Here is a 55,824-nt window from a genome sequence, read left to right as displayed (position 1 = left end):
AAACGCAGGCCTGTCTGGGTGGGCAGGCGGCCGGCGCTGATATGCGGTGAATAGACCAGGCCAAGTTCTTCGAGATCGCTCATGACATTGCGCACCGACGCCGGTGACAGCGACATGGGTAGAAGACGCGACAGGTTGCGCGAACCGAGCGGTTCTCCGTTTTCCAGATAGCTTTCAACGATGCGGCGAAAGATTTCGCGCGAACGGTCGTCGAGGATGGACGTGCCATCCCTGCCCGTCGATGCCGAAAATACCATCTCTATCCCTATCGTTGCCGCACGCCTTCGGTGCCGTCTCTCATCAGATATAATGCCGCTCTGCCCTTGGCAAAAGGGAAAAGCGACGAAGCGGCCTCCGGCTTTTCCTTTGCAAAAGCGCCCTTGGGGCTCTAGAAACGCGATCACCAATTATGGAGCAAAGCATGCGGCCTTCAGGCAGAAAAACCGACCAGATGCGCAAGATCTCTTTCGAGCGCAATTTTTCCAAGCACGCGGAAGGGTCGTGCCTCGTGAAATTCGGCGAGACGCATGTGCTGTGCACGGCAAGCCTTGAGGAAAAGACGCCGCCGTGGCTGCGCAATTCCGGCAAGGGCTGGGTGACCGCCGAATACGGCATGCTGCCACGCGCCACCGGTGACCGCATGCGGCGCGAAGCTGCCACCGGCAAGCAGGGCGGTCGCACGCAGGAAATCCAGCGCCTGATCGGCCGCTCCCTGCGCGCCGTCGTGGACCTCGAAGCCCTCGGCGAAAAGCAGATCACCATCGACTGCGACGTCATTCAGGCGGATGGCGGTACACGCACGGCGGCCATCACCGGCGGCTTCATTGCCCTGCATGACTGCCTGAAGTGGATGGAAGCCCGCAACATGGCCAAGGTCGACAAGGTTCTCAAAGACCATGTCGCCGCCATTTCCTGCGGCATCTTTGCCGGCCAGGCGGTGATCGACCTCGATTACCTCGAGGATTCGGCTGCCGAAACCGACGCCAATTTCGTGATGACCGGCTCGGGCGGCATTGTCGAGGTTCAGGGTACCGCGGAAGGCAAACCGTTCAGCCGCGAGGAATTTTTGACGCTGCTGGATCTGGCGACGGCCGGCACTGCCGAGCTGGTGGCCATGCAGAAGGCTGTGCTTGCGGGTCAGTGATCGTGAAGGGCGCGGGCGGCGATCAGGAATCGTCGCTGCCCGACCCGTAGATATTTGTCCCGTAATTCGGCTCATGACTGGTGTCACGGGCTTCCGGCAGAAACTTTTTCCCGCCGAAGCCAACAGGATGAATCGCCCACCAGATGCTGGCGGCGATCAGAAGCATGCCTGTTACAAGGCCGATGGTCACTGACAGCCAAACTGCCATAGATTGCTTCCCCGCCTATCAATACAGTCATTCATAACATGAGACAAAGTCATGATCGACGGCATTCTCGAAACGGCTCTTTACGTCGATGACCTCGATGCCGCCGAGGCCTTCTACGGCAGTCTCCTCGGCCTCGAAAGAATCTCACGCGCCGGCGACCGCCATGTCTTCTTTCGCTGCGGCCCCAGCATCCTCCTGATCTTCAATCGCCACGAAACCATCAAGCCGCCCTCCCCCGATGCCCTGCCGGTTCCGGGCCATGGCACGACCGGCGCGGGCCACGCCTGTTTCCGTGTCGATGCCGAAGCGATTGACTTGATCGCCGAAAAGCTCAACAAGGCAGGCGTTTCCATCGAAAGCGACTTTCGCTGGCCGAACGGCGCGCGATCGATCTATTTGCGCGATCCGGACGGCAACAGCCTGGAATGCGCCGAACCCAAACTCTGGAATCTTTGAAGGACCGCCCATGCGCAAGCTCGAGACCCGCACCATTGTCGTTGCCAGCCACAATGCCGGAAAAATCCGCGAGATCGCCGACCTGATCGGCCCGTTCGGTTTTTCGGCGAAATCTGCGGCCGAGCTGAAATTCGCGGAACCGGATGAGACGGGCACGACCTTTGAAGAAAATGCGGCCATCAAGGCATTGGCCTCTGCCAAGGCATCCGGCATGCCTGCCCTTTCCGACGATAGCGGTCTGGTGATCGACGCGCTGGATGGCGCGCCGGGCGTCTATACCGCCAACTGGGCCGAGCGCGAGGATGGCAGCCGCGATTTTCCCTGGGCCGTGCAGAAGGTGGAAACCGCATTGCAGGACAAAGGCGCGACCACGGCCGACAAACGTACCGCGCGTTTCGTCAGCGTACTGTGCCTGGCATGGCCGGATGGCCACACCGAAATGTTCAGAGGCGAAGTCGAGGGTACGATCGCCTGGCCGCCGCGCGGCGCCGATGGTTTTGGTTACGACCCGATCTTTCAGCCGGAAGGTTACGACACCACATTCGGCGAGATGACGGCGGAAGAAAAGCATGGGTGGCAGCCCGGTGATGCGCAAGCGCTTTCCCACCGTGCCCGTGCCTTCAAGATCTTTGTCGAAACCTGCCTGGAAGCGTAAACAACACCTCATGGACACCGTACTCGACCGCCATGCCAAATTGCTGCCCGATACCGGCGAACCCGGTTTCGGGGTCTATGTGCATTGGCCGTTCTGTGCCGCCAAGTGTCCCTATTGCGACTTCAACAGCCATGTCCGCCATCAGCCCGTCGATCAGGAGCGGTTTACCGCCGCCTTCCTGAAGGAAATGGAATGGATGCGGCAGATGAGCGGCCCGAAAACCGTGACCAGCGTGTTTCTGGGTGGCGGCACGCCGTCGCTGATGCATCCGAACACGGTGTCCGCCATTCTCGACGGCATAGCCAAGAATTGGCACATGCCCGATGGCATCGAGATCACCATGGAAGCCAATCCTTCCAGCGTCGAAGCCGATCGTTTTCGCGGATACCGGGCCGGTGGTGTCAACCGCGTGTCGCTCGGCGTGCAGGCGCTGAACGACCGTGATCTGAAATTTCTCGGCCGTCTGCATGACGTGGAAGACGCGCTGAAGGCGATCAAGCTGGCGCGCGACATTTTTCCGCGCATGTCCTTCGACCTTATTTACGCACGGCCGAAGCAGACTGTTGCCGAATGGGAAGCCGAGCTGCATCAGGCAATCGGCTTTGCCGTCGACCATCTGTCGCTCTACCAGCTGACGATCGAGGAAGGCACGCCCTTCTACGGCCTGCACAAGGCCGGCAAGCTAATCGTTCCCGATGGTGACCAGTCAGCAGACCTCTACGAGGCGACGCAGGAGATTACCGCACGTTTCGGCATGCCGGCTTATGAAGTGTCCAACCACGCACAGCCGGGCGCTGAAAGCCGCCATAACCTGACCTACTGGCGTTATGGCGATTATGCGGGCATCGGCCCCGGCGCGCATGGGCGGCTGACACGCGGCTCCTACAAGGTTGCCACCGCCACCGAACGCAAACCGGAAGCCTGGCTCGACCTCGTAGAGGCGCATGGCCACGGCATGGTGGAGCAGGAAATGCTCGGTTATGACGAGATGGCAGACGAACTGCTGTTGATGGGGCTGCGGCTGACCGAGGGTGTCGACCTGGCCCGCTGGCAGCAATTGTCCGGCCGCGACCCCAACCCGGAGCGCGAGCAGACTTTACTGGAACACGGGTTTATCGAACGCATCGGCAATTCCCGCCTGCGCTGCACGCCTTCGGGCATGCTGATCCTGGATGCCGTGGTGGCCGATCTGGCGTTTTGAGGTTTTGCCATGCCGGTCGATGACGCCTTCTCCCGCGCCGACCTTGCCCGACTGTACGATGCACTCAACCCGGCCGGTGCGGATAGCGAATTTTACCTGCGGCTTGCCACGCAGCCATGCAGTATTGTCGATGTCGGCTGCGGCACCGGCCTGCTGACGCTCCTTTACGCGCAGGGTGGACATGACGTGACCGGCGTGGAACCGGCAGAAGGTATGCTGGCCATGGCGCGGCAAAATGATGTCACCGCCTTGGTGCATTGGCTGGCTGCGACCGGTGCCGATTTTATCAGCGACAATCGCTTCGACCTTGCAGTCATGACAGGCCACGTCTTTCAGGTATTCCTGAACGACGCCGCGACGCTGGCTGTCCTGAAAAACATCCGCAGCCACCTGAAACCCGGCGGCCGGCTGGCGTTCGATAGTCGCAACCCTCTGGCGCGGGCCTTTGATGGCTGGACTGCGGAAAAGACGCTTCGGCATATCGAGCTCGGCGGCTCAGGGACCGTCTGCGTTCACCATCAGCTTCTGGCGGTGGACGGCGAACAGGTCACGTTTGAAACTGTCTTCGATTTTATCGACGCAGGACGTCTGGAGACAAGCCGCAGCACCTTGCGCTTTCCATCACAAGACACGATTGCGGCGCTTCTTGCGCAAGCCGGTTTTGACGGCATCGACTGGATCGGCTACTGGGATGGTTCGGCATTTGCACCGGAAAGCCGTGAGATCATTGTGGTCGCCCACAAAGCCCGCTGACACTCATGCCTTCACGGCAAGAAGATGCAGCCAGTCGGTCGACTGGCCGTCATAGGCGCCGCCATGGGTGATATCCAGCGCCATAGTTCGCCATGGCAGCACGCTGCAAACGTCCTTCAACCACGTCTGCGACGGATAATTGTAATAACGGCCAAGGCCATCATGCCCTTCCGCCTCTCCTGCCTTGAAGCTGGCGTAAAAGGCGCCGCCGGGACGAAGTGCGCGGTGGATGCGTGCAAGGATGACGCCCAGATCGACGCGGGGCACATGCAGAAGGCAGGCATTGGCCCAGATGCCATCAAAGGCCGATACCGCGGCGATCTCCGAGAAAGACAGTACCGAGACCGGCATTTTCAGGCGGCGAGAGGCTTCGGCGGCAATTTCGGCGATACCGTCCGTCGGCGTCACCCGAAAGCCGCGTGACAGCATTTCGGCACTGTCGCGGCCGTTGCCGCAGCCGAGCTCCAGAACTTTCGCACCCTGTGGCAGAAGCGCGAGAAAGGGATCGAGGCGCTCGCGGCTGGGCGCCTGCGCATGCTCGACATAGGTCTTGGCATTGTCCGCATAGAACCGGCTGGTGGGATCCTGCGGTGCGGCCATCACCTTCTCCTATCGCGACAACATCAGCTTGGTGCCGAAACCCAGAAACACCAAACCGACACCGAGATCGATCTTCTTCTTGGCCTTGAGATAGGCAGCGGCAACACGGGGATGAGTGATGAGGCCGACGAGAATGGTGTAATAGACCGTCGAGACCATGATCATCACGGCGATGGCGGCAAGACCATAGAGAAACGGCGTGCCGGCCGGCATGGTGGCGGCAAACAGCGAGGCCACGAACAGCGCCGATTTCGGATTGGCGAGATTGGTGGCAATCCCCATGCGGTAGGCCGCTTTCAGCGGCACGTCGATCTTGGCGGTACCAAGTTCGGCAACCGGACCCGAGCGGCGCAGATCGCGCAAAATCTTGAAACCGAGATAGACGAGATAAAGCCCACCGACGATTTTCAGTGCCAGATAGGCGAAGGGAGCCGCCTGAAACAGTGCATTGATGCCGAGCCAGCCGGCAAGGCCCCAGAGAAACGTGCCGGTGATCGTGCCGGCGGCTGCGACGACGGCAACCCTGCGCGGTGCGGTCAGGGCATAACGCATGACCAGCAGCGTGCTCGGCCCCGGTGTGATACAGGCAACCGCCCAGATGGTGGCAACGGAAATCAGAAACACTTTTTCGGCCCCTTCAGGCATGTCTTGTTTTGACAAGACATGCGCCCTGGAAACGGCCTGGGTCAAGAGGTGCTGCTCGCACAACGAAACGCGGCGCGAGCAAATGCTCCGCCGCGTTGTTCCGTCATGCAGGCATGGATCATGGCGCGGCTGGCGGCCGCGCCGCCATCAGGCGTTGTTGTCGTTGATCAGGCGCTTCAGGAGTTCGATCTCCTGGCCGAGCTTGGTGTCGCCGCCGATCAGATCCTCGATCTTGCGCACGGCATGCAGAACCGTGGTGTGGTCACGACCACCGAAACGACGGCCGATTTCCGGGAAGGAACGCGGCGTCAGGGTCTTTGCCAGATACATGGCGATCTGGCGCGGCTTGACGATGACGCGGGTACGGCGGTTCGACACCAGTTCCTGGCGCGAAACGTTGTAATGACGGGCAACGATGCGCTGGATGTCCTCGATGCGCACACGCTTGGCTTCGCCGGTGCCGACCAGATGCGCCAGCAGTTCATCGACGCGCTCGAGCGACAAGGATGGCTCGAACGAGCGGCGGAAGATCAGCTGGTTGAACGCACCTTCAATCTCGCGACCGCTATTGGCAACATTGCGCGCAACGTGGCTGAGGATTTCTTCCGGAATATCGAGCGAAGGATCGTCCTGGCGGGAAATTTCGAGGCGGCGCTTGAGCATTTCGAAGCGCATCTCGTAGTCCGGCGATTCCATCTCGATATTGACGCCGCCCTGCAAACGCGAACGGACGCGGGTATCAAGCGATTCCAGTTCCCACGGCGCACGGTCGGCAGCAACAACCACCTGTTTGGCGCTGTCGAGCAGCATGTTGAGAAGATGACAGAACTCGTTCTGGATCATCTTTCCCTGCAGGAACTGCATGTCGTCGATGATCAGCAGATCGATATTGCGCAGCGACTCCTTCAGCGTCAGGGCGTCGTTGTCGCGGATGGCGGTGGCGAAACGCCACATGAAATATTCGGCGGTCAGGTAAACGACGCGCGGGTTGCGGTCGCTGTTGACGGCAGCATTGGCGATCGCCTGCAAAAGGTGGGTCTTGCCGAGGCCGACGCCCGAATGAATGAACAGCGGGTTGAAGCGTACGGCATTGGCACCGGCATCCGCGATGGTGCGGGCAGCGGCAAGAGCAACGCGGTTGGACGGGCCGTCGACAAAGGTATCGAACGTGTAACGGCTATCGAGCGGCGAACCGAACAAAGGACCGGCTGCAGACGGCTGACGCTGCGTCGACGAGGATGCGGCCTGCATCGGGGTCGGGAAAGAGGCGATCTGGCCGATTTCACGCGGCGGCTGGCGACGGGCAGGCTGAACGGCCGGTGCCGCATCAGCAGTCGACGGACGTTCTTCGGCGCCGGCACGAACCGGACGACCGGCAGTGCGCACCAGGATTTCGACCTTGAGGATTTCGGAATCCTCGGCCTGCATGATGGTGGTGATCAGATCAAGGTAACGGTTGTTGATCCACGACTTCAGAAAGGTGGTCGGCACGCTCAGCCGGACAACGCTCTTGGAGACGGAATGAAGTTTAAGACGTCCGAACCAGCTCGTATAGACTTCAAGGCCAACCTGCGCTTTGAGGCGCGCGCTGAACCGCTCGAAAAGAGCATCATTCTGCATTTCAGATTTTTCCCCTGCCGCCTGGGAGCAAACTGAATCCAACGTCTGCGGTACCGTATCGCTTTCGCCAAAAGCCCGGATCGGAGCCGTGTTCATCTGCATTGCTGTGCCGCCTTCCAATATTACTCACGCCCGGCGGCCGTACATTTCGTACCGCCAGGTCGAACTCGTTAAATTGCGATCAGCTTGCCTCTCCTCGTAAGAGGCAGCGTCCCGCAGCAATTATTTAAATGTCGCTTGGGTCGAAACCCGAACACGACTTACCAGAAGCCCCTTGTCCCCGGCTCCAGATCGCATCTGATACGCGACACGACCGAAATACCCCATCCTCGTCATGGAGTATCGAAAGTCCCCTTCTCCATGGGGCCGGAATGCGGCCCCACTCATTCGACAACAACCGACCGCGCCGGAATCCGTAAGGATTACCGGTACACAACCGTTGGTTATATGAAAAAACGGAAACTGAACTTTCCGTCACAAGAGTCTAGAACGGGTTTGCCCCTGCTCTATACTTGGCGTTCGTCAGTGTTCCCGACAATTGCCCACGCCTCTTGTTGAGAGCCATTTAGGCAGGATCACATGCCAAGATCAACAGTGAATTTTACGCAAAATTAAACGGCAGCCGTTGACTCTTTTGGTCCAGTCGGCATCGATTTAAGTCCTTGTTCGAGAATCTCTTTTGAATCAACGGGATTCAAAAATGATGGGATTACTGGACGCGTCAGAAGCGAAAAAATAAAAATTCGCTTGACTCAAAATCGGACAGGTCACCCACCCCAAAAATCGATGCAATGCAACCTTTCCTTCTATAAGCATTTGATTTTCAACGAATTTTTATGTCACCGACTTGTTATCAATTCGTCAAATAGCCGGACAAGGATTCTCGTCATGAGGGAAACGCAAAAAAGCCCGGTCTAAGACCAGGCTTTGTTCGCAACTGCTAATGCAGAATGTATTAGGCCGAAAGAGCCTTAACGCGCTTGGCAAGACGCGAGACCTTACGGTCTGCAGTATTGCCATGCATAACGCCCTTGGTGGCGGCGCGCTGGATTTCCGGCTGAGCGGCCTTGAGGGCTGCTGCTGCGACCGTCAGATCACCCGTTGCGATAGCTTCTTCGACCTTGCGGATGAAGCCACGGACGCGCGAACGACGAGCCTTGTTGACTGCGGTACGGCGAGCGATCTTGCGGGTCGCCTTTTTCGCCGAAGTTGTATTGGCCATCTCATGCCTCTCTACGAATTCGAACCAAAACTCCACCATCGCCGCGCAGGGTCGTTGCGACCTTACCATCCAGCAATTCGGGAGCAATAGAGGAAGCCGTGATCAGGCTTTCCCAACTGTGGGGCGGCGTATAGCCTTAATGGGCGCAGTCGTCAACGCGCAATTTCGCCGGTTCTGCCCGGATTGCGAGTCTTTTCGCCAGGCGAACCGCTCAAACATCACCTTTGGCATTGCGGGCAATAAAAAGACGAGCGCCCGGCCTGGGTGATGCGGTGGATCGTGCCTGCACATTCCGGCGTCCGGCATGCGGCCCCTTCCCTATCATAGACCGAGAAGGAGTGCTGGAAATAACCGAGCGTACCATCCGTCTGGATATGGTCCCGAAGCGATGAGCCGCCGGCGGCGATCGCTTCGGCAATCACGTCGCGGATCGCTTGCGTCAGCACCAGCAGCTCCTTCTTCGGCTTGCCGGTGGGCGTAACCGTGGTGCCGGATGCCCTGAGCGGCGACAGGTGCGAACGCCAAAGCGCTTCGCAGACGTAGATATTGCCGAGGCCGGCAATATTGCTCTGGTCGAGCAGCGCGCTTTTCAGCGGCTGGATTTTTCCGCCAAACCTTTTTGCCAAATGGTCGGCGCCCAGAATATTGCCGGTCGGTTCCGGGCCAAGCTCGGCAAAGGCGGGATAGGCATCGAGTTCCGTGCGCGCCCATAAATGCATGAAGCCGAAACGACGGGGATCGTTATAGATGACACGCATCGGCCCCTTCGCCGTTTGCAGATGGAAGATGACGTGATCGTGTTTCTCGTCCTTCGAGCGGGCATGATGGAAATTGCCCGGCACCTGCTCTCCCGCGCCTTCCTCGATCCGGAACGAGCCGGACATGCCTAGATGGGCAATGACGCTCATGCCGCTCTCAAGGTCAATCAGCAGATATTTGGCGCGACGGCCAAGGGACGCGATCCGCTGGCCGGACACCCTGGCGGCGAAGTTTTCCGGAAAGGGAAAACGCAGGTCGGGGCGACGAAGCTCCAGCTTTGTAACGGTTGCGCCTTCCATGACCGGCGAGAGGCCTCGACGGACGGTTTCGACCTCTGGCAATTCGGGCATGGCTTTCCTAACTTCCTGTTTCAACGTCCGGCGGACTGCTCTATAGACCAAGCAACATGGCCTTGCGCCGAGGCGCCCGCATTTGATGGAAAACATAGTGCGGGCCTTGCCCATTCGCTACGGCCGATCGACCGATATGCAGGATCACAGAAGAGGATAGTTCCATGGCTGACACCCGAACCCAGGCAGACGGCGGCATGGAAACCTCCTACGGTTTCCGCGAGGTCGGCAATGGCGAGAAGCAGGGCCTCGTCAACGAAGTCTTTCACAAGGTCGCCAAGCGCTATGACGTCATGAACGACGTCATGTCGGTCGGCATGCACCGCATCTGGAAGGATGCGATGATCAATGCGCTGAACCCGCGCAAGGATCCCGATTACCGCTTTCTCGACGTTGCCGGCGGCACCGGCGACATCGCCTTCCGCATCGTTGAAGCCTCCGACAAACAGGCCAAGGGCACGGTTCTCGATATCAACGGTTCGATGCTGGGTGTGGGCGCCGAGCGTGCGACCAAAAAGAAGCTGGCCGACAACCTGACCTTCGTCGAGGCCAATGCGGAAGAACTGCCCTTCGAGAACAATTCCTTCGACGCCTATACGATCGCCTTCGGCATTCGCAACGTGCCGCGCATCGACGTGGCGCTGTCGGAAGCCTATCGCGTGCTGAAGCGCGGCGGTCGTCTGCTGGTTCTGGAATTTTCGGAAGTCGACCTGCCGCTTCTGGAGCGCGTTTACGAGGAATGGTCTTTCAAGGCGATCCCGCAGTTCGGCAAGATGATCACCGGCGATGCCGAGCCCTACCAGTATCTGGTGGAATCGATCCGCAAATTCCCCAACCAGGCAAATTTTGCGACGATGATCCGCACCGCCGGTTTTTCGCGCGTCGGCTTCACCAACTATACCGGCGGCATTGCCGCGCTGCATTCCGGCTGGAAGCTGTAAGGGTATGGTGAAGGCAGGTTTTGAGACAGGCATGAACGCATGAGCACGATCGGCGCCTATTTTCGCCTGACCCGTGTGGGCTGGGTTCTGGTGCGCGAAGGTGTCGTTTCGGCGCTGCCGACGCAAGGCATGCCGCCGGCACTGGCGCTTGCCAAATCGCTGACCCGTATCTTTGTCAAACCACGTTCGATCAAGGAAAGCCGTGCCGAGCGTCTGGGCCGTGCCGTCTCGCGGCTTGGGCCTTCCTACGTCAAGATCGGCCAGTTTCTGGCAACACGTCCCGATGTCGTCGGTGTCGACTGGTCCGCCGATCTGGCGCTGCTGCAGGACCGGATGGCGTTTTTCCCGACTGCCATTGCCAAGGACCAGATCGAGACCTCACTCGGACGGACGATAGACGATCTTTATACGGGCTTTGGCGAGCCGATTGCCGCCGCATCTATCGCGCAGGTGCATCCGGCCGAAGTGGCGGGCAAGAAGGTTGCCGTAAAGGTCGTGCGCCCCGGCGTGCGCCAGCGGTTCGCCAACGATATCGAAGGCATGTATCTGGTTGCCCATATGCAGGAGCGTTTCATGCGCTCCTCGCGCCGCCTGCGCCCGGTCGAGGTGACCCGCACGCTGGAACAGACCACCAAGCTGGAAATGGACCTGCGGCTGGAAGCGGCAGCGCTTTCGGAAATCGGCGAAAACACCAAGGATGATCCCGGCTTCCGCGTGCCGAACGTGGACTGGGAGCGCACCGGCCGCGACGTCATCACCATGGAGTGGATCGACGGCATCAAGATGTCGGACGTGACGAGCCTCAAGGCTGCAGGCCATGACCTCGATCTTCTCGCCGAGACGCTGATCCAGTCCTTCCTGCGCCACACGCTGCGCGACGGCTTTTTCCATGCCGACATGCATCCCGGCAATCTGTTCGTCGATCCGGCCGGCATCATTGTCGCCGTCGACATGGGCATTGTCGGACGGTTGGGCAAAAAGGAACGGCGGTTCCTTGCCGAAATCCTCTATGGTTTCATCACCCGCGATTACATGCGCGTCGCGCAGGTGCATTTCGAGGCCGGTTACGTGCCGGGCCACCATGATATAGCCAGTTTTGCGCAGGCGATCCGGGCGATCGGCGAGCCGATCCACGGACAGCCGGCAGAAACCATCTCGATGGCGCGCCTGCTGGCGCTGCTGTTCGAAGTGACCGACCTGTTCGAGATGGAAACGCGGCCCGAGCTGATCATGCTGCAGAAGACCATGGTCGTGGTCGAGGGCGTGTCGCGCATGCTCAACCCGCGCTTTAACATGTGGAAGGCATCCGAACCGGTTGTCGGCCAGTGGATCCGCGACAATCTCGGCCCCAAGCGGATCATGACCGACCTCAAGGACGGCATGACGGCTGCGGTGAAACTGGCAGAAGCCCTGCCGGAAATTGCCGCCAAGACCGAAAAATTCCACGGCCAGCTGTTGCAGATGAGCGAACACGGCCTGCGTTTCGACACCCAGACGGCGGAAGCGATCGGCAAGGCCGAGGCGCGGCATACCCGTTCGGGCCGGTTGGCGCTTTGGGTAATCGCCATCGCGCTGATGGCAATTGCGATTATGCTGGCCTGACGGTCGCCACAAGAAGGAACGACATGGCCTGTCGCAACCAGACAAGGTTGCGACAGGCCGCGGATCAGGTAGGATCCGCGCACGAGGAGACAGGATGATAAAATCCGACAGCGTGCATGACATGAAGAATTCCGAAAAGCAGGGTCCGGCCGAGGATGTCGCAGACCCGCATGCCATCATTGAACTGACCGGCCAGCCGCTCGGATTTCCCGAACTGATCCGCATTGGACAAGGCACCGTTCAGGTGACGGCTGATCCCGACGGATTGGACCGCGTCCGTTATGCCCGCACCATTCTGGAAAAAGCCATCGACGACGGCATTCCCGTTTATGGCGCCACCACCGGCGTCGGCGCCATGAAGGATGTGGCATGGTCGCCGGAAGAACTCGATGCCTTTAACCTCGGCCTTGTGCGCGCCCACCATTTTGGCACCGGCGAACCGTTTCCCATTTCCGTCGTGCGCAATGCCATGGCGCTGCGCGTCAACACGGCGCTGACCGGTTATGTCGGCTGCTCGACTGATCTGGTCGAAGCCTATCTTGCGCTGCTTGCCGCCGATGTCATTCCCGTCGTGCGGCGCACCGGCTCGATCGGATGCGCCGATATCGGCCTGATGGGACAGATAGGCGCGGTACTGACCGGTGTCGGCGAGGCCCATTACCAGGGTCGGCGGCTGCCGGCCGCGCAGGCTTTCGAAGAGGCGGGCCTGAAACCGTTCAAGATGGCGCCGCGCGACAGTCTTGCCTCGCTCAGCGTCAATTCCGTGAGTTTTGCCGCAGCTGCCGAGGCGACACGTGCGGCTGCGGGCGCAAACCGCACCCTGCTGGCGACGGGCCTTGCCGCATCGGCGGCCATGGGTGGCTCACGTGATCCGTGGATTGCCGTCACCCATGTCGGCACGCCGCGCGAGGCGATGATCGGCAAATGGCTATGCAATGCCTCCGATGGCTGGGCGGACGGCGGCCAGGAATGGCCGAGCGCCACACATGTGCAGGACCCGCTCAGCCTGCGCATGATCGCGCAGGTTTTTGGCTCCGTCTTCGAAGCCGTGCTGACCGCCGGACACAAGGTGCTGGCGGCAACCGGTCGATCCGACGACAATCCCGTTATCGTCGACGGCCGGGTGCTGACCTCGGGCGGCTCGCTTCCCCTCGATGTGACGGTGCTGCTGGAATCCGCCTCGCTGACCATGGCGCATGCGGCCCGCAATGCCTTCAACCGCTGTGTGCTTCTCGGCAACGGCCAGCGTCGTGACCTGCCGGTGAACCTCGTGCCGCACGGACGCATTGCCACCGGTTTCGGGCCGATCATCAAGCTGGCCGGCGAAATCTTCTCGCGCGTCTTGTCGATGACCAATCCGGTATCCGCGCAGTCGTTGGTGGTTTCCGGCGGCATGGAGGATGAGGCGGCGTTTCTACCGCTGGTGATTGAGCGGTTCGAGAGGCAGACACAGGCGCTGAAACGTCTGGCGGCGCTGGAAGCGCTGCTGGCGGCGCAGGCGATGGATATCTGCGGCGATCGGCCGGGTGGAGCTGCCAAGCTGGTGTATGACGTGGTGCGCCGGCATGCGGAATTTTATACCGTCGACCGGCCGCTTTCGGCCGAGGTGGAGGCAATCGAGGAGGAACTGGCGTCCGAAACCTTCCTCACCGAGCTTATCGCCATCTCGCCGATCCATGCTATCGATGGATTTTTCGCGCTTGGTGCTTTTGGAGCGCAGGCGGATGCGTAAGGCGGGAGATAACCTCCCGGCCGATGGCGCGCCCGTGCTGCAGGGAGATATTTTATGAATTCAAATCTGCCGGTCGATGCCGCCCGTATTGCTGCCGATATCAAGGCGCTGGCCGACATTACCGAACCCGGCCGCCCCTGGACACGCCGGGCATTTTCGCCGCTGTTTCTGGAAGGCCGAGCCTATGTGGAGCGCCGCATGAAGGATGCCGGACTTGAAACCCGCATCGACCATGCCGGCAATCTGATCGGGCGCAGACCCGGAAGAAAAGGTGGTGGCACGCTGATACTGGGCTCGCATTCCGACACCGTGCCGGAAGGCGGACGGTTCGATGGCATTGCCGGGCTGATCGCCGCGCTGGAAGTGGCGCGCTCGCTCGCAGACAAGGGGATCGAGCTCGATCATGATCTGGAGATCGTCGATTTTCTGGCCGAGGAAGTCAGCCCGTTCGGCGTCTCCTGCATCGGCAGCCGCGGCATGACCGGGCAGCGGCCGGACGCGTGGCTGGAGCGGATGGCCGATGGCCGCAGCCTGGCCGAAGGCATCGCAGAAGTGGGCGGCGACGTGACGGCGGCAACCGCCCGCGACGACATCAAGGGGTTTCTCGAGCTGCATATCGAACAGGGCACGGTGCTGGAGCGCGAAAACATCAATATCGGCGTGGTGACGGCGATTTCCGGGATCACCCGCATCGAGATCATCGTCGAGGGTCGTGCCGACCATGCCGGCACGACCGTCATGCCGTTCCGCAAGGATGCGCTGGTGGCAGCCTCCGAGATCGTGCTGGCCATTCGCGAGGCCGGACTGGAACTCTCAAAGACACCGGGACATTTTACTGCAACGGTGGGTGAATTCGAAATCGAGCCGAATGCCGCCAATGTCATTCCCTCACGGGTGCGCATGCTGATCGATGCGCGGGCGGAATTGCGCGAGGATATGGAGGTGTTTTGCGCGCATCTGGACGCCATCGCGACCCGCACCGCCGAACGCTGGGGCGTAACGATCGCGCCGCCGATCCGGATTTCGGACGTTGTGGCAACGCCTTGTGACCCGCACGTACTGGAAATTCTCGAAAAGGCTGCCGACGGTTCGGGCATCAGCCATCGCCGCATGGCATCCGGCGCTGGCCACGATACCGGCTGGATGGCGAAAGTGGCGCCGGCGGCGATGATTTTTGTGCCCTGCAAGGATGGCCGCAGCCACTGCGCCGAGGAATGGGCGGAGACCAACGATATCGCGCTTGGAACGGCCGTGCTGTTTCAGGCCGTGCAGGACATGGACCGGAGTTTGACGCAGGAGAGCTGACGCATGGGACGCATACTGGTCGAAAAGGACGTTGAAGCAGCGGTAAAAGGCGGCTCGGTTTATGCCGCAGGCGGTGGCGGATGGGCTGATCATGGGCGCATGCTGGGTTATGCGGCTGTTGCGGTGGGCAAGCCCGAACTGGTGTCGATCGACGAACTGAAGGATGACGACTGGGTGGCGACGGCAGCCGCGATCGGCGCTCCCGCCTCCACCACGCCCTGGGAAATGCGCGGTGTCGATTATATCCGTGCCGTACAAATCCTGCAGGAAACGCTGGGTGAAAAACTGTCGGGCCTGATCATTGGCCAGAACGGTAAATCCTCCACGCTGAATGCCTGGCTTCCCTCCGCCGTGCTGGGCACCAAGGTGGTGGATGCGGTGGGCGACGTGCGCGCCCATCCGACCGGCGACATGGGTTCAATCGGCATGGCCGGTTCACCCGAGCCGATGATCCAGACCGCCGTCGGCGGCAACCGGGAAGAACACCGTTATATTGAACTCGTCGTGCGCGGCGCGACGGCAAAAATTTCGCCGGTGCTGCGGACGGCAGCCGATCAATCGGGCGGGTTCATCGCCTCCTGCCGCAATCCGCTACGCGCCTCTTATGTGCGCAACCATGCGGCACTCGGCGGCATTTCGCTGGCGCTGACGCTCGGCGAAGCGATCATCGAGGCGGAAAAGCGCGGCGGTTCGGCAGTGATCGATGCGATCTGCAAGACCACCGGCGGCGCCATCATTGCCGAAGGTGAGATCACCGCCAAGGATGTCGTTTATACGCAGGACGCTTTCGATATCGGCACGATCACCATCGGCACCGGCGATAATTCGGCGGTGCTGCATGTGATGAACGAATACATGGCGGTGGAGGATGCCGGCGGCAACCGTGTCGCCACCTTCCCCTCCGTCATCAGCACGCTGTCGCCGGAAGGCGAGCCTTTGAGCGTGGGTCAGTTGTCGGTCGGCATGAAGGTGTTCGTGCTGCATGTGCCGATGGACATTTTGCCGCTGTCTTCCAGCGTGCTCGACCCGACGGTTTACCCTTACGTGGAAAAGGCGATGGGGATCGAGATTGCGAAATATGCGCTGAAAGGGCGGAGCTAGCAGACTGGGAGCTTGCGACGGCCCCTCATCCGGCTGCCGCCACCTTCTTCCCGTTGTGACGGGGAGAAGGGATATGCCGAACCACCCTGCGCCAAGAGCTGAGGAATAGCGGGGCACGTCCCCTTTCCCCGCCTGCGGGCAGAGGTGCCGCGCAGCAAGCCGCGCTGTGGGTGAGGGGAAACCGTTGCCGCAACGAACCACGGAGGAGACCCGCATGCCAAAACCAAATCCGCGTCACCCCAATTTCCCCATTCCCGGCGGCCCGGAACTCCGGGCAAAGGGCTGGCGGCAGGAAGCGCTATTGCGGCTTCTGGAAAATGTGCTCTCGGTAGGCGAAGACCCGGACAATCTCGTGGTCTATGCCGCACTCGGCAAGGCGGCGCGCAACTGGGCTTCTCACAAGGCGATCATCGAAACGCTCAAGACGATGGACGAGGACCAGACGCTGCTGATCCAGTCCGGCAAGCCGGTGGGGCTGATGAAGACCCATGCGAAGGCGCCGCTGGTCATCATGGCCAATTGCAACATCGTCGGCCAATGGGCGAAGGCCGAATATTTTTACGAACTGGAGCGTAAGGGGCTGATCTGCTGGGGCGGACTGACCGCCGGCGCCTGGCAATATATCGGCAGCCAGGGTGTCATTCAGGGCACCTACGAAATTTTCATGCGCATTGCCGAGAGACGCTTTGGCGGTGATCTGGCGGGCCGCTTCATTCTCACCGCAGGGCTCGGCGGCATGGGTGGTGCGCAGCCGCTGGCGGGTCGCATGGCGGGAGCAGCGATCCTGTGTATCGATATCGACCCGGAGCGCGCCACCAAACGCAAGGCGATCGGTTATCTGGACGAGATTGCCCCCGATCTCGATGCGGCGCTGGCGATGATCGACGCGGCGGTGAAGGAAAAGCGGGCATTGTCGGTCGGTCTCGTCGGCAATGCGGCGGCGCTTTACCCGGAGATTTATCGACGCGGCATCGTGCCGGATATTGTTACGGACCAGACGTCCGCACATGACCTCGTTTACGGCTATGTGCCGAAGGGCATGGATCTCGCCACTGTCAAAAGCCTGCGCAAGGATGGCCAGGGGCAACTGATGGCGGCAAGCCGTGCCTCGATCGTCGACCATGTGCAGGCCATGCTGGATTTCCAAAAGGCCGGCGCGGAAGTTTTTGACAACGGCAACCTGATCCGCACGCAGGCGCGCGAGGGCGGCGTGGCAAACGCCTTCGACATTCCGATCTTCACCGAAGCCTATCTGCGGCCATTGTTTGCCCGCGCCATCGGGCCGTTCCGCTGGATGGCGCTGTCGGGAGAGGCAAGCGATATTTCCCGCATTGACGACCTGCTGATAGAGATGTTTCCCGACAATAAAATCATCACCAACTGGGTGCGGCTGGCCCGTGACAACATTCCGTTCGAGGGGCTTCCGGCCCGCATTGCATGGCTCGGACATGGTGAGCGCACGGCCCTCGCACGCAAGGTCAATGAGCTGGTGGCGGCCGGCGAACTGGCCGGACCGATCGCCTTTTCCCGCGATCATCTCGATGCCGGCGCCATGGCGCATCCCAATATCATGACGGAACGCATGAAGGACGGATCGGACGCCATTGCCGACTGGCCGCTGCTCGACGCGATGATGTTGTGCGCGTCCATGGCCGATCTCGTCGTCGTGCATTCCGGCGGTGGCGGTTATGCGGGTTACATGACCAGTTGCGGCGTCACCGTGGTGGCCGACGGCACAGACGAGGCCGATGAGCGGCTGGACAATGCGCTCACCAATGACACGGCGCTCGGCGTCATCCGTTATGCCGATGCCGGGTATGAAGAGGCGCTGGACGAGGTGGAGACGAAGGGCGTGCCGCATATAAGGCTGAGCTGAGCGCCCTTTATATTCAGCGTTTCGCCAAAACCTTGGCGCTCATGCCGGCGATGATGGCCAGAACCAGCATGCCCGAGGTGAAGGCGACGACGGCTGGCCAGCCGGCAGCGGCAAAGAACATGCCGCCGATCGAACCGGCAACGCTGGAGCCGAGATAATAGGTGAGCAGGTAAAGCGCCGAGGCATGGCCCTTGGTGCCCCGCGCCAGCCGGCCGACCAGCGCGCTTGCCAGCGAATGGCTCATGAAGAAGCTGATCGTCAGCAGCACGATACCGAGGACGATCAGCGGCAACGATGCGGACAAGGTAAGAGCGCAGCCGATTGCGCCGGAGAGCAGGCTGAATGGCAGCACGTTGAAGGCGCCGAACCGATCGCCCATGCGGCCCGCCGCCCAGGATGCCGCGATGCCGAACACGTAGACCGTAAAGATCAGGCTGAGTGTCGTCTGGCTGAGATTGTAAGGATCGGCGACAAGGCGGTAGCCGATATAATTATAGACCGTGACGAAGGCGCCCATGACCAGAAAGCTGATGGCGAACAGGAAGGGCAACGCCGGATTGCGGATATGGCCCAGCCAGGCCGACAGGTGGAATTTTGGGTTGAAACCGCCATGCGGCGTAAAATGCCGGGATGGCGGCAGCAGGCGCACGAAACCGATCGCAGCGGCAAGACCAAGCAGGCCGATGACCGCAAGCGCCGGACGCCAGGACATGAATTCGGTCAGCGTGCCGGTGACGACGCGGCCGGACATGCCGCCAAAAGCGTTGCCGGCGATATAAAGGCCCATCGACGCGCCAAGTCCCTTCGGATCGACCTCTTCCGCCAGATAGGCCATGGCGACAGCCGGCACACCGCCGAGCAGAAAACCCTGCAGCGCCCGGAGGATCAGCAACATGTGCCAGTCAGGCACCAGCGCGCAGGCAATGGTGCAGAGCGCCGAGCCGAGCAGTGATGCGAACATCAGACTGCGGCGCCCGAAACGTTCCGAAATCGCGGCGGCGCAGAAGATGGAAAAGGCGAGAAAACCGGTGGCGAGAGACAGCGACAGCGAGCTTTGCGCCGGGGTGACGCCAAAGTCGTGCGAGAACAGCGGCATCAGCGGCTGCACGCAATAAAGCAGCGAAAACGTGGAAAAACCGGAGAGGAAAAGCGCGATGCTGGCACGGCGAAAGGCTGGCTGGCCCTTTTTCAGATAGTCCGTTTCGGATGGCGGTGCCGGTTGCGGCGTGACGAGAGGGAGGGGTTGATCGAGCGTATTTTCCGCTGCGCGAAACATTTTTCCATGCCTTGTTATGCCTCCCGCAGCTGGATTTACGCCTCACCTCGCTATTAGTCCAATATATGATACTGTCGATCTCGATAGCTTTTGGAGATACCGGAAAAGATGGAATTGCGGCACATCCGTTATTTTCTGGCCGTGGCGGAAGCCGGCAATTTTACCCGCGCCGCGCAGACGCTCGGCATCGGGCAACCACCGCTCAGCCAGCAGATCCGCGACCTTGAGAACGAGATCGGCGTACAGCTGTTTCACCGCGTGCCGCATGGGGCCGAGCTGACGGCGGCAGGCATTGCCTTTCGCGACGAGGCCAAGGGCGCGATTGCTGCAGCCGAGCGTGCGAAACTTGCCGCGAGGCGCGCAAGCCAGGGCGAGACGGGACGCCTCACGCTTGGCTTTACCGCATCAGGCGCCTTCAACCCGGCCGTCAGCGGCACGATCCGGCGGTTTCGGGCGCGCTGGCCGGATGTCGATCTGTCGCTGACCGAGATGAACAGCAACCTGCTGCTGGACCGGCTGATGCGCGGCGAACTGGATGCCGTGTTCATCCGTCCCGGACTGGAAGATCCGAAGAACGTGCGCATGCGGCGCCTGCCCGACGAACCAATGCTGATCGCCTTGCCGGCACGACACCGGCTGGCGGCGCATGCGCGGCTGCCGCTCTCCGCGCTTGCGGGCGAACCTTTTGTCGTGTTCCCGCGCACGGTGGGGCTGAGCCTCTACAATGATATCGTGGGCGCGTGCCGCGCGGCCGGTTTCGAGCTCAACGTGACGCAGGAAGCGCCGCAGATGACCGCCGTCGTCAATCTCGTGGCGGCAGACCTCGGTGTCTCCATCGTGCCCGCCTCGATGGCGCAGGTGCGGCTGGAGGGCGTCACCTACCGGCCGATAGAGGGTGAACCGCTTGTGGCGCGACTGGCGCTGGCAAGCCTGCGGGGCAAGCGCTCGCCGTTAACCGAAAATCTCGAAAGCCTGCTGCCACGGCCAAAAACCTACGACGACCATTGACGGCCAGCAAAACCTGCCGTCATCATTCCGCCCTGTTCTTCATTCTTTGTTAAAGGAATACATTCCTTTTATCGTTGCCTTCTGGAGGCTTCATGGCGCTTGGCGCTTCGCACCGCTTGACCGACGGCGTCGCTGCCGTCGAAACCATGACCCGTTTTGCGCTGGCCGTGCTGGCGCTGGCTTCCGGCGTCTACACCTATCTCGGGGCGCGCACGATCCTCGACGGTTCGCCGACGGCGGTGTTTTTCGCCGCCATCATCTATTCCTTCTCGGTCTCGGTCGGCATCTATGCCTTCTGGTCCTACATGATGCGGTTCTACCCGCATGTGACCAGCCGCAGCGGGCGCACTGGCCTTCTTGCCGTGATGGCCGCCGGCTGCGCAATGATCCTCGCCATGTCGAGCTGGCTGAATGCGGCAGCGCTTGCCGGCTCCGCCGCCGTCGAGCAGCATCTGGCGCAATCGGTCGAGGGTTACACCGCCGATCTCGATCGCACCTACCAGAACGCACTTGCCGCCCAGAGCCTGCTTCCGGATATCCAGCGCGCCTCCGAACGGTTTTCGCAGCTGGCCGCCGTCGAACGGCAGTCCGGCTCGCTGACCGGCACGACCGGATCGGGCAGCGTCGTGCAACTGCTGACCCAGATGTCGTCACAGATGAAATCGCTGGAAGGCAATATCAATGCCTCGCGCGAGCAGGTGACGGAACTGGTGGAACAGGGCCAGAAGCGGCTTGAGACGATGCGCACGCTGCTCTCCACCCCCGGCCCGATCGGTCCACGCGCCGACCAGTTTTCCACCGAAGCCGTGGCGCTGACCAATGTGATGGCGCAGCTTTCGCAGACCTCCGTTGCCCCCTCGATCCGCCGCGCTGCCGATGACCTGTCGCTCGGTTTCATTGCACCGGTGCCGGATGGCATGGCGCCCGATCTCGTCAACCGCCAGAACCAGGTGATGGAGACGGTGAAGGCATCGGTCACCGCGCAATCCAAGGCGCTGGCCAAGGCGGCGGACGAAATTCTGGTGCGCCCGCCGGTAGCCGAGCGTCGTTTCGTGCCGCTTTCTCCGGCCGAAGCCGTGCTGGAATATGCGTCCGACTTCATTCCCGCCTGGGCTGGCGCCATCTCGATCGACCTTCTGCCGGGCGTGATGGTGTTCATTCTGGCCGTCGTGCACGGCGCCATCCGCCGTCAGGAAGAAGGCATGCCGTTTGCCGAGCGGATCACCGTGGCCGAACTTCTGGAAACGCTGGCGCTGCAGAAGGCGATCTCGGAAAAGGCGGCACAGACGACCGTGGCCGGAGCACCGAGCGCCGAAGAGGTGGCCCTTGCCGCTGCCGAACCGCGGGCGCGCGAGGAACAGGTAGCGGACGAGCGTGAGGCCGAACCTTTCATGCGCGACGATCTTCACCACCGCACGGCGGAGAGCGACGACACCCACCAAGCCACCAATGTCGCCAGTTTCGATCCGGGCAAGAACCCGCGCAAGGGTCCCTGATGGTGAACCCCATCAGCCGATCTGTCGCCACCAATATCACGGCCGAACCAAAACCGCGCCGCAGCCTGAAACAGGTTCTGGTATCGATCGACGACGGCGCGATCATGCGCACGGCCTTCTACATGCTGCTGGGCGCGGCGGTGACCTTTCTGGCCGTCGATCTCTATGAGGTTGCCACAGTAAAAACCGATACGCGCCTGCCCGGCCATGATCCGCTGACGACCGACGCACCGGTTCTGCCGCCAGCGCTAACCGAAGGTGTGCCGCATGCACCGCCGGTGACACCGGCAAGCCCGGCCGAGGTGCTGCGCAAGCCGATTACCTTCAACCTAACCGGCGGCGGTGTGCTGTTGGCGGAAGGGGCGATCGATCCTGGTGCGGCCGAACGGTTCAAAACTGAGATCGAGGCACGCGGCGAATATGTGAAAGTGGTGGCGCTGAATTCCCCCGGTGGCTCGGTGGAAGATGCCATCGCCATGTCAAAGCTGATCCGCGAAAAGAAACTGGTCACACGCGTCAGGGAAAAGGCGCTTTGCGCCTCCTCCTGCCCAATCGTGTTTGCCGGCGGTGTGATGCGTATTGCGGAAAAGGATGCGGTGATCGGCGTGCATCAGGTTTTCAACGGCAGCCGCGAACGGCCATCGCCGGAGGAGGCGATGTCGGCGGCCCAATCGACCACCGCACGCATTGCCCGGCATCTCGAAGAGATGGGTGTTGGCGCCGGCGTGTGGCTGAAGGCATTGGAGACGCCGCCCGACCGGCTTTATTACCTGACGCCGAAGGAACTGGCGGACTTCAAGCTGACCACGCCGGGAGTGATGCCGGCAGCCGCTGCGGCACCCGCGAGGCGTCCCTGAGGTTCGATCGCCGCACCGTACAGTTCGTACGATTGCAACTTCTGCCCCAAAGGCTTAGCTTCCCGCCGAAATCATTACGGGCAGAGCCATGGACCTTTCGGGCAAGCGTATTCTTCTCATCATCAGCGGCGGCATTGCCGCCTATAAAAGCCTCGACCTGATCCGCCGCCTGCGCGAGCGCGGTGCCGAGGTGCGGCCGGTGATGACAAAGGCGGCGCAGGAATTCGTGACACCGCTGGCCGTCGGCGCGCTGTCGTCCGGGCATGTCTATACCGAGCTGTTTTCGCGCGAGGACGAACAGGATGTCGGCCATATCAGGCTGGCACGGGATTGCGACCTCGTTCTGGTGGCGCCGGCCACGGCCAATCTGATGGCAAAGATGGCGCATGGTCTGGCCGATGATCTCGCCAGCGCCGTGCTGCTCGCTACCGACCGGCCTGTTCTGCTGGCGCCGGCGATGAACCCAAAAATGTGGCAGGCAAAGGCGACACGACGCAATGTCGAAACGCTGAAGGTAGACGGCATTTCCTTCATCGGCCCGATGGCCGGCGAGATGGCGGAAAGCAACGAGGCGGGTGTTGGTCGCATGGCCGAGCCGCTGCAGATCGTCGATGCGGTGGTCGGCCGGCTGGACGATGGGCCAAAGCCGCTGAAGGGTCGCAAGGCGATCGTCACGTCGGGACCGACACATGAACCGATCGACCCGGTGCGCTACATTGCCAACCGCTCCTCCGGCAACCAGGGTCATGCGATTGCCGCCGCCCTGGCAAGGCTCGGCGCCGAGGTGACACTGGTGTCCGGCCCGGTGACGGTTGCCGATCCGGCCGGTGTGACGACCGTGCATGTGGAGACGGCAGCCGAGATGCTGGCCACCGTGGAGGCACAATTGCCGGCCGATATTGCCGTGATGGTGGCGGCGGTGGCGGACTGGCGCGTCGCGGCATCTGCCGACCAGAAGATCAAGAAACAGCCGGGCAAGGCCCCTGCCCCGCTGATGCTGACGGAAAATCCGGATATTCTGAAAACCGTCGGCCATAATGCCCGACGACCGGCGCTGGTGGTGGGGTTTGCCGCCGAGACACAAAATGTCGAGACCAATGGCCGCGCCAAGCTGGAACGCAAGGGCGCCGACATGATCGTTGCCAACGACGTTTCACCCGAAACCGGCGTGATGGGCGGCAATCGCAATCAGGTCAGGATCATTTCCGCCAACGGCATCGATACGTGGCCGGACCTTTCCAAGGACGCGGTGGCGGAGCGGCTGGCGGCGCTGATTGCCGAACGTCTTACGTCGATCTGATGCAGGAGGTGCGCGCATGAGCCTGTTCACGCAAAAGGGGTTTGATGGCTTTGTGAAAAAGCTGGCCGGCACAAATTTCGTGGACCAGTGGGACAGCCATGTCGCCAAGGTGGGCGACAAGGCGTTTGCGCTTTTAGGCGACGATGAGGCGCGTATCGTCGTCAAATGTTCGGAAGAGAGTTTTGAAATCCTGACCGCGCTCGAAGGCATTGGTCAGGCACCCTATTTTGCCAAGCGCAAATGGGTGGAGATCGGATCAAGCGCGCCGCTATCCGAAGACGAGGTCGCGCATTACATGACCCGATCCTACGAGCTGGTGGCCGCCGGGCTGACGAAAAAGCTCAGGGCGGAACTGGGCATCATCCTGTCTGGCAAATAATCAGGCAGCGACCGACAGAAGTTTCGGCTCAAAAATTTCACGTCTCATGCCATCGTCGCACAGCGTGATGGCGCTGCCATCCGGGATTTCCATCCAGGCATCGACATCATCGTTGAGCGGCTCGGAGACGAGGCAATAACCCGATGTCTTTCCGCATTTTCCACCCATCGGTGCGGCGTAGAGCGTCGGCGGCTTGTGGTCCGTCGCATAACGCACGGCATACAGCTGCTGGCCATCGGAAAAGGCGGCGGTGAAGCGCACCAGTGCCTCGTTGCCATGGCGCATGGAAATATCCTCGACCGTGGCGATGGCTTCCGCCATGGCGCCGAACGGATCGTTTTCCAGACCAAAATGCAGTGCCAGCAAGAACAGAAGTTCGGAATCGGTCGTGCCGGTGCGGGCATCGAACAGCGTGTCCGGCAGCAGCGCTTCCATGCGGCGGCGGATGCGCTCGAAACCGGAAATCTGGCCATTGTGCATGAAGGACCAGCGGCCATGCACGAAGGGATGACAGTTGTCGCGACGCGTACCGCCATTGGTGGCGGCGCGCACATGCGCAAGAAAGAGCGGCGAACGGATCTGGCGCGCGAGGCTACGCAGATTGCAGTCCGACCATGCCGGCAGAATGTCACGATAACGGCCGGGTTCGGGGTGATCGCCATACCAGGCAATTCCAAAACCATCGCCATTGGTGGCGGTCTTGGCGCGGTTGGCGCAATGCGACTGTTCGATCAGCGAATGTGCAGGCGAGGATACCAGATCCTCGAGATAAAGAGGGTTACCACGGTAGGCTGCCCAACGGCACATGGGGTTCACTGCTCCGATCGAGACCGCGAGTGGGTCGCGGCATATGACTGCAAGGGTCGACGCATTTGGATAATGAAAGATTAACCTAGCAGCATTCGTGACGGAATTACGACGGCGAAAGCTTCACGTTTTGCAACGCACCTAAACACTGTGGCGTTTTCGCAACGATGGGACGACAGCGTACAGATTGCCGCATATGCGGCCATTTCCGGGCAAGCGGGGTTGCCGGTTCGCTCACCCGGCCTAAGTATAACCCTATGTCTCAACAAGAAAAGTCTCGTGAAGCCACTCATGCTGGCGGTTTTTCACCGTCCGCAGCAGCCGTTTTCGACCTTCTCGGCGATCTCGACCGTTTTGCCCTTTTCCTCGATATCGATGGCACACTGATCGATCTCGCCGCGACGCCCGATGGCATCGTGGTGCCGCCGGAATTGCCGACGGATATCGCTGCGGTGTCACAGAAACTCGGTGGCGCATTGGCCCTGGTAACAGGCCGCGCGCTTGCCTATGCCGACAGACTGTTCGAGCCACAGCGTTTCCCGATTGCCGGCCTGCACGGCGCCGAACGCCGAATGGCCGATGGCACGGTGGACCGTGTAACGGTGACGCCGGAATTCGAGGCCCTGAAGGCGCAGATTGCCGCAGAGGCTTCCCGGTGGCACGGTGTGCTGATCGAGGACAAGGGCGCTGCCGTCGGCGCTCATTACCGCCAGGCGCCGGAGCGTCAAGCCGATCTGGAAAACCTGATGCAGGCGGCAGCGACAAAAGCCGGCGGTGAATTTGCGCTGCAGCGTGGCAAGATGGTGATCGAGCTGCGCCCTGCCCGCGCCAGCAAGGGCGAAGCTATCAAGCGCTTTCTGGACGAGCCGCCTTTTACAGGACGCCTGCCCATCACCATCGGCGACGATCTGACTGACGAAGCGATGTTCAAGGCAGCCAACCAACTCGGCGGCCATTCGATCCGCATCGGCGATGCGACACTGCCCGATGGCAGCGCGACGGCAGCGACCATGCTTCTGTCATCCGCGCAGGAACTTCGCGACATTCTCAGCGGGCTGGCACGATAAGCGCCGGCCCTACCGATAATATTTGAAAGGAATTTGCATTGAGCCGCCTTGTGGTCGTTTCGAACCGTGTCACCATCCCGAAAAAGGCAGGCGATGCGCCAGCCGGCGGGCTTGCTGTTGCCCTGCAGGCGGCACTGGAGGAACGCGGCGGCATCTGGATGGGCTGGTCGGGCAATTCCAGCGGCGAACGCGAGCCGGAAAAGCTCGACATCATCGAACGCGGCAACATCACCTATGCACTGACTGACCTCACCGATACCGATGTGGAGGAATATTACCACGGTTTTGCCAACCGGGTTCTCTGGCCGATCTGTCATTACCGGCTGGATCTGGCCGAATACGGCCGCAAGGAAATGGCCGGATATTTCCGCGTTAACCGCTTCTTCGCCCACAAGCTGGCGCCGCTTCTGAAAGAAGACGACATCATCTGGGTGCATGACTATCACCTGATCCCGCTTGCCGCCGAACTGCGGCAAATGGGCTTCAAGAACAAGATCGGCTTTTTCCTGCACATCCCGTGGCCGCCTGCAGACGTGCTGTTTGCCATGCCGGTGCATGAACAGATCATGCGCGGACTGTCGCAATACGATCTTGTCGGCTTCCATACTGACTACGACCTCGACAATTTTGGCGGCGGACTGGTGCGCGAAGGCATCGGTGAGCGGCTGGACGGTGGCAAGAAATTCTCCACCTATGGCCGCACCTTCAAGGGCGGCGCCTATCCGATCTCCATCGAAACCAAGGCCTTTGCCCAGTATGCGGTGAAGGCTGCGCGCAATGTGATGGTGAAAAAGGCGCATGACAGTATCGAGGGCCGCGATCTGATCATCGGCGTCGACCGGCTGGATTATTCCAAGGGCATCACCCAGCGTATCGACGCGTTCGAGCAGTTCGTAAAACTGAACCCGGCCTATCAGAACAAGGTCACCTACCTTCAGGTAACCCCGAAATCACGCTCGGAAGTGCCGGAATACGAACAGATGCAGCGCACGGTGGCGGAACAGGCCGGCCGCGTGAACGGCGCGCTCGGGCAGGTGGACTGGACACCGATCCGTTATGTCAACCGCTCGATCGCAAGGCCGCTGCTGGCCGGTCTCTACCGGCTGGCCAAGATCGGCCTCGTCACGCCGCTGCGCGACGGCATGAACCTCGTTGCCAAGGAATATGTGGCGGCACAGGACCCGGAAGATCCCGGCGTGCTGGTGCTTTCGCGGTTTGCTGGTGCTGCCCGCGAACTGACCGGCGCTCTGCTGGTGAACCCCTATGACATCGAAGGCACGGCACACGCCATTGCCCGTGGCCTGACCATGTCGCTGGAAGAGCGCAAGCAGCGCTGGGAAACGATGATGAACCATCTGCTGGAATATGACATCAATCGCTGGTGCGACGATTTCCTCAAGGATCTGACGGCCGATTGAGCGATGTTCGCCGCTTGACGGCCTTATCCTTCGCGGGTTGGCTGACCACCTGAAAACTGTCAGGAGAGAAAAGCCATGAAGATCAGTGCACGCAACCGTTTTAAGGGCAAGGTCGTCGAGGTGACGAAAGGTGCAACGACAGCGCATGTCCGCATCGACCTCGGCAATGGTCTGGTCGTCACTTCGTCCATCACCAATGAAGCCGTGGAGGAACTCGGCCTGACTGTCGGTTCCGACGCTTATGCTGTGATCAAAGCGTCGGACGTGATGGTCGCGATCGACTGACCGGGGCACGGGCTCTTCCAATCATGCCATGGCGGCATTAATGCTGCAGCATGTTCCAGCTAGAGCAATCCGTCACCTTCGAGCAGGTCATCAAGAACAGCCGTTTTGCGGCCATCGCCTTGTCCGTTGCCAGCGAAGAAGAGGCGAAATCCGCCATAACCGAGCACGGGTTTGCAGATGCCAACCACAATTGCTGGGCATGGCGGATCGGCGCGACCTATCGGTTTTCCGATGATGGCGAGCCGAGCGGCACGGCCGGAAAACCTATCCTTGCGGCGATCGACGGGCAGTCGCTGGATCAGGCTCTGGTGATCGTCACCCGCTGGTTCGGCGGCATTCTCTTGGGCAGCGGCGGACTGGTGCGCGCTTATGGCGGCACGGCGGCGGCGTGTTTGCGGGCGGCGACCATGGTGGAGGTGAAGCCGACCATTGCGGCCAGGGTCAGTTTTGAATTTTCCGATCTTGCCCGCATGAAGGCGCGGCTTCTGGCCGTCAACGAACTCGCCATAACCGAAGAGCAGTTCACCGCGACCGGCGCCGACCTTGTTCTGCGTGTGCCGGAGGCGGAGATCGAAACAGTTTCACGGCTGATCTCCGATCTCACCAGCGGCCGGGCCGAGCTGAAGCTCGCCTAGGCCTGAACGACATCACGCCACCTTGGCGACGTGATATTCCTTGATGGCGGCCATCTTGATGGCCGGGTAACGCTCCGATTCATAACGCAGCGAGAATGAATCCTGCGCCAGAAACACCGGATCGCCATCCAGATCGCGGGCGATATCGCCGCGTTTGACGGTGACGAACTTTTCCAATTCCACCTTGTCGTCACACGATACCCAGCGGCAGACGGAGAAGCGCGACATTTCGAACGAGACCGGCAGCGAATATTCGGCCGACAGGCGCTCCTTCAAGACATCGAGCTGCAGCGCGCCGACAACGCCGACGATGGCGGGCGAGCCATCTTCCGGCGAAAACAGCTGCACGACACCCTCTTCGGCCATCTGCTGCAGCGCTTCCTTGAGTTTCTTCGCCTTCATCGCATCTTCGAGACGCACGCGGCGCAAAATTTCCGGCGAGAAGTTCGGAACGCCCTGAAACACCAGCGCTTCGCCTTCGGTCAGCGTGTCACCGATGCGCAAGGTCCCGTGGTTCGGGATGCCGACGACATCACCGGCAAAGGCCGTATCTGCGATATGACGCTGCGAGGCGAAGAAGAACTGCGGCGCAGTGAGGCCGAGCTGTTTGCCGGTGCGCGCCAGACGCGCCTTCATGCCACGCTCCAGCTTGCCGGAGCAGATGCGGGCAAAGGCGATGCGGTCGCGGTGGTTGGGGTCCATGTTCGCCTGAATCTTGAAGACGAAGGCGGTCATCTTTTCCTCGGCGGCATGCACCGTGCGAATATCGGCCACCTGATCGCGCGGCGGAGGCGCAAAGTCGGCGAGCGCATTGATTAGGTCGCGCACACCGAAATTGCGCAAAGCCGAGCCAAAAAACACCGGTGTCATATGGCCTTCGAGAAAGGCCTGCCTGTCGAAAGGACGGCAAGCTTCCCTTGCCAGTTCCACTTCATCCACGAAAGCGGCGCGTTCGTTTTCCGGCAGACGGTCGGCCACGGCCTGCGGGCCGTTGACGGCCACAGCCTCTTCGCTATCCGGACCGCGCACCTTGTTTGTCGCCAGCTGATAAGACCCGCAAAAACTTTTGGAACGGCCGATCGGCCAGGTGATCGGAGCGGTGTCGAGCGCCAGCTTTTCCTCGACTTCATCGAGAATTTCGAAAATGTCGCGGCTTTCGCGGTCCATCTTGTTGATGAAGGTGATGATCGGAATGTCGCGCATACGGCAGACTTCGAACAGCTTTAGCGTCCGCGGCTCGATACCTTTGGCGGCATCGATGACCATGATCGCCGCATCCACCGCCGTCAGCGTGCGATAAGTATCGTCGGCAAAGTCTTCGTGACCGGGCGTATCGAGGATGTTGAAGACCTTGTCGGCATATTCGAAGGTCATCACCGAGGTGACGACCGAGATGCCGCGTTCGCGCTCGATCTTCATCCAGTCGGAGCGCGTCTGGATGCGATCCTTCTTGGCCTTGACCTCACCGGCAAGCTGAATGGCACCGCCGAACAGCAGCAGCTTTTCGGTGAGCGTGGTCTTGCCGGCGTCCGGGTGGGCGATGATCGCAAAAGTGCGGCGGCGGGAAACCGCCTCTGCCAGTGTTTCGGCCATTTTTTGGAATCCTGTGAATTGCCGCGGGTTCTAGCGGCTAAAGCATCTCATTGCAATTGACCTGCGGGTCGGCACGGCAAAGTAATGCCTTATGAACGTTCACGCCCCCTCCTCGCCCAAACTCAACCTTATCCGCCTGCCGAACGGCGACGGACTGGACCTGCCTTCCTATGAAACAGCCGGTGCTGCCGGCATGGACCTGCGCGCCGCCGTGGCCGATGGCGATGCCATGACGCTCGCGCCCGGCAAACGCACGCTTGTGCCAACCGGCTTCATTTTCGAAATCCCGCAGGGTTTCGAGGCCCAGATCCGCCCGCGTTCAGGCCTTGCCTTCAAGAACGGCATCACCTGCCTCAACACACCCGGCACGATCGACAGCGATTACCGCGGTGAAGTGAAGGTGCTGCTGGTGAACCTCGGCGAAGAGGACTTTGTCATCACCCGCGGCATGCGCATCGCCCAGATGGTGGTGGCGCCGGTGACGCAGGTGCGTATCGCCGAGATTTCCGAAACATCCGAGACGGGACGCGGCGCTGGCGGGTTTGGCTCGACCGGCGTCTAAGCCGAGCAACAAGGAAACGGACGCTTTGCAGCCCAAAGGCCTGACATTCCGGCAGGGCGATCTCAGCCATCCTCCCTCCTGGGCGGCCATCTCAAAGCTGCTTGCCGACATTTTCGATTTCGATGTTACGGCGCTGGACCGCATGGGCGGCCCGGACCCCAGCAGCATGGCATTCAGCTGGTTCGGCAAGGATAGCTGGCTTGCAGCAAATCTGACCGCTTTTGCTCTGCCAATGGCAATCGATGGCCGGGCGGTACGTGCAGCGGGACTGCAATCCGGGGCGGTGCGGCCGGAGTTTCGTGGGCTCGGACTGTTTCGCGATTTGATAGAAAAAGCTTTGACATGGTACGATGATCAAGGCTTCGAAGCCGTCCTGCTCTATACCGACAAGCCAGGGCTTTATGAGAAGCACGGATTTGTGGTGTTGCCGCAAAGTCGTTTTCTGGCCGAAACCTGCGTGGCCGGCAGCGCCATTCCACCGCCGCGGCGGATGGATTTCGGCGACCCCGACGATCTTGCGCTGATCAAAAAAATGCTGGCGAGGCGAAAACCGGTTTCCGACCGATTTGCGGTAGCAAGGCAAAGCGAGATGTTCCTGCTCAACACCTGGCTTTCAGACGACGTGCGCCTCGACTACCTTCAAACGCTGGATGCCATCATTGCCTGGCGGCAGGGTGAAGGCGACATGGTCGAGCTTCTCGATATCGTTGCAACAACGATACCGACGCTTGGCGACATCCAGGCCGGGCTCAACCTCACAACGGGCCGTATCGCCGTCGATTTCGTGCCAGACCTGCTTGCCTGCAATGCTACGGCGGCAATGGATGACGACCCTCTGGTGCTGATGATGCGCGGACCGGCGCATCTGCGACCCGCAGGGCCGATCCGGCTGCCGGAACTGGCACATTTCTGACTTTCAGAAACGGATTTCGGATGCCGCACGCACTGTGACGGCATGGTCACCCGCATCGAAATCGTCCAGCACCATATTGTGGTGGGCAATGACATCCTCGAAGCACAGGCGGCCCATATCCGCCGTCATGTGGCCATCGGCCAACAGCGTCACGTCATAACCCATGGAGACGGCGCGGCGCACGGTGGTATCGACGCAGAACTGCGTCATGCAGCCGCCAACGACCAGCCTAGTGATGCCGCGCTCGCGCAGGCGCTCGTCGAGATCGGTTTCGAAAAAGCTGTCGCAGGCGCGTTTTCGAACGATCACATCACCGTCGCCGGCAGCAATTTCCGGCCGTAACTCCCAACCCTGTGATCCTTCCGCCAGCCTATGCTTTTCGCTGCCGTCATGCTGCACGAGAACGACCGGGATGTCGGCGACATGCGCCGCCTGCTTGAGTTTGCCAAGACGCGCGCAAAGCGCATCCAGTGCATCATCGATTGCCGGCTGGCGATCCGGCGTGCCGAGCCCTGACAGGATGGCGTTTTGAACATCGATAATCACGAGGGCTGTGGTCACTGGCAACTCCGGTGGTCAAGCTGTTGTTTGTCAATGTGCTTTGCTGCGGCGAAAGGTTTAATCCAGAACAACGCAAAAACAGAGTTTTTTTCTCCGCCAACCCATGGCGACCGACAGACTGTTCTCGCATAGGCCTTCAAGAAATCCTATTTTGCCTTCATACGCCTGAACGGAGAAAACAATGTCCGACAAGAAGCCCGGCCGCGGCCGCATCTATTCCTCCATTACAGAGACGATCGGCGATACGCCGCTGGTGCGGCTCGACAAGCTGGCACGCGAAAAGGGCGTCAAAGCCAATATTCTGGGCAAGCTGGAATTTTTCAACCCGATCGCTTCCGTGAAGGACCGTATCGGCGTTGCCATGCTGGAAGCGGCCGAAGCCGCTGGCCGCATCGCGCCCGGCAAGACGACGCTGATCGAGCCGACATCGGGCAATACCGGCATTGCGCTCGCCTTTGCCGCCGCCGCCAAGGGTTACCGGCTGATCCTCACCATGCCGGAAACGATGTCGATCGAGCGCCGCAAGATGCTGGCGCTTCTGGGCGCCGAACTGGTGCTGACCGAAGGCGCCAAGGGCATGAAGGGCGCCATCGCCAAGGCCGAGGAGCTGGCGGCCTCCACGCCGGATGCCGTCATTCCCCAACAATTCGAAAACCCGGCCAACCCGGAAATCCACCGCAAGACGACGGCGGAAGAGATCTGGAACGACACCGAGGGCAAGGTCGACATCTTTGTTGCCGGCATCGGCACCGGCGGCACGATTACCGGCGTCGGCCAGGTGCTGAAGGCACGCAATCCGAACGTCAAGGTGATCGCTGTCGAGCCGAAGGAATCGCCGGTGCTTTCCGGCGGCGAACCCGGCCCGCACAAGATCCAGGGCATCGGCGCCGGTTTTGCCCCGAAAATTCTCGATACGGAAATCTATGACGAGATCATCACCGTTGCCAGCGCCGACGCTCTGGAAACCGCCCGCCATGTGGCGCGGCTGGAAGGCGTGCCAGTCGGCATTTCTTCCGGTGCCGCGCTGAAGGCAGCCATCGAGATAGGCAGCCGGCCGGAAAATGCCGGCAAAAACATCGTGGTGATCATCCCTTCCTTCGCAGAGCGTTATCTTTCCACCGCGCTGTTCGAAGGGCTTGGCGGCTAAGCTCGCCACACAAGAGACAAAGCGGGGCGCGGTGAAAATCGCGTCCCCATCGCTACCTTTCAGTCGTTGAGGCCTTTGGCCTCCAGAATGCGTGGCACGCATTTTTCGATCCTTGCCTCGCGCGTTTTCACCTGTTTGGGCGCTGCGAAATAAAGAAGGTAGGCGCGCTGCCGACCGGGCGTCAGTGCCTCGAAGGCGGATTTCAGTGCGGCTTCCGCGTTCAGCCTGTCCTGAAACTCTTGCGGAACCGGAAATTCCTCGGTCTTGCGGTATTCGACCTTCAGCCCGGCTTTTTCGATCGCAACCGCATCCAGAACATAAGCAGCCAGAACGTCCTTCATCCGCTCGATCTCGGCCGCATCGGTGAACCGTATCTGTCGCGCACCCTGCACGTTTTCCGTCTGGCGAATGAGGATGCCATCCGGGTCCTTCATCAAGGCCCCCTTGAAGAACAGCAGGGCACAATATTCCTTGAAACCGTGGATGATGATCGCATTGGCATTATCGACCGTGTAGCAGGGTTCTCCCCATTTCAGCTCCTCCGTCAGCCCGCAGGCCAGCACGATCGCACGCAGTGCCTGCGATTCCGCCCGCCAGTTCTTTTGCCGGTCGAAATAGGCGTCCACTTTCGGGTTTGTCTTCGCATCATCCATCGCGACCTCCCATGGCGATCCGTGCCGTGCCGTCTCTCATCCCAGGACGGTCAAGCATATCCGCCTCTTCGAAAGAGAGGAATACGGATGTTCAGGCAGGCGCCATCGCCGTTCTCTCCCCGGCCATCCGGTAGGAAATAGCCTCGGCCAGATGGATACGGCCGACCATATCCTTGTCATCCAGATCGGCCAGGGTGCGGGCAACCTTCAGCACCCGATGGTAACCGCGCGCGGAAAATCTCAGTTTCTCCGCCGCATCCCGCAGCAATTGCAGTCCGCTTGCATCCGGCGCGGCAAAGGCCTCGATCATCGACGTGGAGCAACGAGCATTGGTGGTGATGCCGCGCTGCCCGGCCGCCTCGAAACGCTCCTGCTGACGCGCACGGGCGCGGGCAACACGGCGAGCGACATCGGCACTGGTTTCAGAGGCAGCCGGGCGGATCAGATCAACCGCCGAGACGGCAGGCACCTCGATGCGGATATCGATCCGATCCATCAGCGGGCCGGAAATGCGCGCCTGATAGTCGGCCGCACAGCGTGGACCGCGAGCGCAGGTATGGCCGGGTTCGCCCGCCATGCCGCAGCGGCACGGGTTCATGGCGGCAACAAGCTGGATGCCGGCCGGATAGGAGACGCGGTGATTGGCCCGGGCGATCACACATTCGGCAGTTTCCAGCGGCTGGCGCAGCGCATCCAGAACCTGCGGCGAAAATTCGGGAAACTCGTCGAGAAAAAGCACGCCATGATGAGCAAGCGACGCCTCCCCCGGTTTGGCACGCAGGCCACCACCGACCAAAGCCGCCATGGTGGCGGAGTGATGCGGCGCACGATATGGCCGGCGATCCGACAGTTTGCCGCCGGACAACTGGCCGGCGATCGAATGGATCATCGATACTTCCAGCAGTTCCGGCGCCGTCAACGGTGGCAGGATGGACGGAAGACGCGCGGCCAGCATGGATTTTCCCGAACCGGGTGGCCCGATCATCAGCAAGTTATGGCCACCGGCCGCTGCCACTTCCAGTGCCCGTTTGGCGCTTTCCTGGCCCTTGATATCGGCGAGGTCCGGCAGGTCACCCACCGGCGCGCGGATGGCCGGCTGCGGCCGCGACAGAACCTGCGTACCGCGAAAATGGTTGGCGAGCGCGATCAGGCTGCGGGGCGCCAGAATATCGAGATCATTGCCGGCCCACGCGGCTTCGGTACCACTATCTGCCGGGCAGATTAGCCCCTTGCCCAGACCGCTGGCACCGATTGCAGCCGGCAAGGCTCCGGCAACAGGCGCCAGCGTGCCATCGAGATTGAGTTCTCCGAGGACGACATAACCGGCAAGCGCATCGGCGGGAATGGCGCCGAGCACCGCCATCAGCCCGAGCGCGATCGGCAGGTCGAAATGCGAGCCTTCCTTGGGCAGGTCGGCCGGCGCCAGATTGATGGTGATCTTCTTGGCCGGTAGAGCAAGGCCCGAAGCGTGCAATGCTGCCTGCACCCGCTCGCGGCTTTCGGCCACCGCCTTGTCCGGCAGGCCGACGATATGCATGTTTATCTTGCCCGGCCCGATCATGACCTGCACATCGACCGGAACGCCCTCTATGCCCTGGAATGCAACCGTACTGACACGCGCCACCATTGCCACCGCCCCCAACCTGCAGATGCGGGGCAAATACACGCCATGCGCCACCCCGGATTGCAATCAAGCACAGAAACGCACGCCAAACAAGAACGATTGCAGAACAAATTCGCGCATAACGTTCATTTCAGTTGAGGCCGGTTGCAATCGGAGAACAAAGGCTAAAAGGGACGGGAACGAACGAGCACGGCCCGCTGGTCAAGAGCGGGCCGTCCATCAGCTTTGGTGATGTGTTCAGGCGTTGCGCTTGGCTTCGATCGCGTCCCAGAGCAGGCTGGCGACATCGGCACCGCCGAATTTCTTGACTTCGCGAATGCCGGTCGGCGAGGTGACGTTGATCTCCGTCATGTAATCGCCGATGACGTCGATGCCGACGAACAGGAAACCGCGCTCGCGCAAGGCGGGGCCGATGCGGGCGCAGATTTCCCGTTCCCGCGCCGTCAGTTCGGTCGGTTCGGCGCGACCGCCGACATGCATGTTGGAACGGCTGTCGGTTTCGGCCGGCACGCGGTTGATGGCACCCACGGGCTCGCCATCGACCAGCAGGATGCGCTTGTCGCCTTTGCGCACCTCTTTCAGGTAGCCTTGGGCAATATAGGGCTCGCCGCGATAAAGCTGTCCGAACATTTCCAGAAGCGAGGTGAAGTTGCGGTCGTCGCGGGCCGAGTGGAACACGCCGGCGCCGCCATTGCCGTAAAGCGGCTTGAGGATGATATCGCCGAGTTCCTGACGGAAAGCGGCAATTTCAGCAGGATCGCGCGAGATCAGCGTCGGCGGCATCAGGTCCGCGAATTCGGTGACAAAGATCTTTTCCGGTGAGTTGCGCACCCAGGCCGGATCATTGACGACCAGCGTTTTGGGATGAATGCGCTCGAGAAGATGCGTCGAGGTGATGTAGCCCATGTCGAAGGGCGGATCCTGACGCAGGTGGACGACGTCGATGGTGGAGAGGTCGACACGTTCCTTTTCGCCAAGCGTATAGTGATCGCCTTTGACGTCGCGCAGTTCCATGGGCTCGAGACCGGCAAATATCCTGCCGTCACGCATGGTCAGCCGGTCGGGCGTGTAATGAAAGACCTGGTAGCCGCGGGTCTGCGCTTCCAACGCCATGGCAAAGGTTGAATCTCCGGCAATATTAATGCCGGAAACATGATCCATCTGGAACGCGACTGTCTTGATCTTCGCCATAAGCCACCCTTTGAAAATGCCCGCCTGATGTAGGACGGCGGGCGCTCAATGGCAACTGCTTCGGCAGGCTTATCGTTACTGCCTTTTCAGGCTGCGAGACCACCCTTGCGCTTGGGGCCGAACTTCGCCCAGGCGCGAAACGCATAAGACAGCGGCATGGGCAGCGGCTTGCGGATGAAGGCGATCTTCTTGACGTAGTTGTCGATATGCCAGGTGGCCCAGGTGCCGCCGCGGAAATAACCGACATCGCCGGCGCGCAGCGTGCGTTCGCTGCCGTCCTCTGCGGTCACATGTACTTCACCTTCAAGGATGACGACCGTTTCGTCCCAGCCGAAAAACCAGCGGAAGCTGCCGGCCGTGCAATCCCACACACCCGTGGAGGCGAACTTGTCGGCAGCCTCGGAGTGGGCGGCAAAACGCGCCTGCGGATCACCTGACAGAACCCAGGTCGGTTCGATAGGATGAGACTTCATCTCGGCAGCCGTGGAACAACCGCCGATAAATGGTGAAAGCTGGTTGGCAAAAGGCGTCTGAGCCCTGTTGCGAATGCCGACGGCCGCGATTGCAAGCCCGAGATAATGCAAGGCCATATCGATCCCCTTGTCCTAACCGCAGAGAACGATATCCAGAAAGGGTAATGCAACGGTTGCAACAATCGTTAAAATTGCAGCAACCGCGCGTTTTTTGTTTCGATTTAGCCGACCGGCACCGGGCTCGGCACATCGATTGCGGCTGCAGTGCGATCGGCAGTCGTGATCCGCTTGCCATCTTCGGCTGCAAAGAAATGCAGTCGTGCCGGATCGATGCCGATGCGCATGGTTGCAGGGATTTCGCTTTCGCCGGCAAGCGCGATGGTTATCGACTGATCACCGACGAGACCGTGCACGAGACGCTGCGAGCCCAGTTCCTCGACATAATCGACGGCGAACTGCATGCCTTCATCGCCCGAAACGACATGCAGGTCTTCGGCGCGCAGACCGACCGTGACGGGACCCGAGGTTGGCATGTAGCCATTTAACGAAAGGACCGCAGAGCCAATCGTCAGCTTGTCGCCCTGGCACTCGGCCTTCACCAGGTTCATGGCCGGCGAGCCGATGAAGCTGGCAACGAAGGTGGATGCCGGTGTGTGGTAGACTTCCAGCGGCGAGCCGACCTGTTCGATCTTGCCGCCATTGAGGACAACGAGGCGGTCGGCAAGCGTCATCGCTTCCAGCTGATCGTGGGTGACGTAGATCGAGGTCGTGCCAAGGCGACGCTGCAGGCGCTTGATCTCGCCGCGCATGGAAACACGCAGTTTGGCATCGAGGTTGGAAAGCGGCTCGTCGAACAGGAAGACCGAAGGCTTGCGCACGATGGCACGCCCCATGGCCACACGCTGGCGCTGGCCACCGGACAGTGCACGCGGCTTGCGATCGAGATACTGGGTGATTTCCAGCATGCGGGCGGCTTCAGCAACACGCGTATCGATCTCTGCCTTCGGCGTCTTGCGGTTTTTCAGACCGTATTCCAGGTTCTGGCGCACGGTCATATGCGGATAGAGCGCATAATTCTGGAACACCATGGCGATGTCGCGATCGGCCGGCTCGACCTGATTGACGACACGCGGGCCGATCTTGACGTTGCCCTCTGAGATGGTTTCGAGGCCGGCAAGCATGCGCAGAAGCGTGGACTTGCCGCAGCCGGATGGGCCAACCAGAACGATGAATTCGCCATCCTGGATGGTCAGATTGATGTCGGTGACGGCGCGTACATCGCCCGTATAAACCTTGCCGACGCTTTCGATATCGATCGAAGCCATGATCATTTCTCCGTTTCAACCAGGCCTTTGACGAAAAGGCGCTGCATGAAGATGATGACGAGAACCGGCGGCAGGCCCGCCAGGATGACGCCCGTCATCACGAGGTTCCATTGATTGTCGCCGTCGAGCACGTTGGCGAGACGCTTGATGCCCATGACGACGGTGTAATAGTGCGGCTCCGTGGTGATCAGCATCGGCCAGAGATACTGGTTCCATCCGTAGATGAACATGATGATGAAGAGAGCGGCGATATTGGTGCGCGACAGCGGAAGCAGGATGTCGCGGAAAAATTTCATCGGGCCGGCACCATCGACGCGGGCGGCTTCCATCAATTCTTCCGGCACAGTCAGAAAGAACTGGCGGAACAGGAAGGTTGCGGTGGCCGAGGCAATGACCGGAATGACGAGGCCGGAATAGGAATTCAGCATGCCCAGATCGGCGACCACCTTGTAGGTCGGCAGGATGCGTACCTCGATCGGCAGCATCAGCGTCATGAAGATCACCCAGAAGGCGACCGTTCTCAGCGGAAAGCGGAAATAGACGATGGCGAAGGCCGACAGGATGGAGATGGAAATCTTGCCGAAGGCGATCAGCAGCGCCATCCACAGGCTGTTGAGCAGCATCAGCGTAAACGGCGGCGCACCGGCCGTCGATTCACCGGAACCGAGCAGATAGCCGTAATTGGCGACCATCTGATCGCCCGGCAGCAGCGGCACGAGGCCGCTCATGAAGTCGGTCGGGCCATGCGTCGAGGCGATGAAGGCGAGATAGACCGGGAAGACCACGATCAGCACGCCGACGATCAGCACGAGATGGGTGAGGAAGGAAAGGAAGGGACGATTTTCGACCATCTGCGGCGCCTCAATACTGGACTTTGCGCTCGACCCAGCGGAACTGGACGACGGTGAGAAGGACCACGATCAGCATCAGGACGACGGATTGCGCGGCGGACGGGCCGAGGCTGAGACCGATGAAGCCATCGGCATAAACCTTGTAAACGAGAATGTTGGTGGACTGCGACGGGCCGCCGGTGGTGACGGCATCGATGATCGGCAGCGTATCGAACATCGCATAGGTGATGTTGATGACGGCCAGGAAGAAGGCGGTCGGCGACAAAAGCGGGAAAACCACCGTCCAGAAACGCTTGACCGGGCCGGCACCATCGATCGCGGCCGCTTCCGTCAAAGAATGCGGCACGGACTGCAGGCCGGCAACAAAGAACAGGAAATTGTAGGAAATCTGCTTCCAGGACGCGGCGATGATGATCAGGATCATGGCATCGCCCTCGTGCAGGCGATGGTTCCAGTCATAACCGACCATGTTCAGCACATAGGGAATGAGGCCGACGCTGGGGTTGAACATGAACCACCAGAGAAGACCGGAGGCAGCCGGCGCCAGCGCATAAGGCCAGACCAGCATGGTCGTGTAGAAACGGCCCGACTTGATGGCGCGATTGACGCAGACGGCAAACAGCAGCGACACGGTCATCGACACGGCGGTGACGCCGGCAGCGAACACGAAAGTGACGCTGAGCGAATTGAGGTAAGAAGCATCGCCGATCAGGCGCGTGTAATTCTGAAACCAGACGAATTTTTCGCTGAGGCCGAACGGATCTTCACGCATGAATGACTGTCGAACGGCCTGCAGGGCCGGCCAGACGAAGAAGATCAATGTGATGATGAGCTGCGGCGCGAGCAGCGCGTAGGGCAGCAGCCGAGCCTGGAAGACAGTGCGCTTTGTCTGCATGACGATCCCGATCAAGACAGGCCCGAAAACAGGCCCCAATAAAAGACCCTCCCCGCTGGCGGGGAGGGTTTCGTGACGTTGGACGAAGCTTAGTTCGAGTTTGCAGCTTCGAATTCGCGCAGGATGGCATTGCCCTGCTTGGCTGCTTCATCGAGAGCCTGCTGGCCGGTCTTCTTGCCGGACAGGACAGCTTCGAACTGCTGGTCGACCAGATCGCGGATCTGCGTCAGGTTGCCGAAACGAACACCCTTGGAGTTGTCGGACGGCGTGCCGCGCATGATCTGCTTGATGGCGATGTCGGAACCCGGGTTCTTGGCGTAGTAGCCCTGGGACTGGCCGAGTTCGTAAGCAGCGTTGGTGATCGGCAGGTAACCGGTGAACTGGTGCCAGTCGGCCTGGACTTCCGGCTTCGACAGGTAGGTAAAGAACTTGGCAACGCCCTTGTAGACGTTCTTGTCCTTCTGGCCGTTCAGCGTCCACAGGGTGGCGCCGCCGATGATCGAGTTCTTCGGCTCCTTGGTGACGGTATCGTCGTAAGGCATCGGCGCGAAGCCGACCTGGAAGCCCTTGGCGTTGTTGATGACGCCGGCGCGCGAAGCGGACGAACCCATATAGACGGCGCATTGCTGCGAATAGAACATCGGAGCCGATTCAGCCGCGCCGCCCGGACCACCGTACTTGAAGACCTTGTCGTCCTGAGCCTTCTTCAGGCCGTCCCAGAACTTGGCCTGGTTCGGGCCGTTGAAGGTGAATTCGGTCTTGGTGCCGCCAAAACCGTTCTGCAGGGTGCCGAAAGGCAGGTCCTGAATGGCAGAGTAGTTTTCGAGACCAACCCAGGTGGCAGCATAGCTCAGCGTGAAGCCGCAGGTGGCAGCGCCACTGTCGACGATCTTCTTGCCCATGGTGGCAAGTTCAGCCCAGGTCTTCGGCGCGACTTCCGGATCAAGGCCAGCCTTCTTGAAGACGTCCTTGTTGTAATACATGATCGGCGTCGACGAATTGAACGGCATCGACAGGATGTTGCCGCTGGCGTCCGAATAATAACCGGTAACCGGAGCGAGGAAGCCCTTGGTATCCCAAGGCTCACCGGCGTCCTTCATGACCTGATAGACCGGGTAGACGGCGCCCTTGGCGGCCATCATGGTGCCCGTACCGACTTCGAAGACCTGCACGATGGCAGGCTGCTGACCGGCGCGGAAAGCGGCGATGGCAGCCGTCAGGGTTTCCGGATAGGTACCCTTGAAGACCGGAACGACCTTGTATTCGCTCTGGCTTTCGTTGAACTTCTGAGCAACTTCCTCGAGCTTCTTGCCAAGCTCGCCACCCATGGCGTGCCACCAGGTGACTTCGGTCGCAGCCAACGACGTGGTTGCAGACAGCGCGACTGCGGCAGCAGTCAGAACAAGCTTCTTCATCATGGGAGTAGACCCCTCTCCGCCAGTTAATGGTGAGGGAGGGATAGTGCCCTTGTGTGACGGTAAAGCTACGAATTTATGACAGAACGATTACAAGGCCTTAAGCTCTTTGCACAGCATTGCAATTCCTTCAGAAAGCGTCCTGAAAATGCTTGGGAAAACGGCCCGGCAGCACCGCGACGACATCATATCGAAGCGTCAGGAGATGCGCATCACGCCTGCGTGACAGCCATTGGTCGGAAGCGGCACGGATGCGTTTCTGCGTTTCGTAGCCAACGGCATCGATCGCAAGCCCTTCCGCCCGCCGCGCCTTGACCTCGACAAAGGCAACCAGATCACGTTTGCGGACGATGATATCGATCTCGCCGCTCTTTGCTTTGTAGCGCAGGCTGAGGATGCGGTAGCCCTTCAGCAACAGAAAGACCGCCGCCAGATATTCGGACCAATGGCCCCGGCGTTCGGCGCGACGGCGACTTTCCCGTCGATCAGCTTTCTGGCTGGCCGGGCTCATCCTCTCCCTTCAGGGCAATAAGGCGCTGATACAGATCCTTTTTAGACAGGCCGGTAAGACGAGCCGCCTCGGCTGCCGCCTTCGAGGTCTGCATGGTGCTGGCAAGCTCGCGCAAAAGCACATCCACCTCGACCGCACCCGGCACGTCATCATAATCCGGCGGGCCGACAACAAGGACGATCTCGCCCTTCACCGTGCGCCCATCCTCATTATAGTAATCCGCCAGTTCACCGAGCGTGCCACGTCGAAACTCCTCAAACGTCTTGGTGAGTTCGCGGCAGACGCAGGCTTCGCGCTCCCGGCCCAGCACATCCGCCGCCGAGGTGAGCGTTGCGGCAATGCGGTGCGGGCTTTCGAAAAAGATCAGCGTCGACGGGATCTTGGACAATTCCGCGAGACGGTCGCGGCGTCCCTTTTCCTTGACCGGCAGGAAACCGGCAAACAGAAACGCATCCGAGGGCTGGCCGGAACCGACCAGAGCTGCAAGCGGCGCCGAGGCGCCCGGAATGGGCACAACGCGAAAGCCGGCAGTAATCGCCAGCTGGCCGAGACGGTAACCGGGATCCGACACCAGAGGCGTGCCGGCATCCGAGACCAGTGCCACCGACTTGCCGCCTTCCAGCGCCGCCAGCAGTTTTGGCCCGACCTCATCGGCATTGTGCTCGTGGTAGGCATAGGGCTTGTTGACGATACCGAAACGGTCGAGCAGCACGCGGGTGACACGCGTGTCCTCGCAGGCCAGAACATCGGCACCGGCAAGCGTTTCCAGTGCCCGCAGCGTGATATCGCCAAGATTGCCGATCGGGGTTGCGACCAGATAGAGCGCAGGCTCCAGCGGCCGGGCCGGCACAAACGTGTTTGCGACCCGGTAACCGAGCATGGGCGTCTTCGTCTCTTCCGTCACTGGTATTCTCTCTTTTTCATGCATTGGCCGCCTTTATGGGCGAGGCTCCGCTGTTCGGCAAGCCACAGCAAGGCCTCGGGGTCGGCGCTTTTCTGTGCGCATTGTCGGAGCGCAGGACCGAATTGGTATGGCAGGTGCCTTCACCCTCTTGCGTTTGCGAGCAAATGTCTGCCATTTTGCCCGTCCACATCCATCCGCCTCACCGGCGGACGACAATAACATACGGTCCGGTCTCCGGTCCGGCACGGTCGAAAGCGATAGCGTCCATGCGTATTACTCTTGAGCGATCCAACCTTCTGAAGTCGCTGAACCACGTTCACCGCGTGGTCGAGCGCCGGAATACGATCCCGATCCTGTCGAACGTTCTGATGCGCGCTTCCGGCGCCAACCTCGAACTGAAGGCAACCGACCTCGATCTCGAAATCACCGAGGGCGTTCCGGCCATGGTCGAGCAGGCAGGCGCCACCACGGTTCCGGCCCATCTTCTCTATGAAATCGTCCGCAAGCTGCCGGATGGTTCGGAAGTGATGCTGGCGACCACGCCGGATGGCGGCTCCATGACCGTGCAGTCCGGTCGTTCAAAGTTCTCGCTGCAGTGCCTGCCGGAATCGGATTTCCCGGACCTCACCGCCGGCACGTTCAGCCATACGTTCAAGCTGAAGGCGACTGATCTGAAAATGCTGATCGAGCGCACCCAGTTTGCGATCTCGACCGAAGAGACCCGGTATTACCTGAACGGCATCTTCTTCCACACGATCGAAGCCGGTGGTGCGCTGAAGCTGCGCGCCGTCGCCACCGACGGTCACCGTCTGGCCCGCGCCGACGTGGAAGCACCGTCCGGTTCGGAAGGCATGCCGGGCATCATCATCCCGCGCAAGACGGTCGGTGAACTGCAGAAGCTGGTCGACAACCCGGAAGTCGTCGTGACCGTCGAACTGTCGGACGCAAAGATCCGCCTGACGATCGGCGAGATCATCATGACGTCAAAGCTGATCGACGGCACGTTCCCGGATTACCAGCGCGTCATCCCGACCGGCAACGACAAGGAAATGCGCGTCGATTGCCAGAGCTTTACACGCGCCGTCGACCGCGTTTCGACCATCTCGTCCGAGCGTGGCCGTGCCGTAAAGCTGGCGCTGACCGAAGGCCAGCTGACGCTGACCGTCAACAACCCGGATTCGGGCAGCGCGACGGAAGAAGTGGCTGTCGCCTACGAGAACGATCCGATGGAAATCGGTTTCAACGCCAAGTACTTGCTGGACATCACCGCCCAGCTTTCGGGTGAGGATGCGATCTTCATGCTGGCTGATGCCGGCTCTCCGACGCTGGTTCGCGATACTGCGGGAGACGATGCGCTCTATGTTCTGATGCCGATGCGCGTCTAGGATTGATCAGGGCGGTCAGCGATGACCGCCTTTTTTTATCGTATTTTCCATGAGCGACATTTTGCCTTGTTTTGGCGACATTTGCGCCCACATAAAACGCTGCCAAATAACCAGGAGACGGACGGATGGAACTACGTTTGAAGGAACGGCTCGGCCGCAAGTTTGACGAGGAGATCCGTTTCTTCAAGGGCTGGATGGATGGCCCGAAAAGCGTCGGCGCAATCTGCCCGACCTCGTCCATTACCGCCAAACGCATGGCCAGCGTCATCAATCCGGCTTCCGGCCTGCCGGTTCTCGAACTCGGTCCCGGCACCGGTGTCATCACCAAGGCCATTCTTGAGCGCGGCGTCGCGCCGGACAATCTGGTCTCGATCGAATATTCCACCGACTTCTACCAGAACCTCGTCAAAGCCTATCCGGGCGTCCATTTCGTCAACGGCGACGCTTTCGATCTCGACAAGACGCTTGGCGACAAGAGCGGCGTGATTTTCGACAGCGTGATCTCCGCCATTCCGCTTTTGAGCTTCCCGATGGAGCGCCGCATCGCGCTTCTGGAAAGCGCGCTCGACCGCATGCCCGCCGGACGCCCATTCATGCAGATCACCTATGGTCCGATCTCGCCGGTGATCGCCAAGCCTGATCGTTACAAGATCAAGCATTACGATTTTGTCGTACGCAATATCCCGCCGGCGCAGTTGTGGGTCTATACCCGCGGCTGACGGTCGTGAGCCGCGGTCTTTATATCACCCACCCGCAGGTGCGGATCGATCCGGCCGCGCCGGTGCCGCTTTGGGGCCTTTCCGATATCGGGCGGGCACGCGCGCAACAGGCCGCACTCTCCGGCTGGGCGAAACAGCTGGGGCGGATCGTTTCCAGCGACGAGACCAAGGCGATCGAGACGGCCGAGATACTGGCGGCCGCCAATGACATCCCGATCATGATCGCGCCGGACAGCCATGAAAACGACCGCTCGGCGACCGGATTTTTGAGCCCGCCGGAATTCGAAAAGGCGGCCGACTGGTTCTTTTCCCATCCGCACGACAGTTTTGAAGGATGGGAACGCGCCATCGACGCGCAGTCGCGGATCGTCTCGGCGGTGGAGCGTATTCTGTCCGACCACAATCCCGACATGCCGATCGCCTTCGTTGGCCATGGCGGCGTCGGGACGCTTCTGAAATGCCATCTGGCCGGAAAGCCGATTTCCCGCGATGGCGATCAACCTGCTGGCGGCGGCAATCTCTTCTGCTTTGATCTTGCGAACCGCGCCATCTCATGCGACTGGACCCCTATCGATATCTGGCAGGGAGTTTGAACCATGAGCGCACGTGACCGACTGATCGTAGGCCTGGATATTCCCACCATTGCAGAAGCCGAAGCCATGGTTGCCACACTCGGCGACAGCGTTTCCTTCTACAAGATCGGCCACCAGCTGGCCTTTATCGGCGGCCTGGAACTGGCGCGCGATCTGGCAAAAGACGGTAAAAAAGTCTTCCTCGACATGAAGCTGCTCGACATCGACAACACGGTGGCGAAGGGCGTCGAGGCGATTGCCGGCATGGGCATGACCATGCTGACGCTGCATGCCTATCCGAAGGCGATGCGCGCCGCCGTGGAAGCCGCGAAGGGCTCCAACCTCTGCCTTCTCGGCGTGACGGTGCTGACCTCGATGGATGCGGCCGACCTGACGGAAGCCGGTTATGCCCACTCGCCGGAAGAACTGGTGCGCATTCGCGCAACACAGGCGCGCGAAGCCGGCATGGGCGGCATCGTCTGCTCGGCGGAAGAATCCTCTGTTGTTCGCGACATACTCGGCGATTCCGGCATGGCGATCGTCACGCCCGGTATTCGCCCCAAAGGCACTGACGCCGGCGACCAGAAACGTGTCGTCACACCCTACGATGCGCTGAAGGCCGGTTCGACCCATCTCGTGGTCGCCCGCCCGATCGTCAAGGCGGCTGAGCCGAAACAGGCGGCGGACGCCATTCTGGAAGAGATGCGACAGGCACTGTGGCCTGCAAACGACGCCTGAGCGTCGAACCGGGGAGGAGAAAACATGCCAAAAGGATATTGGATTGCGCGCGTCGATGTGCGCGATGCCGAGCGCTACAAGGATTATGTGGCGACGGCCAAGCCGGCCTTTGAGCGTTTTGGCGCGAATTTCCTGGCCCGCGGCGGCCCTGTCAGCCATCTGGAGGGCGAGGCGCGCAGCCGCAATGTGGTGATCGAGTTCCCGTCCGTTCAGGCGGCCATCGACTGCTACAATTCGCCGGAATACCAGGCCGCTGCCAAAATCCGCCAGGAAGTGGCCGATGCCGACATGCTGGTCGTCGAAGGCGTCTGACCGAACGGTTTTTGCCGCGCACCGCAGCGGCGCTTTTGTTCAGGATCAAGGCGCAGCCTCATCCTATATGCATCGTCTCTTTCGTGGCGGACATTGCGCTCGTCATTGCCACGCAACCACTTCACGTATCGTCGCGTTTCGGCTAAGAGAGTGCGACAACCCGCCACAGGCCCATTCCCGGAGCATGCCATGACCGTGTCCAATCTTCCGCCGCTCGTTACCGTCTTTGGAGGTTCTGGGTTTGTCGGACGATATGTGGTGCGGGCTTTGGCCAAGCGCGGCTACCGCATTCGCGTCGCTGTTCGCCGGCCTGATCTTGCCGGTTTCCTGCGTCCCGACGGTTATCCCGGCCAGATCGCACTGATGCAGGCCAACCTGCGCAACCGCCAATCGGTCGATCGCGCCGTTGCCGGTGCTTCGCATGTGGTCAACTGCGTCGGCATCCTGTTCGAGAGCGGCAAGAACAAGTTCGATGCCGTGCAGGATCTTGGCGCCAAGGCGATCGCTGAAGCAACCGCTGCGGCCGGCGCCAAGCTGACCCATATTTCCGCGATCGGCGCCGATGTGAAATCCGCCTCCTCCTACGCCCGTTCCAAGGGCCGCGGTGAACAGGCCATTCTGGCCGCCCTGCCGGATGCGGTCATCCTTCGCCCTTCGATCGTGTTCGGCAAGGAAGACAATTTCTTCAACAAATTTGCCGCCATGGCCCGTAACCTTCCCTTCCTGCCGCTGATCGGCGGCGGCAAGACCAGATTCCAGCCGGTTTTCGTCGGTGATGTCGCGGAAGCCGTGGCCCGCTCGGTCGATGGCAAGGTGGCAACCGGCACCACATATGAACTCGGCGGCCCGGAAGTCATGACCTTCCGCAACTGTCTTGAGACCATTTTGCGCGTGACCTGTCGCAAGCGCAGTTTTGTTTCTCTGCCCTTCGGCATCGCTTCGCTGATCGGCAAGATCGCGCAGTCGGTTCCGTTGATCACTCCGCCGCTGACGTCGGACCAGGTGACACTGCTGAGGACCGACACCGTGGTTTCCGACAACGCTGCGAAGGAAGATCGTACGCTTTCCGGCCTCGGCATCCAGCCGACACTTCTGACCAACGTGCTGCAGCATTATGTCGTGCACTATCGCCCGCAAGGTCAGTTCACGAATACCGGCAAGGCCGCCTGAGACTTCTAAAAATACGGCCAAATAATGAGCGCGGGAAAAGAATGCCCGCGCTTTACACATTTGTGATGTGGGACAGTGTGACACAAAAATCGCATTGTGAAATAGCGTCGCGTTAACCGCAGATTCAGTAGAATTCCCTATTGTATCTTTGAAATCCGGCCAATAAACCGCGGGCACAGGATTTCAGGAAAGACATTCCCACCGTGACAGACGTACCTTCCTCCGAAAGGCCAAATTCCATGGGCAAGTCCATCGCACTGTTTTTTGCGTGTGCGGCACTGATCATTCTCGCAGGCTCGTTCCTGGCGCCCGGCACGGTTGCTGCCAACAAGGGTTCCTGCGCTCCGGCATACGGCGTCGACCCCTGCAGCACGGGTTCGATTGCTCGCTGAGCCGACAAGACCATTTTTGAAGATTGAGGGTGAGTGGCATGCCGCTCACCCTTTTCTTTTGCCCTTAGATTCCGGGCGTTAACGGCGCATCCGTTTTCTTGATCATTTGTTAGAAAAATTAACTTAAAATGGCGAGAATTGTCGTTCTGGCCGTTTGGTCTGGTAATTAGGCTGCATCGCCTTATGTCAGCCACATTCGGGACTTGGAGGTCATCTCCGACTTCCGCTGATAATTGCAGTACCAACAATCGAGTATCGATGCCCACGCTCTATCATCACCCCATGTCTTCGGCCTCCCGGTTCGTGCGGCTCATCCTGGCCGAATACGGCTTTCAGACCGATCTCGTGGAAGAGCAGACCTGGGAAAAGCGCCGGGAATTCCTGGCCCTCAACCCGGCCGGCACGCTTCCCGTCTATGTCGACGACAATATGCGGGTGTTGAGCGGCCCCAACGTGCTGCTCGAATTCCTCGACGAAACCCATGGCGTGTTGAAGCGCGAACGCCGGCTTCTGGCGGAAGATCCCTTTCAGCGGGCCGAAATCCGCCGGCTGACGGAATGGTTCCTGCTGAAAATGGAACGCGATGTGACGCTGCCCTTGACGCGCGAACGTGCCTACAAGCTGCAGATGACGGCAGCACAGGGCGGCGGCGCACCGGACAGCAAGGTTCTGCGCACCTCGCGCGCCAACATCCGCCAGCATATGAAATATCTTTCGTGGCTTGCCGGCTCCCGGCCATGGCTTGCCGGTGAACGGCTGTCCTACGCCGATCTGGCCGCCGCCGCCTCGATCTCCGTGCTCGACTATCTCGGCGAGATCGATTGGCAGGAGACACCGATTGCCAAGGAATGGTATCAGAGGCTGAAATCGCGGCCGTCTTTCCGGCCGCTTCTGGCGGAACGTGTCCGCGGCCTAACACCGGTGTCCCATTATGCGGATCTCGACTTCTGAGACAAAGCCCGAGGCTGCGCGGGCAGATGCTCCGTCGCGGCACGATGGCCGCTCGGAAAAGGACCGTCTTCGCGCCAGCAAACTGACCGCACTCATTCGCACGGAAGCTGAAGCCCAAGGCTTCGATCTCTGTCGCATCACCCCGCCCGACAGCATTCCGCACGCCCCTGCCCGTCTCATCGAATTTGTCGAGGCCGGACGGCACGGCACGATGGCGTGGATGGAAGAAACGCGCGAGCGTCGTGGCGATCCCAAAGTGCTGTGGAGCGATGTGCGCTCGATCGTGATGTTCGGCATGAATTATGGTCCGGACGAGGATCCGCGCGGCCTGCTGTCCAAGCCGGACAAGGGCAACATCTCCGTTTATGCCCGCAATCGCGATTACCACGACGTTATCAAGGGGCGGCTGAAGGAAATCGCCACGCGTTTTGCAGCCCGCGCCGGTGTCGATGTGAAAGTGTTCGTCGATACCGCGCCGGTGATGGAAAAGCCGCTGGCAGCTGCCGCCGGCCTCGGCTGGCAGGGCAAGCACACCAATCTCGTCAGCCGCACGCATGGTTCCTGGCTGTTTCTCGGCAGCCTTTTCACCACTGCCGATCTGGATTTCGACGAGGCCGAGCGCGATCATTGCGGCAAATGCCGCGCCTGCCTCGACGCCTGTCCGACGTCCGCCTTTCCGGCGCCCTACCAGATCGATGCGCGGCGCTGCATTTCCTACCTGACAATCGAGCACAAGGGGCCGATCGCCCATGAATTCCGGCCGCTGATCGGCAACCGCATCTATGGCTGCGACGATTGTCTGGCCGCCTGCCCATGGAACAAGTTTGCGGCAAGCGCCAGCGAGATGAAACTGCAGGCCCGCGAGGACCTGAAAGAGCCGTCGCTCGCCTTTCTGCTGACGCTGGAGGATGCACAGTTTCGCACCTTTTTCAGCGGCTCACCGGTCAAACGCATCGGCCGCGACAGGTTTGTGCGCAACGTGCTGATTGCCGTGGGCAATTCGGGAGATCGCGGCTTTATCGAAGCCTGCAAGGGACTGGCTGCCGATCCGTCCGCTGCCGTGCGCGGCATGGCGGTATGGGCGCTTTCCAGATTGATGACAAAAGACGAATTCGAACGGTTTGCCTCCGCCCGCGTTATCGACGAGGATGACGAGGTCGAAGCGGAATGGGCAATGGCAGGAGTGGCGTGATGCAGGTGCTGATCTTTGGTGCGGGATATTCCGGGCAGGCGATCGGCACGGAGACCCTGGCCAGAGGCAAGGCCGTGGCCGGCACGACCCGAAGCGCCGACAAGCTTGCCGAACTCGGAAGCCGCGGCATCTCTCCTTATATATATAGCGGCGAAAGTTTTTCGCCCGAACTGCGCCGTGCAATGAGCACGACCACGCATCTCGTCCAGTCGATCCCGCCCGGTGCTGAAGGTGACAGCCTTTTGCGGCTGACAAATCGCGAACTCAGGCAATGGTTTCCCGCCCTTGAATGGATCGGTTATCTGTCGACTGTCGGCGTCTATGGCAATCACGACGGCGCCTGGGTGGATGAGCAGACGCCGTGCCATCCGAAATCGGCGCGCGCGCTGGAGCGCGTCGCCGCCGAGCGGGCATGGATGCAGGCGGGAGAAGCGGCCGGCATTCCGGTCGCCATTTTGCGGCTGGCCGGCATTTATGGTCCCGGCCGCAATGCCTTCGTCAATCTCGCGCGCGGCACGGCGCATCGCATCATCAAGAAGGATCAGGTTTTTAACCGCATCCGTGTGGAGGATATCGCAGGCGCAACCCTGTTTCTTGCGTCTTCCGGCACCGGCGGCATCTTCAACATCACCGACAACGAGCCGGCACCGCCACAGGACGTGGTGACCGAGGCCGCCTGCCTGATGGGCGTGGAGCCACCGCCGGAACAGGCCTTCGAGACCGCAGAAATGCGGCCAATGGCACGCTCTTTCTACGGCGATAACAAGCGTATTTCAAACGCCGCCATACGCAACCTTGGATTTCAATTCACTTATCGAGATTACCGTACATCGCTGGTAGAACTCTGGTCGTCTGGACGCTGGAGAAGCTGATCCGGCAGACCTGAAACTACTCCGTAAAAGCCACAAAAACGGATGAAATTTCCTACCAACGGCATCTCTCAGGTCATAAATTCTTAATAATATGGGCAGCGTCTCACAAAAATTCCGCAAATTGGGCAGTAAAAATCACTGCCGCGCAAAATTATTTTCGCGATTTTTGTGATCGATGTGACAACCGCATGACAGGCGGAATGGTTTTCCGTTTTCCTACTGTTTTTACTGCGATTCTTGCGTGTCTGTTAACGATTTAGCAACCTGCAGATTCATCACGTATGTTACGCGATGTAACATTCCGTGATCAAAAGGCCCACTTTTTCGCCTTTTTTGCCCCTGCCTTAGCGTCGCCCACCGCAACAGCGGCTCTTCGACCACTGGGGATACTCCGATTTGAACTTCGTCCGACGCTCACTTTCCATCGCAGCTGCCGTGGCTGCTTTCAGCTGTCTCGGTGCCGCGCAGGCAAATGCCGCGCCCGGTTGTGGCCACGCATCCTGGTATGCGCTCACGTCCAAAACCGCATCCGGTGAACGGATGAACGCCAGCCTGATGACCGCAGCCCATCGTTCGCTACCCTTCGGCACCAAGGTTCTGGTGACCAACAAGCGCAACGGCAAAAGCGTTGTCGTGCGCATCAACGACCGTGGCCCATTCATTCGCGGCCGCATCATCGACGTTTCCAAGGCCGCTGCAAAGAACATCGGCATGGTGTCTTCCGGCACCGCACAGGTCTGCTACCAGGTCGTCGATGGCGGCAACCAGAAGGTCGCCGGCAGAGGCGCCAAGGAAGGCTGATCCATCGGACGCCCTTTCGGCCACCCCTTGCCCTGCAGCCCAAACCCCGATAGGACCCCGGCCATACGGGTTCAACCGATACGGAGTTTGAGATGCGACTGGGCGGACGAGTAGCCGGAGCAATCGAGGTACTGGCAGACATCGAGGCGCGCAGGCGTCCTGTCGCCGATGCTCTCAAAGACTGGGGCCTTGCCCATCGGTTTGCCGGATCGGGCGACCGCGCCGCGATCGGCAACATCGTATATGACGCGCTACGCATGCGCCTGTCGCATGCCTGGCTGATGGAAGACGACAGCCCAACCGCACTTGCCTTCGCCGTTCTGATCCGCCAATGGGGCTTTACGCCCGAAACGCTTGCGGCTGAACTGGAAGACGACAAGTTCGCGCCGGTGCTGCCTTCCTTCGAAGCCTTTGCCAATCGCGACCTCGCTGACGCACCGCTTCATGTGCAAGGCGATATCCCCGACTGGGTGCAGCCATCCTTCGAAGCCGGTTTCGGCGAGGACTGGCTTAACGAGGCCAAGGCATTGGCCGGCCGCCCGACGCTCGATCTGCGTGCCAACACGCTGAAGGCCTCACGCGACAAGGTCGTCAAGGCGCTCGATCGCTCTGGAGCTGCCGCATCTCCGATCGCCCGAAACGGTGTGCGCATTGCCGCCGGCGAAGGCCCGTCACGTCTACCCAACGTCACCGCCGAGCTTTCGTTCCAGAAGGGCTGGTTCGAGGTTCAGGACGAAGGATCGCAGATCGTCGCCGATCTGGTGATGCCGACGGACGGCGCGCAGGTGCTGGACTATTGCGCCGGCGGTGGCGGCAAGACGCTCGCCATGTCGGCTGCCATGCACAACAAGGGCCAGATCCACGCCTTTGACACCGACCGCAAACGGCTGGCGCCGATCATCGAGCGCCTGAAACGCGCCGGTGCACGCAACGTGCAGGTTCATGACGATATACGGCGCATGGAAAGCCTCCGTGAGAAGCTTGATATCGTGCTGGTCGATGCGCCCTGCACGGGCACGGGCACATGGCGCCGCCGTCCTGACACCAAATGGCGGCTGACCCAGAAGAATATCGAGGAACGGATGGAGCAGCAGCAAGAGGCTCTTGGCGAGGCAGCAGCCTTCGTCAAGCCGGGCGGCACGCTGGTCTATGTCACCTGTTCGGTTCTGCCGGAAGAAAACGACAGCCAGGCCAAACGGTTTGCACAAACCCACCCGGATTTTGTCATCGAACCGGCAGGTCCGGCCTGGGAGACGCTGTTCAGCGGCAACGCAGCGCGCCCGCATTCGCGCGACGGCGCCACGCTGACGCTGACCCCGGCTTCGACCGACACGGATGGTTTCTTCTTCTGCCGCATGCGCCGCAACGGTTGATTTTCTCGCCCTCCAACATCGCTTGAACGGCCGATAATACAGGCCGTTCAAGAACATGCTGTTGTTTGGAAATACTCCAAACTAGATTGTTTGACACCAGTTATCAAAAGCGCGATGAAATCCGTCTCGCAGCCTTGAGGACAACGGCTGCACCAGGAGGGACGATGATCCGCAAGACCTTGTTCGGCGCCACCTTTGCGCTGCTTTCCGCTTCCGCCGCCTTTGCCGCGACTGAGCCCGCGGCTGTGATCAAGCATTACGCCGACGTGGCGCATGCGAAATACGAAGACTCCCTGACGACGGCCAAGGCACTCGATGCCGCGATCGACGCCCTGCTGGCCAAGCCGAGCGCCGACACGCTGAAGGCCGCACGGACGGCATGGATTGCTGCCCGCGTGCCTTACCAGCAGAGCGAAGTCTATCGTTTCGGCAACCCGATCGTCGACGATTGGGAAGGCAAGGTGAATGCCTGGCCGCTGGACGAAGGGCTGATCGACTATGTCGACGCCTCCTACGGTACCGAAAGCGATTCCAACGCCTATTACACCGCCAACATCATCGGCCACCCGACGCTGACTGTGAACGGTGAGACCATTGATGCCAAGAAGATCACGCCGGAACTGCTGGAAAGCCTGCAGGAAGCCGGCGAGGTGGAAGCCAATGTGGCGACCGGCTACCACGCCATCGAATTTTTGCTGTGGGGCCAGGACCTGCATGGCACCGAAGCCGGCGCCGGCGAGCGTCCCTATACCGACTATGACAAGGCCAATTGCACCAATGGCAATTGCGATCGTCGCGGCGACTATCTGAAGGCGGCTTCGACCCTGCTGCTCAAGGATCTGCAGGAAATGGTCGATGCCTGGGCACCGGGCGCCGAAGCCACCAAAACGGTGGAAGCCGATCCGAAGGCGGGCCTGACCGCCATCCTTACCGGCATGGGCTCGCTGTCCTACGGCGAACTGGCCGGTGAGCGCATGAAGCTCGGCCTGCTGCTGCATGATCCGGAAGAGGAGCATGACTGCTTCTCCGACAACACCCATGCCTCGCACCTGAACGACGCAGTCGGCATCGCAGCCGCCTATACCGGCAACTATACCCGCGCCGACGGCACCAAGATGACCGGCCCGTCGCTTTCCGACCTGGTCAAGGCCAAGGACGCCAAGCTCGACACAGAGATGACCGGCAAGCTGGACGCGACACTGGTGGCCATGAACGCCATGGCAGACCGCGCCAAGAAGGGCGAGGCCTATGACCAGATGATCGGCGACGGCAACAAGGAAGGCAACGCCGTCGTGCAGAAGGCGATCGACGGTTTGATCGACCAGACCAAGACGATCGAGCGTGTCATCACCGCACTCGACCTCGGCTCGGTTTCGCTCGAAGGCTCCGACAGCCTCGACAACCCGGACGCAGTGTTCAAATAGGCCGAAAACAACCCGGCATCCGCGACAAGATGCTTGTCGCGGATGCCATGAAAATGTCGGATCGTGTCCGCATGAGGCGAATTGTTCGCCGCCATGCGCACTGTCACGCGATCCACCCCGTTATGTGAGTTTCGTTCCATGAAGACGTCGAGGGCATTGCTTCTGGTGCTGCCGGTTCTGGCGGGTGCGCCCGTTCTGGTATTGCCGCTGATCACCTCGATCGTTTCGGCGCAGGACACGCCTGCCGTCGCCATCGCGACCCAGGCCACCGTCATGCCGGAGGACCGCACCGATCTCACCCCAAAAGATGCCAAGCGCGTGCAAAGCGTGACGCGTCCGACCGATGATTTTTCCAAGCCTGAACAATTCGAAACCATGCAGGGTGGAGCGGCGACCACCAAGGCCACCGTCAACGGCAATATCTTTTCGCATTTCTCCACCAACCTGACCTTTCAGGAGGAGGAGACTTTCAAGCTGGGCAATGCGCTGTTCACAAAGCTCTGGGTGGCAGCACCGTCCTCCACGCAAGCCTCGGATGGACTGGGGCCGCTGTTCAATGCCCGCGGCTGTCAGAGCTGTCACCTGAAGGATGGCCGCGGCCATCCAC

57 protein-coding genes and 1 pseudogene (2 of these 58 cut by a window edge) are annotated in these 55,824 nt (G+C 60.6%); 37 read left to right on the top strand and 21 right to left on the bottom strand.

Annotated elements, in window-relative coordinates; translation table 11 throughout:
* Positions 1 to 257: the beginning of a heat-inducible transcriptional repressor HrcA gene (gene hrcA / locus EDF70_RS18170; RefSeq protein WP_132276434.1), read on the bottom strand. 832 nt of this gene lie to the left of the window's left edge; only the first 257 of its 1,089 coding nucleotides appear in the window; it begins with the start codon at positions 255 to 257; the stop codon falls past the left edge of the window.
* A 164-nt stretch (positions 258 to 421) separates the two neighbouring features.
* On the opposite strand from hrcA, the gene rph reads away from it, so the two are divergent.
* Complete coding sequence (gene rph, locus EDF70_RS18165) at positions 422 to 1,144, top strand: ribonuclease PH (RefSeq protein ID WP_132276432.1); 723 nt, start codon at positions 422 to 424, stop codon at positions 1,142 to 1,144.
* 22 nt (positions 1,145 to 1,166) lie between these two features.
* Here the strand turns inward: rph and EDF70_RS18160 are convergent, their stop codons facing one another.
* Positions 1,167 to 1,352 (bottom strand): hypothetical protein, encoded by a 186-nt coding sequence (locus tag EDF70_RS18160; RefSeq protein WP_132276430.1) that lies wholly within the window; start codon positions 1,350 to 1,352, stop codon positions 1,167 to 1,169.
* Between the two features lie 51 nt (positions 1,353 to 1,403).
* Here EDF70_RS18160 and EDF70_RS18155 point away from each other — a divergent pair, with 51 nt between their 5' ends.
* From EDF70_RS18155 to EDF70_RS18140, 4 genes are read left to right on the top strand one after another with little or no spacing between them, the layout of a single operon-like run.
* Positions 1,404 to 1,808: a VOC family protein gene (locus EDF70_RS18155; protein ID WP_132276428.1), complete on the top strand. Its 405-nt coding sequence runs from the start codon at positions 1,404 to 1,406 to the stop codon at positions 1,806 to 1,808.
* Positions 1,809 to 1,818: 10 nt separating this feature from the next.
* Entirely contained in the window at positions 1,819 to 2,463 is a 645-nt protein-coding gene (gene rdgB, locus EDF70_RS18150) for an RdgB/HAM1 family non-canonical purine NTP pyrophosphatase (RefSeq protein ID WP_132276426.1), read from the top strand.
* 10 nt (positions 2,464 to 2,473) lie between these two features.
* Entirely contained in the window at positions 2,474 to 3,664 is a 1,191-nt protein-coding gene (gene hemW, locus EDF70_RS18145) for a radical SAM family heme chaperone HemW (RefSeq protein ID WP_132276424.1), read from the top strand.
* A gap of 9 nt (positions 3,665 to 3,673) precedes the next feature.
* Positions 3,674 to 4,417, top strand: a complete 744-nt coding sequence (locus EDF70_RS18140; protein ID WP_132276422.1) for a class I SAM-dependent methyltransferase — start codon at positions 3,674 to 3,676, stop codon at positions 4,415 to 4,417.
* 3 nt (positions 4,418 to 4,420) lie between these two features.
* Here the strand turns inward: EDF70_RS18140 and EDF70_RS18135 are convergent, their stop codons facing one another.
* The 5 genes from EDF70_RS18135 to mutM all read right to left on the bottom strand — a co-directional run bounded on the left by EDF70_RS18135 (position 4,421) and on the right by mutM (position 9,613).
* Positions 4,421 to 5,017 (bottom strand): class I SAM-dependent methyltransferase, encoded by a 597-nt coding sequence (locus tag EDF70_RS18135; protein ID WP_132276420.1) that lies wholly within the window; start codon positions 5,015 to 5,017, stop codon positions 4,421 to 4,423.
* 9 nt (positions 5,018 to 5,026) lie between these two features.
* Positions 5,027 to 5,677 carry a LysE family translocator gene (locus tag EDF70_RS18130; RefSeq protein WP_245519229.1) on the bottom strand — a complete coding sequence of 217 codons (651 nt, stop codon included), beginning with the start codon at positions 5,675 to 5,677 and terminating at the stop codon, positions 5,027 to 5,029.
* 132 nt (positions 5,678 to 5,809) lie between these two features.
* Positions 5,810 to 7,378: a chromosomal replication initiator protein DnaA gene (gene dnaA / locus EDF70_RS18125; protein ID WP_245519242.1), complete on the bottom strand. Its 1,569-nt coding sequence runs from the start codon at positions 7,376 to 7,378 to the stop codon at positions 5,810 to 5,812.
* An 859-nt stretch (positions 7,379 to 8,237) separates the two neighbouring features.
* Positions 8,238 to 8,504: a 30S ribosomal protein S20 gene (gene rpsT, locus EDF70_RS18120; protein ID WP_132276416.1), complete on the bottom strand. Its 267-nt coding sequence runs from the start codon at positions 8,502 to 8,504 to the stop codon at positions 8,238 to 8,240.
* 218 nt (positions 8,505 to 8,722) lie between these two features.
* Positions 8,723 to 9,613, bottom strand: coding sequence for a bifunctional DNA-formamidopyrimidine glycosylase/DNA-(apurinic or apyrimidinic site) lyase (mutM, locus tag EDF70_RS18115; RefSeq protein WP_132276414.1), 891 nt, complete (start codon positions 9,611 to 9,613; stop codon positions 8,723 to 8,725).
* Between the two features lie 164 nt (positions 9,614 to 9,777).
* On the opposite strand from mutM, the gene ubiE reads away from it, so the two are divergent.
* The 6 genes from ubiE to EDF70_RS18085 all read left to right on the top strand — a co-directional run bounded on the left by ubiE (position 9,778) and on the right by EDF70_RS18085 (position 18,170).
* A complete protein-coding gene (gene ubiE / locus EDF70_RS18110) occupies positions 9,778 to 10,554 on the top strand; it encodes a bifunctional demethylmenaquinone methyltransferase/2-methoxy-6-polyprenyl-1,4-benzoquinol methylase UbiE (RefSeq protein ID WP_132276412.1) in 777 nt (258 codons plus the stop codon).
* Positions 10,555 to 10,593: 39 nt separating this feature from the next.
* Complete coding sequence (gene ubiB, locus EDF70_RS18105; protein WP_132276410.1) at positions 10,594 to 12,156, top strand: 2-polyprenylphenol 6-hydroxylase; 1,563 nt, start codon at positions 10,594 to 10,596, stop codon at positions 12,154 to 12,156.
* A 121-nt stretch (positions 12,157 to 12,277) separates the two neighbouring features.
* On the top strand, positions 12,278 to 13,888 hold the full coding sequence (locus EDF70_RS18100) for an aromatic amino acid ammonia-lyase (protein WP_132276837.1): 1,611 nt from the start codon (positions 12,278 to 12,280) through the stop codon (positions 13,886 to 13,888).
* A gap of 54 nt (positions 13,889 to 13,942) precedes the next feature.
* A complete protein-coding gene (locus EDF70_RS18095) occupies positions 13,943 to 15,193 on the top strand; it encodes a Zn-dependent hydrolase (protein WP_132276408.1) in 1,251 nt (416 codons plus the stop codon).
* Between the two features lie 3 nt (positions 15,194 to 15,196).
* Positions 15,197 to 16,294, top strand: coding sequence for a DUF917 domain-containing protein (locus EDF70_RS18090; RefSeq protein ID WP_132276406.1), 1,098 nt, complete (start codon positions 15,197 to 15,199; stop codon positions 16,292 to 16,294).
* A 214-nt stretch (positions 16,295 to 16,508) separates the two neighbouring features.
* Entirely contained in the window at positions 16,509 to 18,170 is a 1,662-nt protein-coding gene (locus EDF70_RS18085) for a urocanate hydratase (protein ID WP_132276404.1), read from the top strand.
* Positions 18,171 to 18,183: 13 nt separating this feature from the next.
* Here EDF70_RS18085 and EDF70_RS18080 read toward each other — a convergent pair whose 3' ends face one another.
* Positions 18,184 to 19,446 (bottom strand): MFS transporter, encoded by a 1,263-nt coding sequence (locus EDF70_RS18080; protein ID WP_132276402.1) that lies wholly within the window; start codon positions 19,444 to 19,446, stop codon positions 18,184 to 18,186.
* A 108-nt stretch (positions 19,447 to 19,554) separates the two neighbouring features.
* On the opposite strand from EDF70_RS18080, the gene EDF70_RS18075 reads away from it, so the two are divergent.
* The 5 genes and pseudogenes from EDF70_RS18075 to EDF70_RS18055 all read left to right on the top strand — a co-directional run bounded on the left by EDF70_RS18075 (position 19,555) and on the right by EDF70_RS18055 (position 24,486).
* Positions 19,555 to 20,454, top strand: coding sequence for a LysR family transcriptional regulator (locus EDF70_RS18075; protein ID WP_132276400.1), 900 nt, complete (start codon positions 19,555 to 19,557; stop codon positions 20,452 to 20,454).
* A gap of 92 nt (positions 20,455 to 20,546) precedes the next feature.
* Positions 20,547 to 21,725 (top strand): annotated as a pseudogene (locus EDF70_RS18070) (hypothetical protein); the annotation flags it as partial.
* A 329-nt stretch (positions 21,726 to 22,054) separates the two neighbouring features.
* Positions 22,055 to 22,807: a hypothetical protein gene (locus EDF70_RS18065; RefSeq protein WP_132276835.1), complete on the top strand. Its 753-nt coding sequence runs from the start codon at positions 22,055 to 22,057 to the stop codon at positions 22,805 to 22,807.
* A gap of 88 nt (positions 22,808 to 22,895) precedes the next feature.
* Entirely contained in the window at positions 22,896 to 24,107 is a 1,212-nt protein-coding gene (coaBC, locus tag EDF70_RS18060) for a bifunctional phosphopantothenoylcysteine decarboxylase/phosphopantothenate--cysteine ligase CoaBC (protein ID WP_132276398.1), read from the top strand.
* A gap of 16 nt (positions 24,108 to 24,123) precedes the next feature.
* Positions 24,124 to 24,486: an MmcQ/YjbR family DNA-binding protein gene (locus EDF70_RS18055; protein WP_132276396.1), complete on the top strand. Its 363-nt coding sequence runs from the start codon at positions 24,124 to 24,126 to the stop codon at positions 24,484 to 24,486.
* Here the strand turns inward: EDF70_RS18055 and EDF70_RS18050 are convergent, their stop codons facing one another.
* Entirely contained in the window at positions 24,487 to 25,293 is an 807-nt protein-coding gene (locus EDF70_RS18050) for a class II glutamine amidotransferase (protein WP_132276394.1), read from the bottom strand.
* A 257-nt stretch (positions 25,294 to 25,550) separates the two neighbouring features.
* Between EDF70_RS18050 and otsB the strand changes: the two genes are divergently transcribed.
* From otsB to EDF70_RS18030, 4 genes are all read left to right on the top strand, one after another.
* Positions 25,551 to 26,360 carry a trehalose-phosphatase gene (otsB, locus tag EDF70_RS18045; protein ID WP_132276392.1) on the top strand — a complete coding sequence of 270 codons (810 nt, stop codon included), beginning with the start codon at positions 25,551 to 25,553 and terminating at the stop codon, positions 26,358 to 26,360.
* Positions 26,361 to 26,398: 38 nt separating this feature from the next.
* Positions 26,399 to 27,778 carry an alpha,alpha-trehalose-phosphate synthase (UDP-forming) gene (gene otsA, locus EDF70_RS18040; protein ID WP_132276390.1) on the top strand — a complete coding sequence of 460 codons (1,380 nt, stop codon included), beginning with the start codon at positions 26,399 to 26,401 and terminating at the stop codon, positions 27,776 to 27,778.
* 75 nt (positions 27,779 to 27,853) lie between these two features.
* A complete protein-coding gene (locus EDF70_RS18035) occupies positions 27,854 to 28,063 on the top strand; it encodes a molybdopterin-binding protein (protein WP_132276388.1) in 210 nt (69 codons plus the stop codon).
* 50 nt (positions 28,064 to 28,113) lie between these two features.
* Positions 28,114 to 28,698 carry a YigZ family protein gene (locus EDF70_RS18030; RefSeq protein ID WP_132276386.1) on the top strand — a complete coding sequence of 195 codons (585 nt, stop codon included), beginning with the start codon at positions 28,114 to 28,116 and terminating at the stop codon, positions 28,696 to 28,698.
* Between the two features lie 12 nt (positions 28,699 to 28,710).
* Here EDF70_RS18030 and EDF70_RS18025 read toward each other — a convergent pair whose 3' ends face one another.
* Entirely contained in the window at positions 28,711 to 30,291 is a 1,581-nt protein-coding gene (locus tag EDF70_RS18025) for a peptide chain release factor 3 (RefSeq protein WP_132276384.1), read from the bottom strand.
* A gap of 91 nt (positions 30,292 to 30,382) precedes the next feature.
* On the opposite strand from EDF70_RS18025, the gene dut reads away from it, so the two are divergent.
* Together dut and EDF70_RS18015 are read left to right on the top strand one after the other, a co-directional pair.
* Positions 30,383 to 30,853 carry a dUTP diphosphatase gene (gene dut, locus EDF70_RS18020; RefSeq protein WP_132276382.1) on the top strand — a complete coding sequence of 157 codons (471 nt, stop codon included), beginning with the start codon at positions 30,383 to 30,385 and terminating at the stop codon, positions 30,851 to 30,853.
* Between the two features lie 25 nt (positions 30,854 to 30,878).
* Positions 30,879 to 31,766 (top strand): GNAT family N-acetyltransferase, encoded by an 888-nt coding sequence (locus EDF70_RS18015; RefSeq protein ID WP_132276380.1) that lies wholly within the window; start codon positions 30,879 to 30,881, stop codon positions 31,764 to 31,766.
* A gap of 3 nt (positions 31,767 to 31,769) precedes the next feature.
* On the opposite strand, the gene EDF70_RS18010 is transcribed toward EDF70_RS18015, so the two are convergent.
* Positions 31,770 to 32,327, bottom strand: coding sequence for a cysteine hydrolase family protein (locus EDF70_RS18010; RefSeq protein WP_132276378.1), 558 nt, complete (start codon positions 32,325 to 32,327; stop codon positions 31,770 to 31,772).
* 181 nt (positions 32,328 to 32,508) lie between these two features.
* Here EDF70_RS18010 and cysK point away from each other — a divergent pair, with 181 nt between their 5' ends.
* Complete coding sequence (gene cysK / locus EDF70_RS18005) at positions 32,509 to 33,474, top strand: cysteine synthase A (protein ID WP_132276376.1); 966 nt, start codon at positions 32,509 to 32,511, stop codon at positions 33,472 to 33,474.
* 59 nt (positions 33,475 to 33,533) lie between these two features.
* On the opposite strand, the gene EDF70_RS18000 is transcribed toward cysK, so the two are convergent.
* The 10 genes from EDF70_RS18000 to rsmI form a co-directional block, all read right to left on the bottom strand.
* Entirely contained in the window at positions 33,534 to 34,127 is a 594-nt protein-coding gene (locus EDF70_RS18000; RefSeq protein WP_132276374.1) for a DUF1801 domain-containing protein, read from the bottom strand.
* A 91-nt stretch (positions 34,128 to 34,218) separates the two neighbouring features.
* On the bottom strand, positions 34,219 to 35,754 hold the full coding sequence (locus EDF70_RS17995; protein WP_132276372.1) for a YifB family Mg chelatase-like AAA ATPase: 1,536 nt from the start codon (positions 35,752 to 35,754) through the stop codon (positions 34,219 to 34,221).
* A 234-nt stretch (positions 35,755 to 35,988) separates the two neighbouring features.
* On the bottom strand, positions 35,989 to 36,942 hold the full coding sequence (gene gshB / locus EDF70_RS17990; RefSeq protein WP_132276370.1) for a glutathione synthase: 954 nt from the start codon (positions 36,940 to 36,942) through the stop codon (positions 35,989 to 35,991).
* A gap of 86 nt (positions 36,943 to 37,028) precedes the next feature.
* A complete protein-coding gene (locus EDF70_RS17985) occupies positions 37,029 to 37,532 on the bottom strand; it encodes a cupin domain-containing protein (protein WP_132276368.1) in 504 nt (167 codons plus the stop codon).
* 104 nt (positions 37,533 to 37,636) lie between these two features.
* Positions 37,637 to 38,740 (bottom strand): sn-glycerol-3-phosphate ABC transporter ATP-binding protein UgpC, encoded by a 1,104-nt coding sequence (ugpC, locus tag EDF70_RS17980; protein WP_132276366.1) that lies wholly within the window; start codon positions 38,738 to 38,740, stop codon positions 37,637 to 37,639.
* A gap of 2 nt (positions 38,741 to 38,742) precedes the next feature.
* Positions 38,743 to 39,591, bottom strand: coding sequence for a sn-glycerol-3-phosphate ABC transporter permease UgpE (gene ugpE / locus EDF70_RS17975; protein WP_132276364.1), 849 nt, complete (start codon positions 39,589 to 39,591; stop codon positions 38,743 to 38,745).
* A 10-nt stretch (positions 39,592 to 39,601) separates the two neighbouring features.
* Positions 39,602 to 40,486 carry a sn-glycerol-3-phosphate ABC transporter permease UgpA gene (ugpA, locus tag EDF70_RS17970; protein ID WP_132276362.1) on the bottom strand — a complete coding sequence of 295 codons (885 nt, stop codon included), beginning with the start codon at positions 40,484 to 40,486 and terminating at the stop codon, positions 39,602 to 39,604.
* Between the two features lie 89 nt (positions 40,487 to 40,575).
* Positions 40,576 to 41,901, bottom strand: coding sequence for a sn-glycerol-3-phosphate ABC transporter substrate-binding protein UgpB (ugpB, locus tag EDF70_RS17965; protein WP_165932067.1), 1,326 nt, complete (start codon positions 41,899 to 41,901; stop codon positions 40,576 to 40,578).
* A gap of 130 nt (positions 41,902 to 42,031) precedes the next feature.
* Positions 42,032 to 42,412, bottom strand: coding sequence for a YraN family protein (locus EDF70_RS17960; protein ID WP_132276358.1), 381 nt, complete (start codon positions 42,410 to 42,412; stop codon positions 42,032 to 42,034).
* Positions 42,387 to 43,292: a 16S rRNA (cytidine(1402)-2'-O)-methyltransferase gene (rsmI, locus tag EDF70_RS17955; RefSeq protein ID WP_245519241.1), complete on the bottom strand. Its 906-nt coding sequence runs from the start codon at positions 43,290 to 43,292 to the stop codon at positions 42,387 to 42,389. The genes EDF70_RS17960 and rsmI overlap by 26 nt, the downstream gene beginning before the upstream one ends.
* 290 nt (positions 43,293 to 43,582) lie before the next feature.
* Between rsmI and dnaN the strand changes: the two genes are divergently transcribed.
* The 14 genes from dnaN to EDF70_RS17890 all read left to right on the top strand — a co-directional run.
* Positions 43,583 to 44,701, top strand: coding sequence for a DNA polymerase III subunit beta (gene dnaN, locus EDF70_RS17950; protein ID WP_132276354.1), 1,119 nt, complete (start codon positions 43,583 to 43,585; stop codon positions 44,699 to 44,701).
* Between the two features lie 125 nt (positions 44,702 to 44,826).
* On the top strand, positions 44,827 to 45,420 hold the full coding sequence (gene pmtA, locus EDF70_RS17945) for a phospholipid N-methyltransferase PmtA (protein WP_132276352.1): 594 nt from the start codon (positions 44,827 to 44,829) through the stop codon (positions 45,418 to 45,420).
* Between the two features lie 5 nt (positions 45,421 to 45,425).
* Positions 45,426 to 46,013, top strand: coding sequence for a histidine phosphatase family protein (locus EDF70_RS17940; RefSeq protein ID WP_132276350.1), 588 nt, complete (start codon positions 45,426 to 45,428; stop codon positions 46,011 to 46,013).
* 3 nt (positions 46,014 to 46,016) lie between these two features.
* Positions 46,017 to 46,730, top strand: coding sequence for an orotidine-5'-phosphate decarboxylase (pyrF, locus tag EDF70_RS17935; protein ID WP_132276348.1), 714 nt, complete (start codon positions 46,017 to 46,019; stop codon positions 46,728 to 46,730).
* Between the two features lie 24 nt (positions 46,731 to 46,754).
* On the top strand, positions 46,755 to 47,042 hold the full coding sequence (locus tag EDF70_RS17930) for a DUF1330 domain-containing protein (protein WP_132276346.1): 288 nt from the start codon (positions 46,755 to 46,757) through the stop codon (positions 47,040 to 47,042).
* A gap of 189 nt (positions 47,043 to 47,231) precedes the next feature.
* Positions 47,232 to 48,212: a complex I NDUFA9 subunit family protein gene (locus tag EDF70_RS17925; protein WP_132276344.1), complete on the top strand. Its 981-nt coding sequence runs from the start codon at positions 47,232 to 47,234 to the stop codon at positions 48,210 to 48,212.
* A 239-nt stretch (positions 48,213 to 48,451) separates the two neighbouring features.
* On the top strand, positions 48,452 to 48,604 hold the full coding sequence (locus EDF70_RS30015; RefSeq protein WP_165932060.1) for a hypothetical protein: 153 nt from the start codon (positions 48,452 to 48,454) through the stop codon (positions 48,602 to 48,604).
* A gap of 258 nt (positions 48,605 to 48,862) precedes the next feature.
* Entirely contained in the window at positions 48,863 to 49,555 is a 693-nt protein-coding gene (locus tag EDF70_RS17920) for a glutathione S-transferase family protein (RefSeq protein ID WP_132276342.1), read from the top strand.
* Complete coding sequence (gene queG / locus EDF70_RS17915; protein ID WP_132276340.1) at positions 49,536 to 50,747, top strand: tRNA epoxyqueuosine(34) reductase QueG; 1,212 nt, start codon at positions 49,536 to 49,538, stop codon at positions 50,745 to 50,747. The genes EDF70_RS17920 and queG overlap by 20 nt, the downstream gene beginning before the upstream one ends.
* Positions 50,747 to 51,619: an SDR family oxidoreductase gene (locus EDF70_RS17910; RefSeq protein ID WP_165932059.1), complete on the top strand. Its 873-nt coding sequence runs from the start codon at positions 50,747 to 50,749 to the stop codon at positions 51,617 to 51,619. The genes queG and EDF70_RS17910 overlap by 1 nt, the downstream gene beginning before the upstream one ends.
* Before the next feature lie 396 nt (positions 51,620 to 52,015).
* Entirely contained in the window at positions 52,016 to 52,420 is a 405-nt protein-coding gene (locus tag EDF70_RS17905) for a septal ring lytic transglycosylase RlpA family protein (RefSeq protein ID WP_132276336.1), read from the top strand.
* A 92-nt stretch (positions 52,421 to 52,512) separates the two neighbouring features.
* Positions 52,513 to 53,793: an RsmB/NOP family class I SAM-dependent RNA methyltransferase gene (locus EDF70_RS17900; protein ID WP_132276334.1), complete on the top strand. Its 1,281-nt coding sequence runs from the start codon at positions 52,513 to 52,515 to the stop codon at positions 53,791 to 53,793.
* A 164-nt stretch (positions 53,794 to 53,957) separates the two neighbouring features.
* Positions 53,958 to 55,217: an imelysin family protein gene (locus tag EDF70_RS17895; RefSeq protein ID WP_132276332.1), complete on the top strand. Its 1,260-nt coding sequence runs from the start codon at positions 53,958 to 53,960 to the stop codon at positions 55,215 to 55,217.
* Between the two features lie 273 nt (positions 55,218 to 55,490).
* A protein-coding gene (locus EDF70_RS17890; RefSeq protein ID WP_245519240.1) for a di-heme oxidoredictase family protein crosses the window boundary here: on the top strand, positions 55,491 to 55,824 show its beginning. It continues 1,112 nt past the right edge of the window; the window shows 334 of its 1,446 coding nt (coding positions 1-334); the start codon lies at positions 55,491 to 55,493; its stop codon lies off the right edge, out of view.

Origin of the sequence: Neorhizobium sp. JUb45 (assembly GCF_004343585.1) — a bacterium.
GTDB lineage: Bacteria > Pseudomonadota > Alphaproteobacteria > Rhizobiales > Rhizobiaceae > Neorhizobium.
The sequence above is the reverse complement of the archived record's forward strand: the minus strand, read 5'-3'. Positions and strand labels throughout refer to the sequence as shown.

Bases quoted from the DNA above. Each gene is read 5' to 3' on its own strand.
- rph (WP_132276432.1), top strand. From the start codon at position 422: ATGCGGCCTTCAGGCAGAAAAACCGACCAGATGCGCAAGATCTCTTTC.
- EDF70_RS18160 (WP_132276430.1), bottom strand. From the start codon at position 1,352: ATGGCAGTTTGGCTGTCAGTGACCATCGGCCTTGTAACAGGCATGCTT.
- EDF70_RS18155 (WP_132276428.1), top strand. From the start codon at position 1,404: ATGATCGACGGCATTCTCGAAACGGCTCTTTACGTCGATGACCTCGAT.
- rdgB (WP_132276426.1), top strand. From the start codon at position 1,819: ATGCGCAAGCTCGAGACCCGCACCATTGTCGTTGCCAGCCACAATGCC.
- hemW (WP_132276424.1), top strand. From the start codon at position 2,474: ATGGACACCGTACTCGACCGCCATGCCAAATTGCTGCCCGATACCGGC.
- EDF70_RS18140 (WP_132276422.1), top strand. From the start codon at position 3,674: ATGCCGGTCGATGACGCCTTCTCCCGCGCCGACCTTGCCCGACTGTAC.
- EDF70_RS18135 (WP_132276420.1), bottom strand. From the start codon at position 5,017: ATGGCCGCACCGCAGGATCCCACCAGCCGGTTCTATGCGGACAATGCC.
- dnaA (WP_245519242.1), bottom strand. From the start codon at position 7,378: ATGAACACGGCTCCGATCCGGGCTTTTGGCGAAAGCGATACGGTACCG.
- rpsT (WP_132276416.1), bottom strand. From the start codon at position 8,504: ATGGCCAATACAACTTCGGCGAAAAAGGCGACCCGCAAGATCGCTCGC.
- mutM (WP_132276414.1), bottom strand. From the start codon at position 9,613: ATGCCCGAATTGCCAGAGGTCGAAACCGTCCGTCGAGGCCTCTCGCCG.
- ubiE (WP_132276412.1), top strand. From the start codon at position 9,778: ATGGCTGACACCCGAACCCAGGCAGACGGCGGCATGGAAACCTCCTAC.
- ubiB (WP_132276410.1), top strand. From the start codon at position 10,594: ATGAGCACGATCGGCGCCTATTTTCGCCTGACCCGTGTGGGCTGGGTT.
- EDF70_RS18100 (WP_132276837.1), top strand. From the start codon at position 12,278: ATGAAGAATTCCGAAAAGCAGGGTCCGGCCGAGGATGTCGCAGACCCG.
- EDF70_RS18095 (WP_132276408.1), top strand. From the start codon at position 13,943: ATGAATTCAAATCTGCCGGTCGATGCCGCCCGTATTGCTGCCGATATC.
- EDF70_RS18090 (WP_132276406.1), top strand. From the start codon at position 15,197: ATGGGACGCATACTGGTCGAAAAGGACGTTGAAGCAGCGGTAAAAGGC.
- EDF70_RS18085 (WP_132276404.1), top strand. From the start codon at position 16,509: ATGCCAAAACCAAATCCGCGTCACCCCAATTTCCCCATTCCCGGCGGC.
- EDF70_RS18080 (WP_132276402.1), bottom strand. From the start codon at position 19,446: ATGTTTCGCGCAGCGGAAAATACGCTCGATCAACCCCTCCCTCTCGTC.
- EDF70_RS18075 (WP_132276400.1), top strand. From the start codon at position 19,555: ATGGAATTGCGGCACATCCGTTATTTTCTGGCCGTGGCGGAAGCCGGC.
- EDF70_RS18065 (WP_132276835.1), top strand. From the start codon at position 22,055: ATGCGCACGGCCTTCTACATGCTGCTGGGCGCGGCGGTGACCTTTCTG.
- coaBC (WP_132276398.1), top strand. From the start codon at position 22,896: ATGGACCTTTCGGGCAAGCGTATTCTTCTCATCATCAGCGGCGGCATT.
- EDF70_RS18055 (WP_132276396.1), top strand. From the start codon at position 24,124: ATGAGCCTGTTCACGCAAAAGGGGTTTGATGGCTTTGTGAAAAAGCTG.
- EDF70_RS18050 (WP_132276394.1), bottom strand. From the start codon at position 25,293: ATGTGCCGTTGGGCAGCCTACCGTGGTAACCCTCTTTATCTCGAGGAT.
- otsB (WP_132276392.1), top strand. From the start codon at position 25,551: ATGTCTCAACAAGAAAAGTCTCGTGAAGCCACTCATGCTGGCGGTTTT.
- EDF70_RS18035 (WP_132276388.1), top strand. From the start codon at position 27,854: ATGAAGATCAGTGCACGCAACCGTTTTAAGGGCAAGGTCGTCGAGGTG.
- EDF70_RS18030 (WP_132276386.1), top strand. From the start codon at position 28,114: ATGTTCCAGCTAGAGCAATCCGTCACCTTCGAGCAGGTCATCAAGAAC.
- EDF70_RS18025 (WP_132276384.1), bottom strand. From the start codon at position 30,291: ATGGCCGAAACACTGGCAGAGGCGGTTTCCCGCCGCCGCACTTTTGCG.
- dut (WP_132276382.1), top strand. From the start codon at position 30,383: ATGAACGTTCACGCCCCCTCCTCGCCCAAACTCAACCTTATCCGCCTG.
- cysK (WP_132276376.1), top strand. From the start codon at position 32,509: ATGTCCGACAAGAAGCCCGGCCGCGGCCGCATCTATTCCTCCATTACA.
- EDF70_RS18000 (WP_132276374.1), bottom strand. From the start codon at position 34,127: ATGGATGATGCGAAGACAAACCCGAAAGTGGACGCCTATTTCGACCGG.
- EDF70_RS17995 (WP_132276372.1), bottom strand. From the start codon at position 35,754: ATGGTGGCGCGTGTCAGTACGGTTGCATTCCAGGGCATAGAGGGCGTT.
- gshB (WP_132276370.1), bottom strand. From the start codon at position 36,942: ATGGCGAAGATCAAGACAGTCGCGTTCCAGATGGATCATGTTTCCGGC.
- EDF70_RS17985 (WP_132276368.1), bottom strand. From the start codon at position 37,532: ATGGCCTTGCATTATCTCGGGCTTGCAATCGCGGCCGTCGGCATTCGC.
- ugpC (WP_132276366.1), bottom strand. From the start codon at position 38,740: ATGGCTTCGATCGATATCGAAAGCGTCGGCAAGGTTTATACGGGCGAT.
- ugpE (WP_132276364.1), bottom strand. From the start codon at position 39,591: ATGGTCGAAAATCGTCCCTTCCTTTCCTTCCTCACCCATCTCGTGCTG.
- ugpA (WP_132276362.1), bottom strand. From the start codon at position 40,486: ATGCAGACAAAGCGCACTGTCTTCCAGGCTCGGCTGCTGCCCTACGCG.
- ugpB (WP_165932067.1), bottom strand. From the start codon at position 41,901: ATGAAGAAGCTTGTTCTGACTGCTGCCGCAGTCGCGCTGTCTGCAACC.
- EDF70_RS17960 (WP_132276358.1), bottom strand. From the start codon at position 42,412: ATGAGCCCGGCCAGCCAGAAAGCTGATCGACGGGAAAGTCGCCGTCGC.
- rsmI (WP_245519241.1), bottom strand. From the start codon at position 43,292: ATGCTCGGTTACCGGGTCGCAAACACGTTTGTGCCGGCCCGGCCGCTG.
- dnaN (WP_132276354.1), top strand. From the start codon at position 43,583: ATGCGTATTACTCTTGAGCGATCCAACCTTCTGAAGTCGCTGAACCAC.
- pmtA (WP_132276352.1), top strand. From the start codon at position 44,827: ATGGAACTACGTTTGAAGGAACGGCTCGGCCGCAAGTTTGACGAGGAG.
- pyrF (WP_132276348.1), top strand. From the start codon at position 46,017: ATGAGCGCACGTGACCGACTGATCGTAGGCCTGGATATTCCCACCATT.
- EDF70_RS17930 (WP_132276346.1), top strand. From the start codon at position 46,755: ATGCCAAAAGGATATTGGATTGCGCGCGTCGATGTGCGCGATGCCGAG.
- EDF70_RS17925 (WP_132276344.1), top strand. From the start codon at position 47,232: ATGACCGTGTCCAATCTTCCGCCGCTCGTTACCGTCTTTGGAGGTTCT.
- EDF70_RS30015 (WP_165932060.1), top strand. From the start codon at position 48,452: ATGGGCAAGTCCATCGCACTGTTTTTTGCGTGTGCGGCACTGATCATT.
- EDF70_RS17920 (WP_132276342.1), top strand. From the start codon at position 48,863: ATGCCCACGCTCTATCATCACCCCATGTCTTCGGCCTCCCGGTTCGTG.
- queG (WP_132276340.1), top strand. From the start codon at position 49,536: ATGCGGATCTCGACTTCTGAGACAAAGCCCGAGGCTGCGCGGGCAGAT.
- EDF70_RS17910 (WP_165932059.1), top strand. From the start codon at position 50,747: ATGCAGGTGCTGATCTTTGGTGCGGGATATTCCGGGCAGGCGATCGGC.
- EDF70_RS17900 (WP_132276334.1), top strand. From the start codon at position 52,513: ATGCGACTGGGCGGACGAGTAGCCGGAGCAATCGAGGTACTGGCAGAC.
- EDF70_RS17895 (WP_132276332.1), top strand. From the start codon at position 53,958: ATGATCCGCAAGACCTTGTTCGGCGCCACCTTTGCGCTGCTTTCCGCT.